This is a genomic window from Kitasatospora sp. NPDC088160, assembly GCF_044741445.1.
Lineage (GTDB): Bacteria > Actinomycetota > Actinomycetes > Streptomycetales > Streptomycetaceae > Kitasatospora.
In genome coordinates, this window is the sequence record NZ_JBIUSS010000008.1 from 265,013 (window position 1) to 319,910 (window position 54,898).

53 protein-coding genes and 1 tRNA gene (1 of these 54 only partly in view) are annotated in these 54,898 nt (G+C 73.2%); 23 read left to right on the top strand and 31 right to left on the bottom strand.

Translation table 11 applies throughout. From position 1 onward, the window contains the following. On the bottom strand, positions 1 to 1,458 hold the 5' portion of the coding sequence (locus ACIOGZ_RS14935; protein WP_363580034.1) for an APC family permease. It extends 375 nt beyond the left edge of the window; 1,458 of the gene's 1,833 nt are visible here — the first part of the coding sequence; its start codon is at positions 1,456 to 1,458; the stop codon falls past the left edge of the window. A 446-nt stretch (positions 1,459 to 1,904) separates the two neighbouring features. Further along, positions 1,905 to 1,985: transfer RNA gene (locus tag ACIOGZ_RS14940), tRNA-Tyr, on the bottom strand. 216 nt (positions 1,986 to 2,201) lie between these two features. Between ACIOGZ_RS14940 and ACIOGZ_RS14945 the strand changes: the two genes are divergently transcribed. After that, entirely contained in the window at positions 2,202 to 2,690 is a 489-nt protein-coding gene (locus ACIOGZ_RS14945; RefSeq protein ID WP_063348915.1) for a YajQ family cyclic di-GMP-binding protein, read from the top strand. 78 nt (positions 2,691 to 2,768) lie between these two features. Here the strand turns inward: ACIOGZ_RS14945 and ACIOGZ_RS14950 are convergent, their stop codons facing one another. The 3 genes from ACIOGZ_RS14950 to ACIOGZ_RS14960 all read right to left on the bottom strand — a co-directional run bounded on the left by ACIOGZ_RS14950 (position 2,769) and on the right by ACIOGZ_RS14960 (position 4,669). After that, complete coding sequence (locus ACIOGZ_RS14950; RefSeq protein WP_400986098.1) at positions 2,769 to 3,284, bottom strand: hypothetical protein; 516 nt, start codon at positions 3,282 to 3,284, stop codon at positions 2,769 to 2,771. 197 nt (positions 3,285 to 3,481) lie between these two features. After that, entirely contained in the window at positions 3,482 to 3,973 is a 492-nt protein-coding gene (locus ACIOGZ_RS14955) for a hypothetical protein (RefSeq protein WP_363579988.1), read from the bottom strand. Positions 3,974 to 4,015: 42 nt separating this feature from the next. Further along, positions 4,016 to 4,669, bottom strand: a complete 654-nt coding sequence (locus tag ACIOGZ_RS14960) for a helix-turn-helix domain-containing protein (protein WP_363579986.1) — start codon at positions 4,667 to 4,669, stop codon at positions 4,016 to 4,018. A gap of 138 nt (positions 4,670 to 4,807) precedes the next feature. Here ACIOGZ_RS14960 and ACIOGZ_RS14965 point away from each other — a divergent pair, with 138 nt between their 5' ends. From ACIOGZ_RS14965 to mug, 6 genes are all read left to right on the top strand, one after another. Continuing rightward, positions 4,808 to 6,244, top strand: a complete 1,437-nt coding sequence (locus ACIOGZ_RS14965) for an MFS transporter (protein WP_400986100.1) — start codon at positions 4,808 to 4,810, stop codon at positions 6,242 to 6,244. 397 nt (positions 6,245 to 6,641) lie between these two features. Further along, a complete protein-coding gene (locus ACIOGZ_RS14970; RefSeq protein ID WP_400986138.1) occupies positions 6,642 to 8,069 on the top strand; it encodes an APC family permease in 1,428 nt (475 codons plus the stop codon). Next, the gene (locus ACIOGZ_RS14975) at positions 8,066 to 8,503 is read left to right on the top strand and encodes a hypothetical protein (protein WP_400986102.1); all 438 of its coding nucleotides are present in this window, start codon (positions 8,066 to 8,068) and stop codon (positions 8,501 to 8,503) included. The genes ACIOGZ_RS14970 and ACIOGZ_RS14975 overlap by 4 nt, the downstream gene beginning before the upstream one ends. Before the next feature lie 29 nt (positions 8,504 to 8,532). Next, positions 8,533 to 9,651 (top strand): aminopeptidase P family protein, encoded by a 1,119-nt coding sequence (locus ACIOGZ_RS14980; protein WP_363579980.1) that lies wholly within the window; start codon positions 8,533 to 8,535, stop codon positions 9,649 to 9,651. A 118-nt stretch (positions 9,652 to 9,769) separates the two neighbouring features. Continuing rightward, on the top strand, positions 9,770 to 10,792 hold the full coding sequence (locus ACIOGZ_RS14985) for a phosphatase PAP2 family protein (RefSeq protein ID WP_363617892.1): 1,023 nt from the start codon (positions 9,770 to 9,772) through the stop codon (positions 10,790 to 10,792). After that, the gene (gene mug, locus ACIOGZ_RS14990) at positions 10,789 to 11,331 is read left to right on the top strand and encodes a G/U mismatch-specific DNA glycosylase (protein WP_400986104.1); all 543 of its coding nucleotides are present in this window, start codon (positions 10,789 to 10,791) and stop codon (positions 11,329 to 11,331) included. Before ACIOGZ_RS14985 ends, mug begins: the two co-directional genes overlap by 4 nt. Positions 11,332 to 11,373: 42 nt before the next feature. On the opposite strand, the gene ACIOGZ_RS14995 is transcribed toward mug, so the two are convergent. Next, positions 11,374 to 12,273: a sigma-70 family RNA polymerase sigma factor gene (locus ACIOGZ_RS14995; protein ID WP_400844399.1), complete on the bottom strand. Its 900-nt coding sequence runs from the start codon at positions 12,271 to 12,273 to the stop codon at positions 11,374 to 11,376. Positions 12,274 to 12,346: 73 nt separating this feature from the next. Between ACIOGZ_RS14995 and ACIOGZ_RS15000 the strand changes: the two genes are divergently transcribed. Next, positions 12,347 to 13,033, top strand: coding sequence for an NAD(P)H-dependent oxidoreductase (locus ACIOGZ_RS15000; RefSeq protein WP_363579974.1), 687 nt, complete (start codon positions 12,347 to 12,349; stop codon positions 13,031 to 13,033). Between the two features lie 19 nt (positions 13,034 to 13,052). Here the strand turns inward: ACIOGZ_RS15000 and ACIOGZ_RS15005 are convergent, their stop codons facing one another. Beyond that, positions 13,053 to 14,009: a M48 family metalloprotease gene (locus ACIOGZ_RS15005; protein ID WP_350876994.1), complete on the bottom strand. Its 957-nt coding sequence runs from the start codon at positions 14,007 to 14,009 to the stop codon at positions 13,053 to 13,055. Between the two features lie 3 nt (positions 14,010 to 14,012). Next, on the bottom strand, positions 14,013 to 14,438 hold the full coding sequence (locus ACIOGZ_RS15010; RefSeq protein ID WP_363579972.1) for a BlaI/MecI/CopY family transcriptional regulator: 426 nt from the start codon (positions 14,436 to 14,438) through the stop codon (positions 14,013 to 14,015). A 306-nt stretch (positions 14,439 to 14,744) separates the two neighbouring features. Between ACIOGZ_RS15010 and ACIOGZ_RS15015 the strand changes: the two genes are divergently transcribed. Then, positions 14,745 to 15,284, top strand: a complete 540-nt coding sequence (locus ACIOGZ_RS15015; protein ID WP_363579971.1) for a hypothetical protein — start codon at positions 14,745 to 14,747, stop codon at positions 15,282 to 15,284. 47 nt (positions 15,285 to 15,331) lie between these two features. Here the strand turns inward: ACIOGZ_RS15015 and ACIOGZ_RS15020 are convergent, their stop codons facing one another. Further along, a complete protein-coding gene (locus tag ACIOGZ_RS15020) occupies positions 15,332 to 16,237 on the bottom strand; it encodes a DMT family transporter (protein WP_400809025.1) in 906 nt (301 codons plus the stop codon). On the opposite strand from ACIOGZ_RS15020, the gene ACIOGZ_RS15025 reads away from it, so the two are divergent. Next, the gene (locus tag ACIOGZ_RS15025) at positions 16,236 to 17,690 is read left to right on the top strand and encodes a PLP-dependent aminotransferase family protein (protein ID WP_363579969.1); all 1,455 of its coding nucleotides are present in this window, start codon (positions 16,236 to 16,238) and stop codon (positions 17,688 to 17,690) included. The two genes, ACIOGZ_RS15020 and ACIOGZ_RS15025, sit on opposite strands and share 2 nt — an antisense overlap. 27 nt (positions 17,691 to 17,717) lie before the next feature. On the opposite strand, the gene htpX is transcribed toward ACIOGZ_RS15025, so the two are convergent. From htpX to ACIOGZ_RS15080, 11 genes are all read right to left on the bottom strand, one after another. Continuing rightward, positions 17,718 to 18,581, bottom strand: a complete 864-nt coding sequence (gene htpX / locus ACIOGZ_RS15030; RefSeq protein ID WP_350876984.1) for a zinc metalloprotease HtpX — start codon at positions 18,579 to 18,581, stop codon at positions 17,718 to 17,720. 160 nt (positions 18,582 to 18,741) lie between these two features. Beyond that, positions 18,742 to 20,313: an NADH-quinone oxidoreductase subunit N gene (locus ACIOGZ_RS15035; RefSeq protein ID WP_363617875.1), complete on the bottom strand. Its 1,572-nt coding sequence runs from the start codon at positions 20,311 to 20,313 to the stop codon at positions 18,742 to 18,744. 56 nt (positions 20,314 to 20,369) lie between these two features. Continuing rightward, on the bottom strand, positions 20,370 to 21,950 hold the full coding sequence (locus ACIOGZ_RS15040) for an NADH-quinone oxidoreductase subunit M (RefSeq protein WP_363579967.1): 1,581 nt from the start codon (positions 21,948 to 21,950) through the stop codon (positions 20,370 to 20,372). Positions 21,951 to 22,012: 62 nt separating this feature from the next. Then, the gene (locus tag ACIOGZ_RS15045; RefSeq protein WP_400986106.1) at positions 22,013 to 24,079 is read right to left on the bottom strand and encodes an NADH-quinone oxidoreductase subunit L; all 2,067 of its coding nucleotides are present in this window, start codon (positions 24,077 to 24,079) and stop codon (positions 22,013 to 22,015) included. Further along, positions 24,076 to 24,447 (bottom strand): NADH-quinone oxidoreductase subunit NuoK, encoded by a 372-nt coding sequence (gene nuoK, locus ACIOGZ_RS15050; RefSeq protein ID WP_400986108.1) that lies wholly within the window; start codon positions 24,445 to 24,447, stop codon positions 24,076 to 24,078. The genes ACIOGZ_RS15045 and nuoK overlap by 4 nt, the downstream gene beginning before the upstream one ends. Continuing rightward, on the bottom strand, positions 24,447 to 25,154 hold the full coding sequence (locus ACIOGZ_RS15055) for an NADH-quinone oxidoreductase subunit J (protein WP_400986110.1): 708 nt from the start codon (positions 25,152 to 25,154) through the stop codon (positions 24,447 to 24,449). The genes nuoK and ACIOGZ_RS15055 overlap by 1 nt, the downstream gene beginning before the upstream one ends. Next, positions 25,151 to 25,717, bottom strand: a complete 567-nt coding sequence (locus ACIOGZ_RS15060) for an NADH-quinone oxidoreductase subunit I (protein ID WP_363579964.1) — start codon at positions 25,715 to 25,717, stop codon at positions 25,151 to 25,153. Before ACIOGZ_RS15060 ends, ACIOGZ_RS15055 begins: the two co-directional genes overlap by 4 nt. Beyond that, positions 25,714 to 26,673, bottom strand: coding sequence for an NADH-quinone oxidoreductase subunit NuoH (nuoH, locus tag ACIOGZ_RS15065; RefSeq protein WP_371518357.1), 960 nt, complete (start codon positions 26,671 to 26,673; stop codon positions 25,714 to 25,716). Before nuoH ends, ACIOGZ_RS15060 begins: the two co-directional genes overlap by 4 nt. Then, positions 26,670 to 27,875, bottom strand: coding sequence for an NADH-quinone oxidoreductase subunit C (locus ACIOGZ_RS15070; RefSeq protein WP_400844386.1), 1,206 nt, complete (start codon positions 27,873 to 27,875; stop codon positions 26,670 to 26,672). The genes nuoH and ACIOGZ_RS15070 overlap by 4 nt, the downstream gene beginning before the upstream one ends. Beyond that, positions 27,872 to 28,507: an NADH-quinone oxidoreductase subunit B family protein gene (locus ACIOGZ_RS15075; RefSeq protein WP_363579962.1), complete on the bottom strand. Its 636-nt coding sequence runs from the start codon at positions 28,505 to 28,507 to the stop codon at positions 27,872 to 27,874. Before ACIOGZ_RS15075 ends, ACIOGZ_RS15070 begins: the two co-directional genes overlap by 4 nt. After that, positions 28,498 to 28,839: an NADH-quinone oxidoreductase subunit A gene (locus ACIOGZ_RS15080; RefSeq protein ID WP_371522778.1), complete on the bottom strand. Its 342-nt coding sequence runs from the start codon at positions 28,837 to 28,839 to the stop codon at positions 28,498 to 28,500. Before ACIOGZ_RS15080 ends, ACIOGZ_RS15075 begins: the two co-directional genes overlap by 10 nt. A gap of 429 nt (positions 28,840 to 29,268) precedes the next feature. Here ACIOGZ_RS15080 and ACIOGZ_RS15085 point away from each other — a divergent pair, with 429 nt between their 5' ends. Beyond that, on the top strand, positions 29,269 to 30,438 hold the full coding sequence (locus ACIOGZ_RS15085; protein ID WP_363580288.1) for a sensor domain-containing protein: 1,170 nt from the start codon (positions 29,269 to 29,271) through the stop codon (positions 30,436 to 30,438). 120 nt (positions 30,439 to 30,558) lie between these two features. On the opposite strand, the gene ACIOGZ_RS15090 is transcribed toward ACIOGZ_RS15085, so the two are convergent. Continuing rightward, positions 30,559 to 31,644, bottom strand: coding sequence for a S1C family serine protease (locus tag ACIOGZ_RS15090; RefSeq protein WP_400809156.1), 1,086 nt, complete (start codon positions 31,642 to 31,644; stop codon positions 30,559 to 30,561). 209 nt (positions 31,645 to 31,853) lie between these two features. Between ACIOGZ_RS15090 and galE the strand changes: the two genes are divergently transcribed. Further along, positions 31,854 to 32,840: a UDP-glucose 4-epimerase GalE gene (gene galE / locus ACIOGZ_RS15095; protein ID WP_350876964.1), complete on the top strand. Its 987-nt coding sequence runs from the start codon at positions 31,854 to 31,856 to the stop codon at positions 32,838 to 32,840. 49 nt (positions 32,841 to 32,889) lie between these two features. On the opposite strand, the gene ACIOGZ_RS15100 is transcribed toward galE, so the two are convergent. Continuing rightward, positions 32,890 to 35,301, bottom strand: a complete 2,412-nt coding sequence (locus ACIOGZ_RS15100; protein WP_400986112.1) for a PQQ-binding-like beta-propeller repeat protein — start codon at positions 35,299 to 35,301, stop codon at positions 32,890 to 32,892. Positions 35,302 to 35,737: 436 nt separating this feature from the next. Here ACIOGZ_RS15100 and ACIOGZ_RS15105 point away from each other — a divergent pair, with 436 nt between their 5' ends. Beyond that, positions 35,738 to 36,385, top strand: a complete 648-nt coding sequence (locus ACIOGZ_RS15105; RefSeq protein ID WP_030055725.1) for a TetR family transcriptional regulator — start codon at positions 35,738 to 35,740, stop codon at positions 36,383 to 36,385. A 215-nt stretch (positions 36,386 to 36,600) separates the two neighbouring features. Here ACIOGZ_RS15105 and ACIOGZ_RS15110 read toward each other — a convergent pair whose 3' ends face one another. The 6 genes from ACIOGZ_RS15110 to ACIOGZ_RS15135 all read right to left on the bottom strand — a co-directional run bounded on the left by ACIOGZ_RS15110 (position 36,601) and on the right by ACIOGZ_RS15135 (position 42,722). Next, complete coding sequence (locus tag ACIOGZ_RS15110; RefSeq protein ID WP_363579960.1) at positions 36,601 to 37,545, bottom strand: beta-ketoacyl-ACP synthase III; 945 nt, start codon at positions 37,543 to 37,545, stop codon at positions 36,601 to 36,603. Positions 37,546 to 37,814: 269 nt separating this feature from the next. Continuing rightward, positions 37,815 to 39,062 (bottom strand): L,D-transpeptidase family protein, encoded by a 1,248-nt coding sequence (locus ACIOGZ_RS15115; RefSeq protein WP_400986113.1) that lies wholly within the window; start codon positions 39,060 to 39,062, stop codon positions 37,815 to 37,817. A gap of 111 nt (positions 39,063 to 39,173) precedes the next feature. Continuing rightward, positions 39,174 to 40,337, bottom strand: coding sequence for an aminofutalosine synthase MqnE (gene mqnE / locus ACIOGZ_RS15120; protein WP_063348893.1), 1,164 nt, complete (start codon positions 40,335 to 40,337; stop codon positions 39,174 to 39,176). A 121-nt stretch (positions 40,338 to 40,458) separates the two neighbouring features. Next, positions 40,459 to 41,466, bottom strand: coding sequence for a threonine/serine dehydratase (locus tag ACIOGZ_RS15125; RefSeq protein WP_363579958.1), 1,008 nt, complete (start codon positions 41,464 to 41,466; stop codon positions 40,459 to 40,461). 3 nt (positions 41,467 to 41,469) lie between these two features. Continuing rightward, positions 41,470 to 41,928, bottom strand: coding sequence for an Lrp/AsnC family transcriptional regulator (locus ACIOGZ_RS15130; RefSeq protein WP_063348891.1), 459 nt, complete (start codon positions 41,926 to 41,928; stop codon positions 41,470 to 41,472). A gap of 119 nt (positions 41,929 to 42,047) precedes the next feature. Beyond that, complete coding sequence (locus ACIOGZ_RS15135; RefSeq protein ID WP_350878478.1) at positions 42,048 to 42,722, bottom strand: UbiX family flavin prenyltransferase; 675 nt, start codon at positions 42,720 to 42,722, stop codon at positions 42,048 to 42,050. A 66-nt stretch (positions 42,723 to 42,788) separates the two neighbouring features. Between ACIOGZ_RS15135 and ACIOGZ_RS15140 the strand changes: the two genes are divergently transcribed. The 3 genes from ACIOGZ_RS15140 to ACIOGZ_RS15150 all read left to right on the top strand — a co-directional run bounded on the left by ACIOGZ_RS15140 (position 42,789) and on the right by ACIOGZ_RS15150 (position 46,647). Next, positions 42,789 to 43,532 (top strand): cyclase family protein, encoded by a 744-nt coding sequence (locus ACIOGZ_RS15140; RefSeq protein WP_063348889.1) that lies wholly within the window; start codon positions 42,789 to 42,791, stop codon positions 43,530 to 43,532. Positions 43,533 to 43,660: 128 nt separating this feature from the next. Further along, positions 43,661 to 44,371, top strand: coding sequence for an MOSC domain-containing protein (locus ACIOGZ_RS15145; RefSeq protein ID WP_363579957.1), 711 nt, complete (start codon positions 43,661 to 43,663; stop codon positions 44,369 to 44,371). A 248-nt stretch (positions 44,372 to 44,619) separates the two neighbouring features. After that, positions 44,620 to 46,647, top strand: a complete 2,028-nt coding sequence (locus ACIOGZ_RS15150; protein WP_400986114.1) for a hypothetical protein — start codon at positions 44,620 to 44,622, stop codon at positions 46,645 to 46,647. Between the two features lie 113 nt (positions 46,648 to 46,760). Here ACIOGZ_RS15150 and ACIOGZ_RS15155 read toward each other — a convergent pair whose 3' ends face one another. Then, positions 46,761 to 47,534 (bottom strand): TetR/AcrR family transcriptional regulator, encoded by a 774-nt coding sequence (locus tag ACIOGZ_RS15155; protein ID WP_363579955.1) that lies wholly within the window; start codon positions 47,532 to 47,534, stop codon positions 46,761 to 46,763. Positions 47,535 to 47,636: 102 nt separating this feature from the next. Between ACIOGZ_RS15155 and ACIOGZ_RS15160 the strand changes: the two genes are divergently transcribed. From ACIOGZ_RS15160 to ACIOGZ_RS15185, 6 genes are all read left to right on the top strand, one after another. Further along, a complete protein-coding gene (locus ACIOGZ_RS15160) occupies positions 47,637 to 48,863 on the top strand; it encodes an FAD-dependent oxidoreductase (RefSeq protein ID WP_400986116.1) in 1,227 nt (408 codons plus the stop codon). 65 nt (positions 48,864 to 48,928) lie between these two features. Continuing rightward, positions 48,929 to 49,684: an alpha/beta hydrolase gene (locus ACIOGZ_RS15165; RefSeq protein WP_363579953.1), complete on the top strand. Its 756-nt coding sequence runs from the start codon at positions 48,929 to 48,931 to the stop codon at positions 49,682 to 49,684. A gap of 116 nt (positions 49,685 to 49,800) precedes the next feature. Next, complete coding sequence (gene gcvH / locus ACIOGZ_RS15170) at positions 49,801 to 50,196, top strand: glycine cleavage system protein GcvH (RefSeq protein ID WP_363629295.1); 396 nt, start codon at positions 49,801 to 49,803, stop codon at positions 50,194 to 50,196. 207 nt (positions 50,197 to 50,403) lie between these two features. Continuing rightward, positions 50,404 to 51,195: a hypothetical protein gene (locus ACIOGZ_RS15175; protein WP_363579951.1), complete on the top strand. Its 792-nt coding sequence runs from the start codon at positions 50,404 to 50,406 to the stop codon at positions 51,193 to 51,195. Positions 51,196 to 51,231: 36 nt separating this feature from the next. Beyond that, positions 51,232 to 51,582 carry a hypothetical protein gene (locus ACIOGZ_RS15180; protein WP_363579950.1) on the top strand — a complete coding sequence of 117 codons (351 nt, stop codon included), beginning with the start codon at positions 51,232 to 51,234 and terminating at the stop codon, positions 51,580 to 51,582. Then, positions 51,579 to 51,836, top strand: a complete 258-nt coding sequence (locus ACIOGZ_RS15185; protein WP_363629291.1) for a hypothetical protein — start codon at positions 51,579 to 51,581, stop codon at positions 51,834 to 51,836. The genes ACIOGZ_RS15180 and ACIOGZ_RS15185 overlap by 4 nt, the downstream gene beginning before the upstream one ends. A 48-nt stretch (positions 51,837 to 51,884) precedes the next feature. Here ACIOGZ_RS15185 and mqnP read toward each other — a convergent pair whose 3' ends face one another. Further along, positions 51,885 to 52,781, bottom strand: a complete 897-nt coding sequence (gene mqnP, locus ACIOGZ_RS15190; RefSeq protein ID WP_363579948.1) for a menaquinone biosynthesis prenyltransferase MqnP — start codon at positions 52,779 to 52,781, stop codon at positions 51,885 to 51,887. Between the two features lie 82 nt (positions 52,782 to 52,863). Then, the gene (locus ACIOGZ_RS15195; protein WP_363579947.1) at positions 52,864 to 54,321 is read right to left on the bottom strand and encodes a menaquinone biosynthesis decarboxylase; all 1,458 of its coding nucleotides are present in this window, start codon (positions 54,319 to 54,321) and stop codon (positions 52,864 to 52,866) included. A gap of 90 nt (positions 54,322 to 54,411) precedes the next feature. Between ACIOGZ_RS15195 and ACIOGZ_RS15200 the strand changes: the two genes are divergently transcribed. After that, entirely contained in the window at positions 54,412 to 54,819 is a 408-nt protein-coding gene (locus ACIOGZ_RS15200; RefSeq protein ID WP_363579946.1) for a PLD nuclease N-terminal domain-containing protein, read from the top strand. Positions 54,820 to 54,898: the final 79 nt, after the last annotated feature.

Below are 54,898 nucleotides of genomic sequence, written 5' to 3' on the forward strand. Positions count from 1 at the left end.
CGGCACGACCACCAGGCTGCGCTGGCGGGTCACCGCGCCCGGCACCCGGCCCAGCTCCAGCCGCTCCCCGATCAGCCCGTAGCTGCGGTGCACCGCCTCGAACAGCACCACCAGCAGCGGCAGCGCCACCACGATGCCCCAGGCGCCCTCGGTGAACTTGGTGCCGGTCACCACCACCGTCGCGACCCCGGTGAGCAGCGCGCCGAACCCGTTCAGCACGGCCTTCCGCACCCAGCCGGCCGGCCGGTGCACGGACCAGTGCCGGACCATGCCGACCTGACAGATCGTGAACCCGACGAACACGCCGATCGAGAACAGCGGCACCAGGCTGTTCACGTCCCCGCCCGAGCCGACCAGCAGCGCCGCCGACACCAGGGCGAGGAACAGCACCCCGTGCCGGTGCACCTGGCGGTCGGCCCGCAGCGCGAACACGTGCGGCAGGTGGTTGTCCCGGGCGAGCAGGTGCAGCAGCACCGGCAGCCCGCCGAAGGAGGTGTTCGCGGCCAGCCCGAGCAGCACCACGGTGGCGAACTGGACGACGTAGAAGGCGGCGCCGTGGCCGAGCGAGGCGTCGGCGAGCTGGGCCAGCACCGTGACGCCCTCCACCGGCTGGAGGTGGAAACGGCCGATCAGCACGGCCAGCCCGATCAGCATCACGCCGAGCAGGGCGCCGAGCACCACCTCGGTGTGCTGCGCCCGCTTCACCCGCGGGGTCCGGAACGACGGGACGGCGTTCGCCACCGCCTCCACCCCGGTCAGCGCCGAGCACCCGGCCGCGAACGCCTTGAGCAGCAGCAGCGCGCCGACGGTCGTGGCGTTCTCGGCCAGCGTCGAGGCGTGGCCCGCGGCGGCCGCGGTGCTCGCCGGGCCGTCCCGGAACAGGCCGACCACGATGATCGCCAGGATCGACACCACGAAGACGGCCGTCGGCGCCATGAACCAGCGCGCCGACTCGGCGATCCCGCGCAGGTTCACCGCCGTCACCAGGGCCAGCACGCCCAGGCACAGCCAGACCCGGTCGTCGTACAGGCTCGGCACCGCCGAGGTCAGCGCCGCCACCCCCGCGGTCACCGAGACCGCCACGTTCAGGATGTAGTCGATCACCAGCGAGGCGGCCGCGGTCAGCGCCGTCCGTCGGCCCAGGTGCTCCTTCGCCACCGCGTACGAGCCGCCGCCGTCCGGGAACGCCGCGATCACCTGCCGGTACGACGCCACCAGCACGCCCAGCAGCACCGCGATCGCCACCGTCACCGGCAGTGTGAAGCCCAGCCCGTACGCCCCGGCCGCGGCCAGCACCAGCACGATCGACTCCGGCCCGTACGCGACCGAGGCCATGGCGTCCAACGACAGCGCCGCCAGACCGCCCAGCGCACTCAGCCGGTGCCGCTCGTCGCCCGCGCCGGTGTCCGGCGGTTCGGGTTCGGCCGTGACGGCCTGGGTGGTGATGGCGCTGGGCATCGGACGGAACCTCCGCGATCGGTTGTTCCTCCGATCCTGCGGGCCGCACCCCCGCCCTCCCCCCGACCCCTACGCGTTCCTGACGCCGTCCCAGGAACCATTGACGGGCCCTTGACGCACCGCGGGAGAGCTCATGGCGGGGGGGGTGGCGGGGATGGGTGGGCCGCTGTCCCGGCGGGCGCCGGTTGGGAAGACGACCAGCTCTTGCGAAGAACCCCCGGCGCGCCCTACGCACACCCGGGACACCACCACAATCACGCTGAACGGCCCCACCCACCCCCGCACCCACTCTGCTGCCTGCTGACCGTAATTGCAAGCAATGCGCAATAAGTGTCCTCGCCGCCGGCACGGCAGCGCCGCGGCGCCCACGCGACGATCACGCGGCGGGAAAACGACAACGGCCCCCGATCCGCGTCTCCGCAGATCGGGGGCCGTTCTCTGTCCTGTGGCTGGTGCAGGGTTCGAACCTGCGTAGCTTACGCGGCAGATTTACAGTCTGCTCCCTTTGGCCGCTCGGGCAACCAGCCAGGATCTTGTCCCCCGGGGCGTCCGCCCCGTTCGACGTCGTAAACAATACCTGATGCCAGGGGGTGCTCCGCCACTCGATAGGTCACGTGATGATCAAGGGCCACGGCGTGGCTGTCGGGGGCGGGGGCGGGGTACCGCTGGATAGGCTGGGGAGGCGGACGCCCGGTGGGGCAGGCCGTGCCAGTGAAGCCAGAACATCAAGGAGACCAACACCCATGGCCGACTCCAGTTTCGACATCGTCTCGAAGGTCGAGTGGCAGGAGGTCGACAACGCGATCAACCAGACCTCCCGTGAGATCGCCACCCGTTTCGACTTCAAGGGCGTCGGCGGCGAGATCAGCCGCTCCGGCGAGAAGATCGAGATGAAGGCCAACGGCGAGGAGCGCGTGAAGGCCATCCTGGACGTCCTACAGGGCAAGTTCATCAAGCGCGGACTGTCGCTCAAGGCCCTGGACGCCGGCGAGCCGCAGCTGTCCGGCAAGGAGTACAAGATCTTCGCGGACATCAAGGAGGGCATCTCCACGGAGGATGCCAAGAAGGTCGCGAAGATCATCCGCGACGAGGGCCCGAAGGGCGTCAAGGCGCAGGTCCAGGGCGACGAGCTGCGGGTCAGCTCGAAGAGCCGCGACGACCTGCAGACCGTACAGGCACTGCTCAAGGGCAAGGACCTGGACTTCGCGATCCAGTACGTGAACTACCGCTGACCCCCGGAGGGTTGTGCGGCAGGGCCCCGCTCCCGGGAGCTTGAGCTCCAGGGGGCGGGGCCTTTCGCGTGGGTGGGGTCAGCCGGCGGCGGGGCGGGGGTGGGTGGCCGTGGCGAGGGCTTGGGCCTGGGCGCGCAGGGTGGCGAGCTGGTCCAGCAGGGTGGCCGGGCCGGAGGTCTTGGACAGGGTCGGGGCGGTCACCGCCGGGGCGGCCGGGAGCTGGGCGATCAGGCTCTGCAGGGTGGCGACGAGCTGTTGGACGGCCGCGGGGTCGGGGGTGGTGGACGTGGCCTCCGAGAGTAGGCCGGCGATCTGGTTGATGACGTCGCCGAGAGCCCCGAGGGCCGCACTCGGGTCCGGGGTCGCGGGCAGGGCCGGGACGACGGGCACCGGAACGGTCGGCAGTGCCAGGTCCGCGGGCAGGAGCGGGGCGGCGGCCACCACGTCGGCGGGCGCCGGGATGGCGGCGGGGTTCGGGACGGAGGCGAGGGTGGTGCGCGGGGCCTCGGCTTCGTGGCCGGCGGCGGACGCCGTGGTGACCACGGTCAGTGCGAGGGCCGCGATCAGCGCGGCGACCATCCGGGTGGCACGCATGGGTACTGCTCCCTCTCAAGTGCGAGTCGGGCGGGATCGCCCGCTTCACACGGTGGGGCAGCATTCCTGACGCAGCCACCGCAGCTACGCCGAACGACGCGCGACGGCCGGCCGACGATGAGCCATCCGGCGATGGGCCGCCCGACGGCGAGTCATCCGACGGCATCTCAGTCGTCGGCACCTCAGTCGTCGACGGGTCAGTCGGCGGCTGCCCAGCCGCTGGTGCCGCGGTGGGCGGACAGGCCGACGGACTCGAACTCGTCCACCCGGCCGGCCTCGGTGCGGGCGCCGATCCGCCGCAGGGCGCGGGAGATCGGGGAGCCCTCGGGCGGGAAGGGTTCGAACTCTCCCTTGGTGAGCGGTCCGAGGACGATCCGGCCGTCCTCCCAGACGGCGGCGCGCTGGGTGCCGCTGCCGCCGAAGTACTCGGCCTCGACGCAGGCGATCGGGCCGGCCTTGGACCAGGCGGCCAGCCGGAGTTCGAAGCCGCCCGGGTGCCAGCCGAAGCCGGCCCCCTCGGCGGGCTTCGTCGAGCCGTCGTCGGTCTGGAGGGCGGAGAGCACCGCGGGGGTGACCGGTATCAGGGCCAGACCCTGCGCCAGTGGCACCACCCGGGCCGTCGAGGTTTCCGCCGCGGCCACCGCCAACAGCTCGAATGTTCCTATCAGGGCCTGGAGTTCATAGGACATGCCGGTCATCGTGTCCCACCGCACCGACAGTCGGCGCGGAGTTTATGATTCCGTGCCCGGCTGGAGTCCGTAGAGCAGGGTGAAGACCGTCACGTCCACCGCGTCCTCGGCCGTGCTGGGCGCTTCCTCGTTCAGCTCGTCGATGACTGCGGCGAGTTGGGTCCGCAGCCGGATCAGCCGGTCCGGGCTGAGCCGCAGCGTCGAGTGCACGAACAGTCCGGGCGGCCCGACCGATCCGTCCCGGGGCGAGCTGAAGTCCAGCCGCCCGCCGAGGACCTGGGCGCGGAAGTCGCCGCGGACCCGGTCCATGGCGGCCAGGATGGCGTCGTACGCCTCGGAGCGGCCCGGGGAGTCCGCGGTGAACATCTCCGGGGCGAGCCGGATCGACTCCTGGGCGGCGGCGTAGCGGCTCTCGACGATCCCGGAGACCAGCCGGGTGCCGGCCACGATGACCAGCCCCGCCTTCTCCAACTGCTTGATGTGGCGGTAGAGCTTGGTCTGCGGTTCGCCGAGCGCGGCGGCGATCTCCTTGGCGGTGAGCGGGCGCTCCTCGCCGGACTTCAGGGCGCCGAGGATGGCCAGCCGCAGCGGGTCGGCCAGCGCCTTGAGCACGGCGACGTCGGCCACCTGGCGTTCCTTGACCCAGGTGGTGGGTTGCTCGCCGCCGTCGGCGGGTTCCAGATCGTGCTCGGCCACGGGCACCACCTTGGCAGATCGGCCGCGCCGCACGCAATCACGCTCTGGTGAGCGCTCACCCTTGCGCAACCAATCATGCTTCCGACATCATTCACGACAACGTGAATGATGTCGGAAGCGCGAACAGCGGGGTGGGCCATGGCGGGGAACAGAACGGCGGCTGACGAGTCGAGGACGGCAGCGGGGGCAGGAGAGACGGCGGCGGGGGCAGGAGAGGCGGCGGGGGCAGGAGAGGCGGCGGGGGTAGGAGAGGCGGCGGGGGCAGGAGAGGCGGCGGCGAAGGCCGCGGCGGCCACGCCGCCCGTCCCGCTGCGACGGAACTTCCGCTTCCAGGCGCTCTGGGCCGGCCAGGCCGCCGCGACGCTCGGCATGCGGGTCGGCGACACCGCCTTCCCGCTGCTGGTCCTCGCGCTCACCGGTTCCTCCACCGCCGCCGGGGCCTTCGGGGCCGTACAGATGATCACGACCCTGCTGCTGGGCGTCCACGGCGGCGTGGTCGCCGACCGCCTCGACCGCCGCCGGGTGCTGATCGCCTCCGACGCCGCCCGGCTGCTCGTCACGGCGACCGTCCCGGTGGCCATGGCCTTCGACCGGCTGACCCTGGCCCACCTGCTGCTCGTCGCCGCCGCCGTAGGGGCGACCATCGCGTACAGCGGCCCGATCCGGCTGCTGGCGCTGCGCTCGGTGGTGGCGCCGGAGCAGCTGCCGCAGGCACTCGCCCAGGACGAGGCCCGGATGACCGGGGCCTCGCTGGCCGGTCCGCCGCTGGCCGGCTTCCTGTACGGGCTCGGCAGCGCGGTGCCGTTCCTCGGCACCGCGCTCGCCTCCCTGCTCGCGCTGGTGGCCGCGCTCGTGGTGCGCTTCCCCGGCCGCCCCGCCGACGCACAGCCGAGCGGCGAAACCGCCACACAGCCGAACCGCGAACCGGGCGGCACGGAACCGGCCCCCGAGTCCGGCGGCGCCCTGGCCGGGTTCCGCCTGCTCGCCGCCGCCCCCCTGCTGCGCTCCGCCCTGGCCGTCCTGCTGGTGGTCAACTTCGCCGGGACGGCCCTGATGCTGCCGGTGATGGTGCTGCTGCGGGACGGGGGCACGAGCAGCGCCGGGATCGGCCTGGCGCTGGCCGGCGAGGCGGTGGGGGCGCTGGCCGGAGCGGTCCTGGTGTCCCGGCTGCACCGGTTGGCCGGGCCGGGCGTCCTGCTGCTGGTGGTGGCCTGGACCGCCGTGCCGGTGACGCTGGCGCCGCTGCTGCCGGGCGGGGTGGCCACCGTGTTCGCCGCGCTGTTCGTGGTGGGGATCGGCGTTCCGGCCCTGCGGGTGATGCTGGACCTGCTGGTGTTCCAGCAGGTGCCGGACGAGCTCCGCGGCCGGGTGATCGCGGCGACCATGACGCTGCTGACCGCGGGCATGCCGGCCGGGACGCTCGGCAGCGGCCTGCTGCTGGACCACCTCTCCCCCGCCGTCGCGCTGGCCGCGATCAGCGTCCTGCTCGCGGCCGCCCTGCTGCCCGCGACCGCGAGCCGTACGCTGCGCCGCGCCGCCTGGCCGGCGCCGCAGGATCCGGCGGCCCGCCCCTGACAGTCGCTCACCCGCGCGGGTGCACGCCGCATGCGGCGGCCTCGGCAACCGGGTGAACTGGCCGGGTACGGCCCGCCCCGGGGCCCCTCCCGGGCGGCGTCCGCGCCCGCGGCGCCGCGCGCCCGGACGTCGCGCAGCCGGCCGGGGCCGTACCGGAGGAGGACAGATGGGTTCCACGGACGCGCCCTCGCCCGGCCGGGGCGGCCCCGGCGAGGCCGCCGCCCCCGACGGTCCCAGCAGGTCCGGTGACCCGAGCAGCCCCGGTGACCAGGGCGACCCCGGCGGCCGGGGAGGCCCCGGTGACCGGAGGAGCCCCGACGGCCCGAGGAGCCCCGACGGCCCGACCACCCGCGAGCGGACCGGCGCGGTGGCCGCCCGGGTGGTCACCGCACCCCGGATGTCCTGGCTGACGCTCGCCCTGATGACCACGAGTTCGGTGGCCAGTCTGCGCTCCGCCCCGACCATGGCCGTCTACGGCCTGGCCTGCGTCTTCCTCTACCTCGTCCCGGCGCTGGTGTTCCTGCTGCCGACCGCGCTGGTCTCCGCCGAGCTGGCGTCCGGCTGGGAGGGCGGCGTCTACCGCTGGGTCTCGGAGGGCCTGTCGAAGCCGCTGGGCTTCCTCGCCGTCTGGTGCCAGTTCGCGATGACGATCTTCTACTACCCGTCACTGCTGGCGTACGTGGCATCGACGATCGCGTACGTGGTGAACCCGAGGCTGGCCAGCAACGGCCCGTACACCGCCGTGGTGATCATGGTGCTGTACTGGACCGGCGTCTGGGTCTCCTCGCGCGGGACGAAGGCCGTGGCCGGCCTGTCCTCGATGGGCCTGGTGATCGGCACGCTGATCCCCGGCACACTGCTGGTGGTGCTCGGCTTCGTCTTCCTCGGCCAGGGCAACGGCTCCGCCGCGCCGATGGACTCCGCGCACCTGCTGCCGCAGTGGGCCGGCCTGGCCAGCCTGGTGCTGATCGTCAACAACTTCCTCAGCTACTCCGGCATGGAGATGAACGCGGTGCACGTCTCCTCGCTGCGCAATCCGGCGCGGGAGTTCCCGCGCTCGATGTTCACCGCGTCGGCGATGGTGCTGCTGATCTTCATCCTGCCGGCGCTGGCGATCAGTTGGGTGGTGCCGTCCAGCGAGCTGAGCCTGACGGCCGGCGTGATGCAGGCCTTCGACGCCTTCTTCCAGTACTTCGACATCGGCTGGCTCACCCCGGTGATCGCGGTGGCGCTGATCGCGGCCTCGCTCGGCGGCATGCTGACCTGGCTGGCCGGGCCGTCCAAGGGCCTGTTGATGATCTCCCGGCAGGAGGGCTACCTGCCGCCGTTCCTGCAGAGGCTGAACCGGGAGGGCGTCCAGCAGAACCTGCTGGTCGCCCAGGGCGTGGTCACCACGGCGATCGCCCTGCTGTACGCGCTGATCCCGAACGTCTCCAGCGCGTACTGGATCTTCTCGGTGATCACCACGCAGGTGTACCTGATCGTCTACCTGCTGATGTTCACCGCCGCGATCCGGCTGCGGCGCACCCGGCCGGACCACCCGCGGGGCTACCGGGCCCCGGCGCTGGTGCCGATCTGCGTGGTCGGGCTGCTCGCCTCGGCGTGCGCGATGGCGATCGGCTTCGTACCGTCGTCCCAGTTCGGCAGCGGCAGCGTCTGGACGTACATCGGGATCGTCGGCGGCGGCCTGTTGGTCCTCGGCCTGCTGGTCCCGTACCTGTTCCTACGGCTGCGCAAGCCCGGCTGGCGCTCCCCGGAGGCGGCGGCGGAGCTGGCCGCGCAGGAGTCGGCCGAGCTGCGCGGCGCCGCGGGCGGTGCGGCATGACCGCCAGCCTGATGGCCTCCCGGCACCGCTGGATCTATCTCGGGGCGATCGGGCTGCTGGTCGCGATGCTGATCACCGGCCTGCTCTCGTTCACCCAACTGCACGCCACCGACCAGGCCGACCGCAAGGCCGGGCAGCTCGCCCGGGCGCTGGGTTCGGCCGGCTATCCGGTGCCCGCGCGGGACCAGATCGTGCACACCCTGGGCGAGGACGGCGGCGCCGTCTGCGCGAACCCGTCGAACGCCCTGACCCAGGCGCAGTGGACGTCCGGCATGTCCAACGGCGCCGACGGGCCGGGCCAACGGCCGGTGCTGTCCGACCGCGACGCGGTGCGGGCCGAGGCGATCGTGCTCTCGGTGTACTGCCCGGGCAGGCTCGCCGAGATCCAGGACAAGATCGACGACCTCAACTTGCAGGACACCGTCCGCAAGTAGCCCGCCCGGCCTTCGAGGAGGACCCGACCGTGCCTCGACCCTTCACCACCGAGGACTACACCGCCCGGACGGCCCGGGCCGCCGCCGAAGCGACCGCCGCCGGACTGTCCGGCCTGGTCGTCGCCCCCGGCCCCGACCTGGTCTACCTGTGCGGCTACCAGCCCACCGCGATCACCGAGCGGCTCACCGCCCTGGTGATCACCGCCGGACGCGCACCCGCGCTGATCGTCCCCAGGTTGGAGCGCCCGGACGCCAAGAGGGCGGCCGGCGCCCCGGCCCTGCGGCTGCTCGACTGGACCGACGGCGAAGACCCGTACGCCACCGTCCGCCCGCTGCTCGACCCGGCCGGGCGGTACGGCATCTCCGACAACGCCTGGGCGATGCACCTGCTCGGCCTCCAGGCCGCGCTGCCCGGCACCGGCTTCACCTCGCTCACCGAGACCCTGCCGATGCTGCGCGCGGTCAAGGGCACCGAGGAGCTGGAGCGGCTGGCCGCGGCCGGCGGCGCCGCGGACGCCGCCTACCGGGGCATCCTGGAGGTCGAGTTCGCCGGCCGCCGGGAGACCGACGTCGCCGCCGACCTCGGCGCACTGCTCATCAAGTACGGGCACAGCCAGGTCGACTTCACCGTGGTCGGCTCCGGCCCGAACGGCGCCGACCCGCACCACGAGGCCGGCGACCGGGTGATCCGGCCCGGCGACACCGTGGTGCTGGACTTCGGCGGGCTCAAGGACGGCTACGGCTCCGACACCACCCGCACCGTGCACGTCGGCACCGAGGTGCCGGCGGAGGTCCAGAAGGTGCACGACGTGGTCCGGCTCGCCCAGCAGACCGCGTTCGAGGCGGTCCGACCCGGGGTCAGCTGCCAGGAGATCGACCGGATCGCCCGCCGGGTGATCACCGAGGCCGGCTTCGGCGAGTACTTCATCCACCGCACCGGGCACGGCATCGGCATCACCACGCACGAACCGCCGTACCTGGTCGAGGGCGAGGAGCGGCCGCTGGTGTCCGGCATGTGCTTCTCCATCGAGCCCGGCGTCTACCTGCCCGGCCGCTTCGGGGTGCGGATCGAGGACATCGTCACCGTCACCCCCACCGGCGGCCGCCGGCTCAACAACACCCCGCACGAGCTGGGCTTCGTCTCATGACGGGGCCGTCACCCCGCTGCTCCGCCGCCAGAACGGCGGTCCGACTGTGCGACTTTCTTACGAGGCGGTCATGGTTCACCCAGAGTCCTCCAAGTTTGCGTTGGTAGTTTCGGTGAGCATGACGAAGCTGCTCAGCCCGGCCCCGCCCACCCCGGCGCGGGCCGGGCGACTGCGACCCGTGACCGCCCGCCCCCGCCGTACCGGTCTGTCGAGACTCCGGCTGCTGGCCTGGCCGGTCTACCTGACCGCGCTCGTCTGGTACCTGCGCACCCAGGGCATGGCCTTCGCCAACGACGTGGTGTTCCTGTGGCTGATCGGCGCCCTGCTGACGGCGGCCGTGCACAGCGGGCACGGCCGACGCGGCTTCCTGCTGGTACTGCGCGACTGGGTGCCGGTGATGGCCGCGGTCTGGACGTACTCGCTGCTGCGCGGCTACGGCGCGCACACCCCGTGGGCCCCGCACTGGCTGCCGCAACTGCGCGCCGACGAGGTGCTCGGCTTCGGCGAGACCTGGACCGTCCGGCTCCAGCACGCGCTGTGGACGCCCGGCTCGCCGCACTGGTACGACTACGCGGCGACCGTCGTCTACCTCTCGCACTTCTTCCTGGTCTTCGTCCTGCTCGCGGTGCTCTGGCGGCGCCGGCACGAGCGGTTCCGGCAACTGCTCGCCTGCTACCTGCTGCTCACCTTCGCCGGCTTCGCCACGTACCTGCTCTACCCGGCCGACCCGCCGTGGCTGGTCGCCCAGGAGGGCCACCTGCCGGGGCTCACCCGGGTCGTATGGGACGTGATCTCCACGAGCGGGCTGCCGCAGGCCAACTCGCTGGTCGAGAACGGCAGCCAGTTCGCCAACGACGTCGCCGCGATGCCCTCGCTGCACTCCGCCTACCCGGCGATGCTGCTGTTCTTCTTCTGGCCGACGGCCCGCCCCTGGCTGCGGGCGCTGCTGGTCGCCTATCCGCTCGCGATGGCGTTCACCCTGGTGTACGGCGCCGAGCACTTCATCGTGGACATCTTCGCGGGCTGGGCGTACGCGGCACTGGTGGTGTTCGGCCTCCGCTGGCTGCGGAACCGGCGTACCCGGCTCATCAGGGAACGGGCAGACTTGGCCGGGTGCCGAACCAGCCCCTCCCTCCCGTGAAGCCCACCGCCGAACAGCTCCAGGCGGCCAAGAACACCACCATCCCGGACGTCACCGGGCCCGGACTGCGGGTGCTGTTCTGCGGCATCAACCCGGGCCTGTGGTCCGGCGCCACCGGGCACCACTTCGCCCGGCCCGGCAACCGCTTCTGGCCCGCCCTGCACCGCTCCGGCTTCACCACGCGCCAGTTCCGCCCGGACGAGCAGGGCGAACTGCCCGCGCTCGGCCTGGGCATCACCAACGTCGCCCCGCGCACCACCGCCAAGGCCGACGAACTGACCGCCGAGGAACTGCGCGAGGGCGGCGCCGCGCTCACCGAACGCGTGCTGCGGCTGCGCCCGCGCGTCCTGGCCGTGCTCGGCATCGGCGCCTACCGGACGGCCTTCGGGCAGCGGCGGGCCGCGATCGGCCGCCAGCCGGAGGGCATCGGCGACACCGAGGTGTGGGTGCTGCCCAACCCGAGCGGGCTCAACGCGCACTACACGCTGGACGGGCTGGCCGCCGAGTTCCGCCGGCTCCGGGACGCGCTGGACGGCTGACGGCTGAGGCTGGGGGCCGCCGGATCCGGTGGCGCGACCCGGTCACTCCGGCAGCACGGCCAGCTCCAGGGCGGCCAGCCGCTCCGGGTCGGCGACCACCTCGTAGCCGGCCACCAGGCCGTCCGCCACCGCCACCCGCAGCACCAGCCGCAACCGCCCGCCCGGGGCGATCACGATCCCCGGCACCCCGTCCACCAGTGCCACCGCGCCGAACCGGGCCCGCCGGCCGAACACCGTCGTCTCCCGGGCCACCGTCTCCGCGCCCCGGGCCACCGGGGAACGCCCGGCCGGCAGCGCGGCCGGATCGGCCCGGCGCACCACGTCCGGCGCCAGCACCGCCAGCAGCGCGGCCAGGTCCCCGCCCCGGGCGGCGGACAGGAACGCCTCCACCACCCGCCGGTGCCCGGCCAGCCGCTCCGGCGGCAGCACGGCCGCCCCGCGCACCCGCTGCCGGGCCCGGCTGGCCAGCTTCTTGGCGGCCACCGGGGTCCGGCCGACGATCGGCGCGATCTGCTCGAACGGCACCGCGAAACCGTCGTGCAGCACGAAGGCGACCCGCTCGGCCGGCCCCAGCCGGTCCAGCACCACCAGCAGCGCCCGGCCCACCGAGTCGACCAGCAGCGCCTCCCGCTCCGGGTCCGCGCCCTCGGCCCCCGCCCCGGCCGCCGGGTCCGGCAGACCGGCCGGCAACGCGTCACCGGTCGGCTCCTCGCGGCGCACCGCGCGGGCCCGCAGCACGTCCAGGCAGATCCGCGACACCACCGTGGTCAGCCAGCCCGGCAGGTTGTCCACCTCGTCCGGGCCGGCCCGGTCCAGCCGCAGCCACGCCTCCTGGACGGCCTCCTCCGCCTCGCCCGTCGACCCGAGCATCCGCTGGGCGACCGCCCGCAGCCTCCCCCGCTCGGCCTCGAACCGCGCCGCCAGCACCTCGTCCCGGTCCATCGGTCACCTTTCCTCGGCCCCGCCCGTCACACCGATGACGATCCACCCACCACCGAAGTGACGGGAGAACGCTGTGACCACCACCACCCTGCTGCACCTGGACTCCAGCATCAGCCTCGGCGACTCGGTCAGCCGCGCGCTGACCGCCCGGTTCGCCGCCGCCTGGCGCGCCCGGCACGGCTCCGCCGGCCGGTACGTCTACCGGGACCTCGCCGCCGAGCCGGTCGCCACGATCGGCGCCGGGTACGCCATGCTCGGCCGCCGCGTCGAACGCAAGGGGACCATCCCGGCCTCCGACATCGCCGCCCTCGCCGAAGGCCCGGACGAGGAACACGAGTGGTCCCTCACCCACCCGCTGGTCGACCGGCTGCTCGCCGCCGACACCGTGCTGCTCGGCGTGCCGATGTACAACCTCACCGTCCCGGCCGTGTTCAAGGCCTGGATCGACCGGATCAGCTTCCCCGGCGTCTACACCGACCCGGCCACCGGCGAGAGCCTGCTGCGCCGCACCCGGGTCGTCGTCGCGGCCGCCCGCGGCGGCGGCTACGGCCCCGGCACCCCGCGTGAGGCCTTCGACTTCCAGACCCCGTACCTGCGGGCCTACTTCGCCAGGCTCGGCGTCCCGGCCGAGCACCTGCACATCGTCCCGGCCGAACTCACCCGCGCCGACGACATCCCCGCCCTGGCCGGGCTGCAGCCGATCGCCGCGAAGTCCCTGGCCGACGCCGAGGCCGCCCTGGACGCGCTCGCCACTGCCTGATCTGCCTGATCCACCCGGTCTACAGCGGGGTGACGGCCTTCAGCACCACCAGCAGGGCCACGGCGGCGTTGAGCGCGCACAGCGCCGACGCCGCCGTACCGGCCGCGGCGACCATCGCGGCCAGGCCCGCCCGGGTCTTCGCCGGGGGCCAGTTGCGGGACGTCGGCACCGGGCCGAGCAGTGCGGCGACCCGGCGCGGCACCGGGCCGGGCGCGGGCGCCGGGGCGGCGAAGGCCGCGAAGCCGGGCGCCGGCGCCGCGTGCGACACCAGGGCCGCCCGGGCCACCGCCCGCGCGGTGATCCGGCGGTCCCCCACCTCCTGCGCCGACTCCTCGTCCGCCCAGCGCTCCGCGCTGAACGCCACCGCGTACTGCAGCGGCCGCAGGAACGGGTTGACGCAGGCGGCCAGTTGGGTGGTCAGCAGGTACCGGTGGTGGCGGTGGCGCAGGTGTGCCCGCTCGTGCGCGAGCAGCGCCTCCCGCTCGTCCTCGGGCAGCCCGGCCAGCATCCCGGTGGAGACCACCACCCGCCCCGGCGAACCGGGCAGCGCGTACGCGTACGGGCTGCGGTCCGGCAGCACCGCGAGGTCGCCGGCCGACTCCGGCCCCGCCGGCAACCCGGTCAGCGCCCGCCGGGCCCGGGAGCGCACCCGCAGATGCCGGCCGACCGTCCGGGCACAGGCCGCGGCCACCAGGACCAGCAGCCACATCGCGGCCGTCCCGAACGTCTCGTGGTACGGCAGCGCGGCCCGCACCTCCGGGTCGGACCAGCTGTCCGGCAGCGGGTTGCCGGGGATCTGCGCGGTGCCCACCACGCCGATCAGGCCGAGGCAGAGCACACTGCACACCGCCATCACCGCGCTGATCACGGTCATCAGCCGGGCCGCACCGCGCGGGTGCAGGTGCTGCTCGGTGAGACGCGCGATCGGCACCGCGGTCAGCGGCAGGATGAGCGGGAGGAAGACGAAGAAGCCCACGGGTCAGCTCTCACGGTCGGCCGCTGCCGGATCGACGGACGCGGCGTCCAGCAGCGCCCGCAGCAGGTCCTCGTCGTGCGGGAGCAGCGCGCTCACGAAGCTGGCCAGGACGGCGTCCCGGTCCGCTTCTCCGTCGAGCATCCGGCGCATCCGCAGGGCCGCCAGCCCGGCCGCGTCGGAGGAGGCCTGCCACAGGTAGGAGCGGCCCGAACGGGACCGCGAGACGGCGCTCTTGGCGTGCAGCCGGGACAGGATGGTCATCACGGTGGTGTACGCCAGGTCGCCCTCCAGGCGTTCCTGGACCCACCCCGCGGTGGCCGGGCCGGGCGCCCGTTGGAGCACCGCGAGTACCTGTGCCTCCAACTCGCCCTGGCCGCGCCTTCGGACGGGCGCTTCCGCGGCCGCCGAGGCGTGCCTCTCGTCTGCCATGACGGCCCACTCCCTCCGGATGCCGCGCCCCGGAGCCGGCGGGGCACCCGCTCATCCTAACGAGCGCGGGCCCGGCGCGAACCGGTTCGCGCCGGGCTTCCCGCCCCCACCGCCCTCGACCCCCGCTCCCGGACCCCGGCCCCGGACCCCCGTCACGCTCGCCGGGCCGGGGCTCCGGGCGTACCGCGGGGCCCGCACGACGCGTCGCCCGAACGGCCCCGGCCCGGTTGCCCGGCGCCCCGGCCCGACGGACGGTCGAAGTCCGTACGGTCCGCCCGTAGGCCTGTTCGGCCCCTGGAGGAGTCCATGAGCAGCCCGTCGCCCGACCCCGAGCAGCCGGAGCAGCCCCCGCGCACCGGCCCCGAGCAGCCCGGGCAGACCCGGCGCACCGACCCTGAGCAGCCCGGGCAGACCTGGCGCACCGGCCCCGGCACGCCGCAGCCGACGCCGGGCAACCAGTTCAGCGACTGGGCGCCCGGCCTGGTGATGTTCGCCGGTGTGCTGATGCTGATCAACGGCATCATGGAGGCCTTCCGGGGCATCATGGCGGTCTCCAACGACGACCTCTTCGTCCACACCCCCCGCTACGTCTTCCGGTTCGACCTCACCGGCTGGGGCTGGGTCCACATCATCGTCGGCGTGCTGGTCGCGGTGACCGGCGCGTTCCTGCTCAAGGGCGCCGCCTGGGCCCGCTACGCCGGTATCCTCCTCACCTCGCTGAGTGCCCTCGACAGCTTCCTGGTCCTGCCGTACTTCCCGCTCTGGTCGCTCGTGGTGATCGCACTGGACGTCTTCATCATCTGCGCGCTCTGCGTCTACCGCCCCCAGGAGGGCACCCCGCTCTGACGACCCGGTGGCCCGCGCGCCCGTACCGTCTCAGCTCCGGGCCCGCCTCAGGTCCGGGCCCGCTGGGTGACCGCGATGCAGACCAGCACCACCACCGCCGTGACCGGTGCGGCCGCGGGCAGGTCCTCGCCCAGCAGCAGCACCGACCAGACCAGGGTCAACAGCGGCTGTGCGAGTTGCAGTTGGCTGGCCCTCGGCACCCCGATCTCCGCCATCCCCCGGTACCAGAGCACGAACCCGCCGAACTGCGACACCGCCGCCGTGTACGCCAGCCCGGTCAGCGCCTTCGCCCCGAGGTGGACCGGCTCGGCGGGCAGCGCGAGGGCGGTGGTCAGCAGCGTCACCGGCAGCGCGGCCACCACCGCCCAGGCGATCACCTGGGCGCCCGGCAGGTCCCGGGAGAGCCGCCCGCCCTCCGCGTACCCGGCCGCGCAGATCGCTACCCCGACGAACAGGAGCAGGTCCGCGACGGTCGGCCGACCGTCGCTCTGCAGCAGGGTGAAGCCGAGGACGGCCGCCGCCCCCGCCACCGCCGCCGCCCAGAACGCCCGGGACGGCCGACGGCCGGTGCGCAGCGCCGCGACCACCGCGGTGGCCAGCGGCAGGACACCGATGACGACAGCCGAGTGGGCGGTCGAGGAGGTCCGCAGGGCGAGCGTGGTCAGCAGCGGGAAGCCCAGCACACAGCCTCCCGACACCACCAGCAGGCCGGGCCAGTGCCGCCGCTTCGGCAGCGGGGCGCCGACGGCCGCCAGGTAGAGCGCGGCCAGCACCCCCGCCAGCGCTCCGCGCAGCCCGGTCGCGGTCCACGGCCCGAAGCCGGTCAGGGCCCACGCGGTGGCGGGGAAGCTGAGGGAGAAGGAGGCCACCCCGAGGGCGGCCAGGGCGGTGCCGGAGGCGGGGCTTCGCGGTGCTACCGCCGACGGGCGGGTAGCGCTATCTTGTGCCGTCATGAACGAGCGTAGCAGTGTGACCGAACTCGCCGACAGGCTGCGACGGGAGGTCGAGCGCTACCCGGAGGGGCGAAAGCTGCCGTCCAGCCGGGTGCTGGTGGAGCGCCACCAGGTCAGCCCGGTGACGGTCTCCCGGGCCATCGCGGTCCTCGCGGCCGAGGGCCTGGTGGTCTCCCGGCCGGGCGCCGGGGTGTTCCGGGCGGCGGCCTTCGCCGGGCGCCCGGCCGGCACCGCCGCGCCCGCCGCCCGTCCCGGCGACCTCTCCTGGCAGGAGGTCGCGCTCAGCGCCGACTCCGACCCCCGTGACCTGCTGGCCGCCCCGGTGTTCGCCACCCTCCGCGTGCCCCCGCCCGACGTCATCGACCTCAACAGCGGCTACCCGCACGCCTCGCTGCTGCCCGAACGCCTGCTGGCCACCGCCCTCGCCCGGGCCGGACGGCGCCCGGGCGCCTGGAACCGGCCGCCCACCGACGGCCTCACCGAGTTGCGCGGCTGGTTCGCCCGCGACATCGGCGGCACCGGCGGGCCGATCGGCGCCGGGGACGTCCTGATCACCTCCGGCGGCCAGGGCGGGCTCACCGTGGCCATGCGCTCGCTCGCCGCGCCCGGCGCGCCCGTCCTGGTGGAGTCGCCGACCTACTCGGGCATCCTGGCGGTCGTCCGCGCGGCCGGGCTGCGGCCCGTCCCCGTCCCGGTCGACGCCGACGGCGTGCGCACCGACCTGCTGGCCGACGCCTTCGAGGCCACCCGGGCGCGGGTCTTCGTCTGCCAGCCGCTGTTCCAGAACCCGACCGGCGCGGTGCTCTCCCCCACCCGGCGCTCCGAGGTGCTGCGGATCGCCCGGGCGGCCGGCGCGTTCGTCGTCGAGGACGACTTCGCCCGCCTGCTCGTCCACGCGGACGCCCCCGCGCTGCCGCGCCCGCTCGCCGCCGACGACCAGGACGGGGTCGTGGTGCACCTGCGGTCGCTGACCAAGGCCGCCTCGCCCAATCTTCGGGTCGGCGCGCTCACCGCGCGCGGCCCGGCCCTGGCCCGGCTGCGGGCCACCCAGGTGGTGGACAGCTTCTTCGTGCCCCGGCCGCTCCAGGAGGCGACGCTGGAACTGGTCGCCGACCCCGGCTGGGCCCGGCACCTGCGCGCCCTCGGGGCGGAACTGCGGACCCGCCGCACCGCCACCGTCGCCGCCCTGCAGCGCGAACTGCCCGGTCTGCTCGGCACCTACCGGCCCGGCGGCTACCACCTGTGGCTGCGGCTCCCGGACGGCGTCGACGACGGCGCCCTCACCGCCGCCGCCCTGCGCGCCGGCGTCCAGGTCACCCCCGGCCGCCCGTACCACGCGGCCGAACCCCCGGCCCCGCACCTGCGCCTCAGCTACGCGGCCGCCGAGAGCTCCGCGCACACCGCCGAGGGGATCCACCGCCTCCGCCGGGCCTACGAGGACCTGCCGGCCTGACCTCCGGCCCCGCGCGGAGCGCGGGCCTCAGCGCCCGTAGCCCGCCATCCGCTCCAACCGGGCGATGCGCTCCGCCATCGGCGGGTGGGTGGAGAAGAGCCGGGCGCCGGCCTCGCCGGGGCGGAAGGGGCTGGCGATCATCATGTGGCTGGCGGTCTGGATCTGCGGCTCCGGCGGGAGGGGCAGCCGGCGGGTGCCGGCGTCGAGCTTGCGCAGGGCGCCGGCCAGGGCGAGCGGGTCGCCGGTGATCCGGGCGCCGTCGGCATCGGCCTGGTACTCGCGGGAGCGGCTGACGGCCAGCTGGATGAGCCCGGCCGCCAGCGGGCCGAGGATCATGATGGCGAGCATGCCGAAGAGGCCGGGCCCGTCGTCGTCGTCGCTGCGACCGAAGGGGATCAGCCAGGCGAAGTTCACCAGGAACATCACCACCGAGGCGAGCGCCCCGGCGACCGAGGAGATCAGGATGTCCCGGTTGTAGACGTGGCTCAGCTCGTGCCCGAGCACACCCCGCAGCTCGCGTTCGTCCAGCAGCTGCAGGATGCCGTCGGTGCAGCAGACGGCCGCGTTGCGCGGGTTGCGGCCGGTGGCGAAGGCGTTCGGCGCGGGGGTCGGGGAGATGTAGAGGCGCGGCATCGGCTGGCGGGCCGCGGTGGAGAGCTCGCGGACGATCCGGTAGAGCCGTGGCGCCTCGATCTCGCTGACCGGCCGGGCCCGCATGGCCCGCAGCGCGAGCTTGTCGCTGTTCCAGTAGGCGTAGGCGTTGGTGCCGAGGGCGACCAGCAGGGCGATCACCAAGCCGGTTCGGCCGAAGAATCCGCCGATCACCAAGATGAGCGCCGAGAGGCCGCCGAGCAGGACGGCGGTCCTCAGTCCGTTGTGCCGGCGGTGCACGTCAGGCCCTCCAATGGTGCGGTGGGGAAGCCCTTTCTGCCTCGTCCCTCTTGCCCGGTCAACGGGTGGGGGCCTGGGCCTTGTTCCCTTGTGACCGGCGTGACACCACCGCGGCACCCCGCCGGGCCGGACCGCGGCGGCCGGCCGGGCGGGCGCGCGCTCAGAACAGGCTTCCGCCGGCGACCTGGAGGACCAGCTGCGGGGCGAAGGAGAGGACCACGGCCACCGAGGCGGTGAGCCCCAGCGTGGCGGTCAGGGTGGCCGGCAGCCGGCCTTCGGCCCCGGCCCCGCCGACCGGAGCGGCGCCCGGTTCGGCACCTTCCTCGGCACCCGGCGCCGGGGCGAACAGCCGGGTCGTCCAGAGCAGGTAGTAGTACAGCGCGACGACCACGTTGACGGCCATCACGACGGCCAGCCAGCCCAGCCCGGCGTCGACGGCCGCGCGGAACACCACGACCTTGCCGAACAGGCCGATCACGCCCGGGGGCAGCCCGGCCAGGCAGAGCAGGAAGAAGGCGAGCGCGAGGGCCGTCCAGCGGCGCCGGGCGAACAGGCCGCGGAAGTCGTCCACGCTGGTCCCGGCCCGGCGGCCGACCGCCGCGACCACGCCGAACGCGCCGAGGTTCACCACGCCGTAGATCAGCGCGTACGCGGCGGTGGCGCCGAGCGGATCGACCCCGGTGGGCGCGTAGCCGGCGGCGGCGAGCGGCACCAGCAGGTAGCCGGCCTGGCCGACGGACGACCAGGCGAGCAGCCGCACCGCGCTGTAGCGGGTGTCGAAGCGCTGGCGCAGCGCGCCGACGTTGCCCACCGTCATGGTGACGGCGGCCAGCACGGCGAGCGCCAGGCCCCAGGTGTGCGCGTACGGGCGGAAGGCGATGGTGGTGGCGAGCGCGAGGCCGGACAGGCCGGCCGCCTTGCCGACCACCGAGAGGTAACCGGCCACCGGCAGCGGGGCGCCGGTGTAGGTGTCGGGCACCCAGAAGTGGAACGGGACGGCGGCGACCTTGAAGGCGAAGCCGACCAGAGTCAGCACGGCGCCCGCCTCGGCCAGCGGCTTGAGCTGCCCGGGGGCGTGTTCCAGGCCCTGGGCGACGGCGCCGAGGTGCAGGCTGCCGCTGGCCGCGTAGACGAAGCCGACGCCGAGCAGCATCACGGCCGTGGCGGTGACGGAGGAGACGAAGAACTTGAGCGCGGCCTCGGCGCCCCGGCCGTCCCGGCGCAGCGCGACCAGGGCGAAGGCGGGCAGCGAGGCGACCTCCAGCGCGATCACCATGGTGGCGAGGTCGCGGGAGGCGGGCAGCAGCGCGGCACCGGTGGCGCTGGAGAGCAGCAGGAACCAGTACTCGCCGCCGGGCAGCTTCTCCTCCTCGACGGTGTGCGCGGAGAGCAGCGCGGCGATCAGCGCACCGCCGAGGGCGAGCAGCTGGAACACCAGGGCGAAGTGGTCGGCGACGTACGAGCAGCCCGCGTTGTCAGACCCCCCTGCTACGTTCTGCACACAGAAGGTCGCCCGGGGTGATCCCCCGGTGAGGGGGAGGAGTGCGATGAGGGCGAGGGCGAGTCCGGCCGCGGCGAGGCGGCCGAGCCACTTCCGGTGCCGCTCGGGCAGGAACAGGTCGGTGAGCAGGACGGCGAGGGCGGCCACCGCGGCGATCAGCGGGGGCGCGATCGCCACCCAGTCCACGGACTGGATCAGGCTGCCCGGGTTGGCTACGGCGAGGGAGGTCACAGTGTGCTGCCCCGTGGAGTGAGGTCCGAGTGCGGCGATCTGGGCTCCGAGCACGGTCAGCCACCCCCGAGGAGGTGCTTGACGGCGGGGTCGGAGAGGCCGAGCAGGAGCGCGGGCCAGAGGCCGGCGAGCAGGGTGAGGGCGGCCAGCGGCGTCCAGCTGACGGCCTCGTACGGGCGCATGTCGGCGACCTGCTCCACCGGGGCGGGCTGCTTGGGGTCGCCCATGCAGACGCGCTTGACCACGATCAGCAGGTAGGCGGCCGTGAGGAGGGTACCGAGACCGGCCAGGACCATGTAGGTGACGAACGCGGGGCGCGACAGGCCGTCGGCCGGGTCGAACGCGCCGAACATGGCGAGCAGCTCGCCCCAGAAGCCGGCCAGGCCTGGCAGGCCGAGGCTGGCGACGGCGGCGAAGGCGAGCAGCGCGCCGATCCGCGGGGCGCGGCCGTACAGGGCGGCGCCGGTGGCGCCGGAGAGGGTGTCGAGGTCCGCCGTGCCGTAGCGGTCCTTGAGGGCGCCGACGAGGAAGAACAGCAGACCGGTGATCAGACCGTGGGCGATGTTGGCGAACAGCGCGCCGTTGACGCCCACCGGAGTGAGGGAGGCGATGCCCAGCAGCACGAAGCCCATGTGGCCGACGGAGGAGTACGCGATCAGGCGCTTGAGGTCGCCCTTGGCGCCGGGGCGGGCCAGCGCCAGACAGGCCAGTGATCCGTAGACGATGCCGACGGCGGCGAACGCGCCCAGGTAGGGGGCGAGCGTCGCGGTGCCGTCGGGCACGACCGGGAGGAGGACGCGGACCAGACCGTACGTGCCCATCTTCAGCAGCACGCCGGCGAGCAGCACCGAGCCGACCGTCGGAGCGGCGGTGTGCGCGTCCGGGAGCCAGCTGTGCAGCGGCCAGGCCGGGGCCTTGACCGCGAGCCCGACCATGATCGCCAGGGCGGCGATCACCTGGGTGGTGTGGCTCAGGCCGTTGCCGTGCGCGGCGGCCAGGGCCTGCATGTCGAAGGTCCCGGCCTTGCTGCCGATCAGCAGGAAGCCGAGCAGCATCACGGCCGAGCCGAGCAGCGTGTACAGGATGAACCGGTTGGCGGCCGGGGCCTTCGCGCCGCTCCCCCAGCGGGCGATCAGGAAGTACATCGGGATCAGCACGATCTCGAAGGCCAGGAAGAAGAGCAGGAGGTCCAGCACCGCGAAGGTGGCGAGCATGCCGACTTCGAGGAGGAGGAACAGCCCGACGAAGGCCTTCGCCGACGGACGGCGCCCATCAGCGGCCTCGCCCCGGGCGTCCCCGCCCGGCAGCCGCTTCTCCGAGTACAGCGCGCAGAGGAAGGTGAGCAGTGCGGTCAGCACGATCAGCGGCAGCGAGACGCCGTCCACGCCGAGGTGGAGGCGCACGTTGAGGGCCGGGATCCAGGACACGTCGGTGGTGGCCTGCATCCGGGCGGGTTCGTCGTGGTCGAATCCGGCCGCCAGGGCGACGGTGAGCAGCAGCACCGCGCCGGTGACGACGGTGTTCAGCCGCAGCGCCCGCCGGTCGGCGGCGGCCGGCTCCCGGCCGAACGCCGGCGCCAGGGTGAGCGCGGCGCCGAGCAGCGGCAGCACCAGGAGGGCGATGAGGACTGCGTTCATCGGGGGCTCCTACGGGCGGCGGTCGGAATCGGGGGAACCGGGGAGAGGGGGTACGGCATCCGCTACACCGCCACCAGGACGGCCAGCAGGACGACGCCGGCGAGCAGCGCGCTGAGGTAGGTCTGCGCGTTGCCGGTCTGCGCGAGCCGGACGGCCCGGCCGAGCAGGTTGGCGCCGACCCCGCTGCCTCGCACGTAGGTCTCGACGACCTCGCGGTCGAGGAAGCGGACCAGCCGGGCGGCGGAGGTCACCGGGCGGACGAACAGCGCGTGGTACAGCCGGTCGACGCCGAAGCCGTGCCGGGCCGGGCCGAACAGCGGGCCAAGCAGGGTGCGCCCGGGGTCGGCGACGATCACCTCGGCGGCCGGGGCTCCGGCCTGCTCGGGCACCCGGCCGGCGTCGGCCGGGGCCGGGCGGCCGGTGGCCAGCCGCGCGGTCGCCGAGCGCCAGGCGCCGTACGCCGCGAGCACGCCGACCACGGCGAGCCCGGTGCCGATGACGGCGGTGACGGCCGAGGGGCGCAGCGAGCCGCCGTCCAGCAGCGCGGGCAGCCAGTCCGAGCGCAGCCCGGCGACGCCGAAGCCCATGGTCGGGATGGCCAGCACCCAGAGCGGCCAGCGCATCGCGGGCGGCTCGGCGGTGGCCGGGTCGGCCTCGTCGAGCTCTGGCGAGTACGGCGCGTCCGCCTCGTGCCCGGCCGCAGGCGCCACGGCCTGCGACGCTGCGGCCTGCGACGCCCCGGCAGCCTGCGCCCCTTCAGCCTGCGGGCTGTGGAAGCTGACCAGGAAGAGCCGGGTCGCGTACGCGGCGGTGAGCAGCGCGGTGAGTCCGGCGGAGATCAGCACGATCCACCCGGCGGCCTCCGGCACGGCCGAGGCCGGGCCGAGCCCGTTGGTGAGCGCCTCGCCGTTGGCGGCGTGCTCGGCGGCGGTCAGCACCGCCTCCTTGCTGAAGAAGCCGGAGAACGGCGGCAGCCCGACCAGGGCGACGAGCGCGATGCCCATCGTCCAGTAGGCGTCCAGGACGCGCTTGCGCAGCCCGGGGATCCGGGACATCGCGGAGATCGAGTTGGTGTGCGCGGCGTGGATCACCACGCCGGCGGCCAGGAACAGCAGCGCCTTGAAGGCGCCGTGGCTGACCAGGTGGAAGACGGAGGCCTCGCGGTCGCCGGCGGCCAGCGCCCCGGCCATGTAGCCGAGCTGGCCGACGGTGGAGTAGGCGAGCACCCGTTTGAGGTCGTCCTGGGCGAGCGCGCAGAGTGCCGAGCCGATCATCGTCACGGCGGCCATCACGGCCAGCACGACCAGCGCCGCACCCGACAGCAGGAACACCGGCAGCAGCCGGGCGACCAGGTAGATGCCGGCCGCGACCATGGTGGCGGCGTGGATCAGCGCGGAGACCGGCGTCGGGCCGGCCATGGCGTCCGGGAGCCAGGTGTGCAGCGGGAACTGCGCGCTCTTGCCGGCCACCCCGGCGAGCAGCAGCAGGGCGATCAGCGTCGGGTGGCCGAGCCGCCCGTCGGTCGCGGCGGCCAGCACGTCGGGGATCCGGAAGCTGCCGGCGTCCGCGCCGAGCAGGAAGATCCCGAACAGGAACGGCACGTCGCCGAGCTTGGTGACCAGGAAGGCCTTGAGCGAGGCCGAGCGGGCGTCCTCGGTCTCCCAGTGGTGGCCGATCAGGAAGTACGAGCAGATGCCCATGACCTCCCAGCCGACCAGCAGCACGATCAGGTCGCCCGAGTAGACCACCAGGAACATCGCCGCGGTGAACAGCGAGACCAGCGCGGCGTACGACGGGTAGCGCGGGTCCTTCCTGAGGTACGCGGTCGAGTAGACCTGCACGCAGGTGGCGACCAGGCCGACCAGCACGGAGATCAGCGAGCTGAAGCCGTCCAGGTGGAGGGCGAGCGCGATGTCCGGGCCGCCGGTCGGGGTGAGCCGGGTGGCGGCGTCCAGCGCTTGGCCGGTGCCGAGCTGGAGGGCGACGACCAGGGCGAGCACGGCCGAGACGGCGACCGGCACGATGGCCAGCGGCCGGGCCAGGCCGGGCGCCTTCTTGCCGACGGCCAGGGTCGCGGCGGCCCCGAGTGCGGGCAGCGCGGGGACGAGGGCGGGCAGGGCGAGGTTCATACGGCGGCCTGGCCCTTCAGCGCCTCGGCTCCGGCCGGCGTCTCCTCGGCGAGCGGCTCCGCCGGATCGCCGAGCGCGGTGGCCCGGTCGATGTCCGCGGTGCCCCGGGCCCGGAACAGCAGCAGGACGATGGCGAGCCCCAGCCCGATCTCGGCGGCGGCGACGGTGATGGTGAACAGGGTGAGCGCCTGGCCGGCGTGCAGCGAGTCGCGCAGCCAGGTGTCGAAGGCGACCAGGTTGAGGTTGACGGCGTTGAGCATCAGCTCGACGGACATCAGGACCAGGACGGCGTTGCGCCGGGCGAGCACGCCGTACACGCCGACGCTGAACAGCAGCGCGGCGAGGACGACGGGGTAGGCGAGGTGCATCAGCTCTCCTCCGACGCGGACGGCGCAGCCTCTGCGGCCGCCGGGCTCTCCGGCGCAGGCCGGGGCACGGTGGCGGCGACGGTCCCGTTCGAGCCCACCGGCCGGCCGGCGCGCAGCCGGCCCGCCCGGGGCGGCGGCACCCGCCGCTTCGACCCGCGCGACAGCACGATCGCGCCGACCAGCGCCGCCAGCAGCAGCACGGAGAGGGCTTCGAAGGGCAGCACCCAGTGGCGGAACAGGCTCGCCCCGGTGACGGCGGCCGAGCCGCCCCCCGCGCCGAGGTCGATCCAGGAGGTCCGGAAGGCGTCGACGACCAGCGTCACCAGTGTCCCGGCCGAGGCGAGCGCCACGGCCAGGGCCACCCAGCGGTTCTTGGAGTCGGCGTCCGGCGAGCGCCCGATCGGTGCCTTGGTGAGCATCAGCCCGAACAGCACCAGGACGATCACCGAGCCGAGGTAGATCAGCACCTGCACCCAGGCGATGAACTCGGCGGTGAGCAGCAGGAACTCCACCGCCAGCCCGCCCAGCGCGACCACCAGCCAGAGCGCGGCGTGCACCAGCTGCTTGGTGCTGACGGCGACCACGGCCGAGCCGAGCACGGCGATGCCGACCAGCAGGAAGACGATCTCCACCCCGGTCGGGGACAGGAACGAACGGGCGGCCGGCTCCAGCGAGCCGGTCGCCGCGAGCAGGGTGGCGGCGTTCACTGGGCCTCCCCCTCATCCGAGGCCGCCGAGGCGGCTGCGGCGGCTGCGGCGGCCAGCTTGTCCGCAGCCTTGCGCGCGGTGGCGATCTCCTTGGGCTCCTCGGCCGCCGGGTCCAGCGCCGGCGGCGCCGGGACGGTCCACATCCACTCGCGGAGCTTGTCCCGCTCGTGGGTCAGCTCCAGGATGTCGGTCTCGGCGTACTCGAACTCGGGCGACCAGAACAGCGCGTCGAAGGGGCACACCTCGATGCAGATCCCGCAGTACATGCAGAGCGAGAAGTCGATGGCGAACCGGTCCAGCACGTTACGGGTGCGGGCCCGCGCGTTCGGCTCGGCGGCCGGCAGCGTCTCCTTGTGGGAGTCGATGTAGATGCACCAGTCCGGGCACTCGCGCGCGCAGAGCATGCACACCGTGCAGTTCTCCTCCAGCAGCGCGATGACGCCGCGCGAACGCGGCGGCAGCACCGGCTGCACATCGGGGTACTGCGCGGTGACGGTCTTCTTCGTCATCGTCCGCAGGGTCACGGCCAGGCCCTTGGCCAGGCCGGCACCGGGAAAACTCATGAGATCGCCACCTTGATGACGCCGGTCAGGGCCAGCTGGACGAGGGCGAGCGGGATCAGCACGGTCCACGCGAAGCGCATCAGCTGGTCCTCGCGCAGACGCGGGTAGGTGACCCGCAGCCAGATGACCACGAAGGCCAGCGCGAAGGTCTTCAGGATCATCCAGAGCCAGCCGAGCTGGTCCGCCAGCGGGCCGTGCCAGCCGCCCAGGAAGAGCACCGCGGTCAGCGCCGACACCACCAGGATGCCCACGTACTCGGACAGCAGGAACAGTGCGAAGCGCAGGCCCGTGTACTCGGTGTACGCGCCGAAGATGATCTCCGAGTCGGCGACCGGCATGTCGAACGGCGGGCGCTGGAGCTCGGCCAGACCGGCCGTGAAGAACACGAACGCGCCGATGAGCTGCCAGGGCAGCCAGTACCACTCCCAGGCGTCCACGATCCCGGGCAGCGAGAGCGTGCCGGCGGCCATCGCCACCGAGGCCGCCGCCAGCACCATCGGCAGCTCGTACGACATCAGCTGCGCGGCCGTGCGCAGGCCGCCGAGCAGCGAGAACTTGTTCGCCGAGGCCCAGCCGGCCATCAGCTTGCCGATCACGCCGACACCCATCACGGCCAGCACGAAGAACAGGCCGGCGTCGATCGCCTGGCCGACGAAGCCGTTCGGGCCGACCGGGATCGCCAGCAGCACGAAGAGGTACGGCAGCAGCGAGACGGCGGGCGCCAGCTGGAAGATCCGGCGATCCGCCCCGGCCGGGACGATGTCCTCCTTCTGCGCGAACTTCACGCCGTCCGCGACGAGCTGCGCCCAGCCGTGGAAGCCGCCCGCGTACATCGGGCCGAGCCGGCCCTGCATGTGCGCCATGACCTTGTGCTCGGTCTGGCCGATGACCAGCGGGAAGGTGAGGAAGACGACCAGGGTGGCGACGCAGCGCAGCACCGTGTCGAGCAGGTTCACGCGCCGTCTCCGTCCTGGCCGGCCGGTCCGGCCGACGTCTCGTCCTGCCCGCCCGCAGGCGCGGCGGGCTTCGTCGGCTCGGCGGGCGACTGCTCCTCGGCAGGCTCCTCCGCAGGCTTCGCGGGCTCGGCCGGGGCCTGCGCCTCGGCGGGCTTCGCGGGCTCGTCGTGCGCGGGCACCGGGTTGTGCCAGGGCGCGTCCGAGGACCGGGTCCGCGGCGACGCCGAGCCCTCGGCCTTCGGCTCGGCAGGCGCAGCGGCCTCGGCAGCCTCGGCGGGCGCCGGCTCCGCAGCCTGGCTGACCGATCCGTCGGACACCGACCTGACCCGGCGCGGCCGGTCCGCCCGCACCACGGGCGCCGCCTCGCCGGCAGCCGGAGCAGCGGCCGAAGCAGCGCTCGGAGCAGCAGCCGGAGCACCGGCACCAGCAGCCTCGGCCCCCGCCTGACTCGCCGACCCCTCCGCCACCGTCCTGGTCCGCCGCGGCCGGTCCGCCCGCACCGCCGCACCCTCGGCACCGGCAGCAGCACCGGCCCCAGCACCAGCAGCACCAGCACCAGCACCCGCAGCCCGGGGCGTCCGCCCGGCCGCGCCCGCCGCCCGCGCACCGCGCGCGGGCCGCTCGGCGACCGGCGGCAGGGTGCCCTTCAGCGGCCCCCACTCGTTCGGGTCCGGCACCCCGGCCGGCTGCATCTTGCGCCGGGCGGGCCCGTCGCCGTGGTCCGACTCGCCCGGCTCCTTGGCGCCCGGCCAGGCCTTGGCGACCCGGGCCGCGAGCACGAACTCCTTGCGCAGCGGGTACCCCTCGAAGCCGTCCGGCAGCAGCAGGGTGGCGAGGTAGGGGTGTCCGGGGAAGTCGATGCCGAACATCTCGTGGGTCTCGCGCTCGTGCCAGGCGGCGCCCGCGTAGACCGGGACGGCGGTGGGCAGCGCGGCCTTGTCCCGCGGCACCCGGGTGCGCAGCGCCAGGTGGCGCACGCCCGGGGCGTCGGCGGAGGCGAGGTGGGCGACCACGGAGAAGCCCTCGGCCAGTTCGTCGACGGCGCTCAGCCAGTCGAAGTAGCCCAGGCCAAGCGTGTCGCGGGCACTGGTGAGCGCCTCGATCCAGTGCTCGGCGGGGACGTCGACGGTGACCAGCCCGTAAGCCTCGGCGCCGGTCGCCCACTCCCCGACCGACGCCGCGTACTGCTCGGCGGAAGTCACGAGACCCCTCCCTCGGTCGAAGGCCCCGTCACCAGCGGGCGGCGCAGCGCCGCCGCGGGCGCGGTGTAGCGGTCGGGCAGCGACTCGGCGGCGATCTTCTCCTGGAGCTTGAGGATGCCCTGGAGCAGCGCCTCGGGCCGGGGCGGGCAGCCGGGCACGTAGACGTCGACCGGGATGATCTGGTCCACGCCCTTGGTCACCGAGTAGGAGTCCCAGTACGGGCCGCCGGAGTTGGAGCAGGCGCCGAAGGAGATGACGTACTTCGGCTCGGGCATCTGCTCGTAGAGGCGCTTGACGGCGGGCGCCATCTTGTCGGTCACCGTCCCCGAGACGATCATCAGGTCGGCCTGACGGGGTCCGGGCGCGAACGGAATGACACCCATCCGGATGAAGTCGTGTTTGGCCATGGACGCGGCGATGAACTCGATCGCGCAACAGGCCAGGCCGAAGTTGAAGCACCAGAGGCTGTAGCGGCGGCCCCAGTTGAGCACGACCTTGACCGGGTCGGGCGCGAGCCGGGCCAGCGGGCCGATGCCACGGCGCTCGACGGCGCCGGGGCGCGACGGGTCCGGGAGGCCGAGCGGGACCGGGCCGCCCTGGGCGCCGTGCGAGTGGGTGTGCGTCACGTCCATTCCAGAACGCCCTTCTTCCAGGCGTAGAGCAGGCCGACCGCGAGGAAGCCGATGAAGAGGAACATCTCGATCAGCGTTCCGGCGCCGTACCCGGCGGTGGCGAAGACCGTCGCCCACGGGAACAGGTAGATCGCGTCGACCGCGAAGATCACGTACAGGAAGGCGTACACGTAGTAGCGGATCTGGGTGTGCGCCCAGTCCTCGCCCACCGGGTCCACCCCGCACTCGTAGGCGAGGAGTTTCTCGGGCGAGTAGACCACCGGCCGCAGCAGTCGGTTGGCCGTGAACGCCACGGCGACGAAGAGCACCCCGACGACGGCCAGCAGGCCCATCGCGGCGTACGCGTCGAAGTAGCCGCCGCCGACCGCCGGGTCGGCCGCGACGGCAGCCGCATGCTGCCCCTCCATGCCTTCGCCCTCCACCTCGGCCGTGAACAGCCCCTCAAGGCAGTTCTACGACGTTTCCTCGCACGGTCATAATCATGGCCAATGCGTGAGTCTAAGGGGACGGCTCCGCTCCGCCCGAACCCTGCCCGCTCCGCAAGACGTCCGGTGGACACTCCCGCGAGCACCGGGCAGTGGCCCGACGACCAGGACGGGGGTAGGGATAACCCCCGTCCCGGAAGATGTATCACCCCCATGGCATCTTCCGCCCCGGGTTCGGGAAGCTTGGTCCACCAGCTCGACCAAGAGGGACGGTAGATCCAGATGAAGCCGCTGCACCGCCGCACCGTGGACGCCATCAAGGAGCAGGACGCTCAGATGGGCCGCTCGCCGCTGTACGGTGCGCGGATGTGGCGGCAGGTCGGCCAGCTGCTGCTCAACCTGCCGCTCGGCGTCGCCGGCTTCGCGCTCACCGCCATCACGCTCACGGCCGGGCTGGGGATGTCGATCACCGTGGTCGGCCTGCCGCTGCTGGCCGGCGGGCTGGCCGTCTCCCGCGCCCTGGGCGGGCTGGGCCGCCGGCGGGCCCGGGCGGCGTACGACTCCGCGATCCACGAGCCGGAGCCGGTGCAGCCGCGCCGGCCGGGGGTGGTGGGCTTCACCATCGCCCACCTGACCGACCTGCTGAACTGGCGCTCGGCGCTCTACAACGTGCTGATGCTGCCCTGGGGCATCCTGAGCTTCACGGTGACCCTGGTCGCGGTCACCGTGATGTGGCCGGTGCTGCCCTGGGTGATCCGGGCGCTGGCGGCGATCGACCGGATCCTGATCGAGTCGCTGCTCTTCCCGGGTGCCCTGGCCGAGCGGGTGCGCGAGCTGGAGGACGACCGAGGCACGGTGGTCGACACCGCCGCCGCCGACCTGCGCCGGATCGAGCGCGACCTGCACGACGGCGCCCAGGCCCGCCTGGTCGCGCTGGCCATGGACCTGGGCATGGCCAAGGAGCGGCTGCGCGAGGTCGAGACCGAGGACGACGTGGCGGCCGCCACGAAGATGGTCGACAACGCGCACGGCGAGGTGAAGCTGGCCCTCCAGGAGCTGCGCGACCTGGCCCGGGGCATCCACCCGGCGGTGCTCACCGACCGCGGCCTGGACGCGGCCCTGTCCGCGGTCGCCGCCCGCTGCACCGTCCCCGGCGGGGTCAAGGTGAACGTCGACCTGAAGGGGCCGGACGGCCAGGCCGAGCGCCCGGACTCGGCGGTCGAGGGCATCGCGTACTTCACCGTCAGCGAGCTGCTGACCAACGTCTCCAAGCACGCCGGGGCCCGCACCGCCTCGGTCGACGTCTGGCGCTCCGACAACCAGCTGATGGTGCTGGTCCAGGACGACGGCAAGGGCGGCGCCGCGCCCTACCCGGGCAGCGGCCTGGCCGGGCTGACCGAGCGGATCCGCGCGGTGGATGGCGTGCTCCTGGTGCAGAGCCCGGAGGGCGGCCCGAGCAGCATCACCGTCGAACTTCCCTGGCGCACCCGCACCGCCCGCCGCTGAACCGGAGCGCGGCACGGCGCCGGGACCTCGTCGAGGCAGTGACGAGGTCCCGGCGCCGGTCCGGTGGGGCGGCCGGTCCGCGGAGCCCTTGCGCGGCGTGCGGCCCGGCCGGACGGGCCCCTAGGGGGTCTCCAGGGTGCCGAGGGTGACGTCGGCGGTCTGGCTGCTGCCGTCCCTGGTGTAGGCGACGGTGGCCTTGTCGCCCGGGGTGAGCGAGGCGAGCGCGGTGGTGAGCGCGTTCAGCGAGTCGACCGCGGCGTCCCCGATCTTGGTGATCACGTCGCCGGCCTGCATCCCCGCCGAGGCGGCCGGGCCGCCCGCGGTGACCGCCACGATGACCGCGCCGGCAGGCTTGAACTGCTGGTTGAAGCTGGTCCGGGCGGTGATGCCGAGCGCGGCCCGGCCGGAGTTGGTGACCTTGCCCTGCTTGATCAGCTGGTCGGTGATGTTGGTGATGGTGGACGCCGGGATGGCGAAGCCGATGCCGGGCGCGGCCGCGCCGTTGGCCTCGGGCTCCGTCGCCGCGAGCGTGTTGATGCCGATCACCTGGCTGTCCAGGTTGACCAGCGCGCCGCCGCTGTTGCCCGGGTTGATCGCGGCCGAGGTCTGCACCATGTTGCCGATGGTGGCGCCGGGCGAGCCGCCGCCCCTAGGCTCGGAGACGGTCCGTCCGGTGGCCGAGACGATGCCCTGGGTGACGCTGCTGGAGAGGCCGAGCGGGCTGCCCATGGCCAGGGTGATCTGGCCGAGCTGGACCTTGCCGGAGTCGCCGAAGGCGGCCGGCTTGAGGCCGCTCGGCGGGCTGCTCAGCTTGATCACCGCGAGGTCGGTGTCGGGGTAGCTGCCGACCAGGGTGGCGTCCAGCGACTTGGTGCTGTTGGCGAGGGTGACGGTGAAGGTGGTCGCGGTGCCCACCACGTGGGCGTTGGTGACGATGTCGCCCTTGTCGTCGTAGACGATCCCGGAGCCGAGGCTGTCGCCGGTGGTGATCTGCACCACCGAGGGCAGCACGTCGGCGATGACCCGCTGGTAGTCGTCCTGCAACTGGTTCCCGTCGGCCGACCGCGCGGGGGCCGACGAGGCCGGCCTGGCCGAGCCGGAGCCCGACGGGGAGCCCGCGGCCGACGAGGCGGACGTGGAGGAGCCGCTGCTGCACCCGGCCAGCGCCAGCGCGGTCAGTACGGCCACCGCGCCGGGTACGAGCAGCCGGCCGTGGACCGTCCTGGGTCCGGTCGGCCGGGGCCCGGCCGGCAGGGGGCGGGCGTGTTCCTTCTTTCGGCTCACCTGGCTGCCTCCGATTCGTCACCACGCTGGGAGCACGGAAATCTTTGTCAGCATTTCACCGATTTGTCCGATTTGACGGCTCGACTCGCCCGGCACTCACCACGGAAACCCGAACACCCTAGAATCGGCCCATGACTTGGTTGATCACCGGCGGTGCCGGATACATCGGCGGGCACGTCGTCCGCCAGCTGCTCGACGCCGGTGAGCGCGTCGCCGTCCTGGACGACCTCAGCACCGGCGACGCCTCCCGCCTGCCGGAGGGCGTCGCCCTGGTCGAGGGCTCCACCCTGGACCGGGCCGTCCTGGACGCCGCCATCCGCGAGCACGCGATCGAGGGCATCCTGCACTTCGCCGCCAAGAAGCAGGTCGGCGAGTCCGTCGAGCAGCCGTTCTTCTACTACCGGGAGAACATGATCGGCCTGCAGACCGTCCTGGAGGCCGCCGCCGAGGGCGGGGTCAAGCGCTTCCTCTTCTCCTCCTCCGCCGCCGTCTACGGCATGCCGGACGTCGACCTGGTCACCGAGTCGACCCCGTGCGCCCCGATGAGCCCGTACGGCGAGACCAAGCTGGCCGGCGAGTGGCTGGTCGCCGCGGCCGGGAAGGCCCACGGCATCTCCACCGTGGCGCTGCGCTACTTCAACGTGGCCGGCGCGGCCTCCCCCGAGCTGTCCGACACCGGGGTCTTCAACCTGATCCCGATGGTCTTCGAGCGGCTCACCGCCGGCGAGGCCCCGCGGGTCTTCGGCGACGACTACCCGACCCAGGACGGCAGCTGCGTCCGCGACTTCATCCACGTCTCCGACATCGCCTCGGCCCACGTCGCCGCCGCCAAGCGGCTGGCCGCCGACCCGGCCGGCGAGACCTCGCTGGTGCTCAACATCGGCCGCGGCGAGGGCGTCAGCGTCAAGGAGATGCTGGAGGTGATCGGCAAGGTCACCGGTTACGACACCACCCCCGAGGTGACCCCGCGCCGCGCCGGCGACCCCGCGCGGGTGGTGGCCTCGGCCGACCTGATCCGCCGCGAGCTGGGCTGGGGCGCCCGCCATGACGTGGCGGAGATGGTGGCCTCCGCGTGGGACGGCTGGTGCAGCCGCCACCCCGGGGCCCGCAAGGCCTGACCGGACGCGTCCGACGGCGGCGGGGCGCCCGCCCCGCCGCCGCGCCGGTTCAGCGTGCCGGGACGGCCGTGCCGTAGAAGGCGTCCAGCGCGTACACGCAGCGGTCCTTGGAGCCGACGAAGACCCGGCCGCCGACCGCGACCGGCGAGCCGGTCAGCTCGCCCTTGGTGCCGAGCTCCCAGCGCAGCTGACCGCTCGCCAGGTCCAGGGTGTGCAGCGAGTGGTCCCGGCTGCCCAGGTGCACCAGGCCGTCGGCCACCGCCGGGGAGCCGACGATCTCGCCGCGCGCCGTGTAGCGCCAGCGCTCCCGGCCGCTCGCCGCCTCGAAGGCGTACAGCACCCCGCCGCTGCCGACCAGCACCATGCCGTCCCCGACCACCACCGGCTCGGCGCCCTGGCGGTTGCCGGTGACCCCGCGCCAGCGGTCCCGGCCGGTGGCCGCGTCCAGCGCGTACACCGTCCCGAGGTAGTCGGCCACGTAGACCGCGTCGGCGTCCAGCGCGGGCGGAGTGAACAGCACCACCGGGGCCTCGAAGCGCCAGCGCTCGGCCCCGCTGGCCGCGTCCAGCGCGTACACCCTGGAGCCGGCCGTCACGTACAGCACGCCGCCGCGCTCGACCGGGTGCGAGGGCACGTCCTCGCCGACCGGGAAGGACCAGCGCAGGCCGGCGCCGTGCGGGTCGATGCAGCGCAGCCGCCCGGCCCCGTAGTAGTAGGCCGCGCCGGCCACCAGGACCGGTCCGGACTGCGGGTTCTCGTAGTCCTGCTGGGCGTCGTCGGCCCGCCACAGCTCGGCGCCGCTGGCGGCCGAGCGCAGCTGGACGCCGCCGCCGCGGACGCCGCAGCACAGCACCCCGTCGGCGGCGGAGAGCGAGTAGACCCAGCCGTCCAGTGAGGTGCGCCAGCGCTCGGTGCCGTCCGCGACGTCCACGGTGTACAGGTGCGGGCCGTCGGCCGCGTGCACCCGGCCGGCGTCCACCGCGAGCGCCCAGGCGACGTCCCGGGTCTTGTAGCGCCGCTCGCCGGAGGCGATGTCCAGCGCGTGCACCTCGAAGCTGGAGACGAAGAGCGTGCCGTCGGCGACCACGGGGGTGCCCCAGACGTCGTTGGACATCCGGAACCGCCAGGGGCGCCAGCGGGCGGCCGGCACCGGCGGCGGGGTGACCCGGCGGACCCAGTCGGTCTCGGCCGGGGCGGTGCCCGGGCCGGTCTGCTCGTGCTCGGCCCGCGGCCCGGGGCCTATCCGCACCGAGGCTCCGGACAGCCGCACCTCGACGGCCCCGCCGCCGCCCGGCGCGCGGTGCTTGTTGGGGGAGGCGATCTTCGCGGTCGGGATCTCGCCGTCGGACACCGGGCCCCGCCGCGGCCCCGTGTGCACCGGCCCGGACGGCGGCGGCGCGTGCCCCCCGCCCGGGCGGGTGCGCGGGTCGTCCAGGCCGGGGCGCTGCACCGGGACCGGCTGGTGCGGCTGCGGCGGCTGGTGGGGCTGGAGCGGGCCGGCCTGCGGCGGCCCGGCCGGGGGCGGCGGCGCGCCGGCCGGCAGCTGGACGGCCCGGGGCGGCACGCTCGGGCGGCGGCCACGCTTGCGCTCGATCAGCTCCAGCGCGTTCACGGGGAGCCAGTCGCCGACCTCGCCGGCGGCGTCGTCCCGGGAGAACAGGTGCGGGGCCAGTTCGGCCTGGATCTGCGCCGGGCTGGGCCGGTGCTCGGGCGAGGGCCGCATGCAGGCGCGGACCAGGTCCATCAGCTCGCGCGGCATCCCGGACAGGTCCGGCTCCTCGCGCAGCAGCTGGAACACCGTCTCGACCGGGTTGGAGCCGCCGAAGGGCGGGTGCCCGGTCGCGCAGAACACCATCAGCGAGCCGAGCGAGAAGACGTCGCTGGCGCCCCGGACGTTACGGCTGTCCTTGGCCTGCTCGGGGGACATGTAGGCGGGGGTGCCGACCGCGACGTTGGTCATGGTGAGCCGGGTGCTGGAGACGCCGGAGGCGATGCCGAAGTCGATCACCTTCGGGCCGTCCTCGACCACCAGCACGTTGGAGGGCTTGAGGTCCCGGTGGATCAGCCCGGCCGCGTGGATGGACTGCAGCGCCTCGGCGATGCCCGCGATCAGCCAGCGGGTGGCGTCCACCGGCAGCGGACCGCACTCCTCGACCAGGTCCTCCAGGGAGGGGGCCGGGATGTACGCGGTGGCCAGCCAGGGCACCCGGGCGTCCGCGTCGGCGTCCACCACGGCCGCGGTGTAGAAACCGCCGACCGTCTTGGCCGCCTCGATCTCGCGGGCGAAGCGGACGCGGAACAGCTCGTCCTCGGCCAGTTCCGCCCGGACGGTCTTGATGGCCACCCGCCGGCCGGAGGCGGAGCGCGCCAGGTAGACCAGCCCCATCCCACCCGCGCCGAGCCGCCCCAGCACCTCGAAGGGCCCGATCCGCCTCGGATCGTGCGCCGTCAGCTGGTCCACTCCGCTGCCACCTCCCCGTTTTCCGCACCCGCCGCGTGGTGCCGGACCCGATTCTCCAATGCCGCCCGGCCCATCTCCAACCTCCCCCGCCCAGAGCCGACGGCGGCCCCGGGAGCGCCGCCGTCCGGCCGGTGATGACGGAACGGCCGGATTCTGACGCCCGTTCCGGCCGCGGTTTGCACCCGGACGCCCGGACCCTCCACTTCGGCGCCGATCTTCCGACGCCGCCGATCGTCACGCTCTGTCACTCGACCACCCCTCAGCGGACTCGCCGTCACGCTGTGGGGTCAAAGGCACACGGGGGGGCTTCAACGACACCTGCGGAGCGCGGTGAATATCCGTCCGAAGTGGTTCATGCCCCTATAGCAACCCCCCGTGCGGAGTAATAGTCGCATCACCGAATCGCGCCAAGATCGTGCCACGGTAAGCTGACGGCATGACAGGACAAGTTCGCACCGTCGACGGTCGCGTCGCCGGGCGACGCGGACAGGAAACGCGGCAGAAGCTGCTCGACTGCCTCCGCGAGATGCTCAGCACGTCGCCGTACCGGGACGTCAAGGTCATCGACGTCGCCCGTATGGCGGGTACCTCCCCCGCGACCTTCTACCAGTACTTCCCGGATGTCGAGGGCGCTGTCCTCGAAATCGCCGAGGAAATGGCCAAGGACGCCGACACCCTCAAAGAGCTGGTGGCCGGAAAGTCCTGGGCAGGGAAGTCCGGTCCGACCACTTCGGAAGAACTGGTCGACGGATTCCTCGCCTTCTGGCGCAAGAACGACGCCATTCTCCGAGTGGTCACGCTCGGTGCCGCCGAAGGGGACAAGCGGTTCTTCAAGATCCGCATGACGGTCCTCAACGCGGTCGCCAAGCCGCTCGCGGAGGCCGTCAAGGAACTCCAGGCGAAGGGCCAGGCCGACAAGTCGCTCGACCCGAACGCCGTCGCCGGGGCCCTGGTCTCGCTGCTCGCCTCGGCGGCCGAGCACCAGAAGGCCTTCACCTCCTGGGGCGTCAAGGTCAAGGACCTCAAGCCCAACCTCGCTCCCCTGGTGTACCTGGGCGTCACCGGCAAGAAGCCGCCCAAGTAGACCATCCGCTCAACCGACCATCCGCTCCGCGCGCAGCCCCGGCCTCCTGTCCGGGGTACGACGGACGGCGGCCGTGTCCTCGGGGGAGGTCCGCCGACGTACCGCACGCGCGCCAGACATGCCGGTGGGCGGGCACCCCTCACACAGGGTGCCCGCCCACCGGCATGTTCGCGTTGCGGCCCCTCAGGGGCCCTCGGACGCCCGGCTCCGCGCCGTCAGGGGCAGCGGACCACCTGGCCGGCGTAGGCGAGCCCGCCGCCGAAGCCGAAGAGCAGGACCGGGTCGCCCGGGGACAGCTCGCCGCGTTCGACCAGCTTGGAGAAGGCCAGCGGGATCGAGGCGGCCGAGGTGTTGCCGGAGTCGACCACGTCCCGGGCCACCACCGCGTCGGTGAGGCCCAGCTTGGCGGCGATCGAGTCGATGATCCGCAGGTTGGCCTGGTGCGGCACGAAGCCCTTCAGCTCCGACGGGTCGATCCCGGCCTGCTCGCAGGCCCGGCGCGCCAGCGGGGCGAGCTGGGTGGTGGCCCAGCGGAACACCGACTGGCCCTGCTGGCTGATCACCGGGTCCCAGCCGGTGATCACCACGGCGTCGCCCTTCTCCGGCTCGGAGCCCCAGACCACCGGGCCGATGCCGGGCTCGGCACCGTCCTCCTGGGCCTCGACCACCGCGGCGCCGGCGCCGTCGCCGAAGATCACGCAGGTGGTGCGGTCGGTCCAGTCCAGCGTGTCGGACATCCGCTCGGCGCCGATCACCAGCGCGCGGCGGGCCGCGCCGGCCCGGATCGCGTGGTCGGCGGTGGCCAGGGCGTACGAGAAGCCGGAGCAGACCGTGTTGATGTCGTACGCGGCGGGCGCCCGGACGCCGAGCCGGGCGGCCACGGCGGCGGCGGTGTTGGGGCTGCGCTCGACCGCGGTGCAGGTGGCGACCACGATCAGGTCGATCTCGTCGGCCGTCCGGCCGCTCTTGGCGAGCGCCTTCTGCGCGGCCTCGGTGGCGAGGTCGACCAGGGTCTCGCCCTCGGCGATGTGCCGGGTTCTGACACCCACCCGGCTACGGATCCACTCGTCGTTGGTGTCGACGAGCGCCTCCAGGTCGTCGTTGGAGAGGACCTTGGGGGGCTGGTAGTGGCCGAGTGCCACAATGCGCGAACCGCTCATAGTGCCATGGAACCGGGTTACCCACTGGTCAGCGGGGCGCGCCCGGCTACAGGATCCGCCCCCGCGATCTGTAGGAGCCCCACAAGGGGCGTTGCGGCGACTGGCCTCCGGACGCGCCGGGGTCGACGCCGAGGCGGACGAGGGGGCGGGCACCGCCGCCGGTGACGGGCCCCGCACCGCCCGGAACGCCGCGCGGACACCGCCGGAACGCCGGTGTCGGGCCGGGGCCGGGGCCGGGGCCGGGCCGGGCCGGGGCCGGAACGCCGGGGTCAGACGGAGAGCGAGGTGGCGTCGCCCATCACGATGACCGGGTGGGCCGCCGGGTCCAGGGTGCGGATCAGCTCGGCCATCTTGTCCTCGGGGATCGAGACGCAGCCGTGGGTGGGGCCGTCGTGGTCGACGTGGATCCAGATCCCGCCGCCCTTCTTCGCCCCCATCGGGCGGCGCGGGTCCAGCGGGGAGTTTCCGGGCACCCGGTTGTAGTTGATCGCGACCACGTAGTCGAAGGAGCCGGCCAGCTGGTCGCCGAAGAAGCCCGTCCCGGAGACCACGAAGCTCGGGTCCTTGTCGTACGGGAGCTTGCTGCCCGGGTCGGCCTTGCGGCCGCCCGCGTCGGTGAGCGCGAAGACGCCGATCGGGCTGCGCAGGTCGCCCTCGTTGTGGTCGGCGGTCCAGCCGTTGTTGCCGTTGTGGCCCTGCCAGGTCTCGCCGGCCAGCCAGCGGCCCTCGGGGGTGCGGGTCCACAGGGTGACGGCGTTCTTGTTGCCGTTCTTGTCCTGGCCGGAGGCGAGCACCACCTGGGTGGTCTCGGCGGGGATCTTCGCGACGAAGTCGGCGCCGAGGCCGGGTATCGCGGCGACCGAGCCGTCCGAACGGACCTGGCTGCGGTCGGCGGCCGGGGGCTGGGTCTGCCGGTCGGCGGCGGCCCGGGCGGCGGGAGCCGGCTGGTCGGGCGTGCTGACGCCCTCCGGGCCGGGGCCGTCGGCGGTCGCGGCGACGGGCTTGGCGTCGTCCTGGCCGACGGTGTACCAGCCGGCGGTGGCCGCGACCAGCAGCGCGGTGCCGGCCATCACCGCCTTGCCGTGGCGCTTCTTCTTCGCCTTCCGGCGGTGACCCCGGGCGGCCGCCCGGGCGCCCACGGGCGCCGCCACGGGCGGGGGCGTGGGCTGCCGGACGGGCTCCGGCTCGAACGCGTACACCGGTTCGGCGTCGTACACCGACTCGGGGGCGTACACCGGTTCGACGTCGTACGCCGGCCCGGGGGCGTACACCGGCTCGGGGGCGACGAGCGGGTCGGGCCCGGAGGCGTACGGCTGGGACGGCTGGAACGGCTGCTCGTACGCCTCGAAGTACCCGTCAGGGGCCTGCGGGAGCTGCCCGTACTCGCCGTAGTGGTCCTGCCGGACGGGCTGCTGGTACGGCTCACCCGCCCCGTACGGCTGCTGCGGCACCCCGTACACCGGCTCTGGTATCGGCTCGTACGACGGGTACGTGGTGGCGCGATGAGAGCCGGACATACCGCCGATCCTGCCAAACGGTGTACCGGTTGGTAAACCCGGGGCAGGTGCGGGGGCGGTGAAGAAACGCCGCCGCCCGGGCCGGGGCCCGGGCGGCGGGGAGGTCGACGGTCAGAGGCGCATCGCCTGCGGGGCCTCACGGCGCCCCAGGTCCGGGCCCTCGTACTCGCGGATGATCTCGTAGCGGGTGTTGCGCTCGACCGGGCGGAAACCGGCGTCGCGGATCAGGTCGAGCAGGTCGTCGCGGCCCAGCTTGTTCGGGGTACCGAAGTTGTCCGCGTCGTGGGTGATCTTGTACTCGACCACCGAGCCGTCCATGTCGTCCGCGCCGTGGCTGAGCGCCAGCTGGGCGGTGGTGACGCCGTGCATCACCCAGAAGACCTTGACGTGCGGGACGTTGTCGAAGAGCAGCCGGGAGACCGCGAAGGTCTTCAGCGCCTCGGCGCCGGTGGCCATCTCGGTGCGGGCCATCAGCTTGTTGCGCACGACGCCGTCCTTGGAGTCGTGGAAGTCGTGCTGGTAGCGCAGCGGGATGAAGACCTGGAAGCCGCCGGTCTCGTCCTGCAGCTCGCGCAGCCGCAGCACGTGGTCCACCCGGTGGCGGGGCTCCTCGATGTGGCCGTACAGCATGGTGGCCGGCGTCTTGAGGCCCTTGCTGTGGGCGAGGCGGTGGATCCGCGACCAGTCCTCCCAGTGGGTGTCGTGGTCGACGATGTGCTGGCGGACCTCCCAGTCGAAGATCTCCGCGCCGCCGCCGGTCAGCGACTCCAGGCCGGCGTCGATCAGCTCGTCCAGGATCTCGTCGGCGGGCAGGCCGCTGATCTTCTCGAACCAGTGGATCTCGGTGGCGGTGAAGGCCTTCAGCGAGACGTTCGGCAGGGCCGCCTTGAGCTCCCGCAGCGAGCGCGGGTAGTAGCGCCAGGGCAGGGTCGGGTGCAGGCCGTTGACGATGTGCAGCTCGGTGAGGGAGTCGACCTCCATCGCCTTGGCGAGCCGGACGGCCTCCTCGATGCGCATCGTGTAGGCGTCCTTCTCGCCCGGCTTGCGCTGGAACGAGCAGTACGCGCAGGACGCGCTGCACACGTTGGTCATGTTGAGGTGGCGGTTGACGTTGAAGTGGACGACGTCGCCGTTCTTCCGCGTCCGCACGTGGTGGGCCAGACCGCCCAGCCAGGCCAGGTCGTCGCTCTCGTAGAGCGCGATCCCGTCCTCGCGGGTCAGCCGCTCACCCGCGTAGACCTTCGCCTCCAGCTCGCGCTTCAGCCCTGCGTCCATGCGGTGCCCCGCCTCCTCCGACTTCGATTCCTTGCCGGACCGAGACTACGTCACTCGTCCGCTCGCCTCCGGGCCGCTCCGACCCGGTGCCGACGCTCCTCGCTCCGGCGCTCCTCCGGCGCTAGTCGCTCGTCGCTTTCGGCACCGGCGCGCCCTTCGGCTCGGGACGGTCCGACAGCAGCTCAGCGAGCAGCGCAGGGTCGATGTTGCCACCACTGACCACGGCCGCGACCGCCCGGCCCCCGGTCTCGGCGGCGCGGTGGAAGTAGGCCGCCGGGGCCACCGCGCCGGAGGGCTCGGCGACCAGCCGGCCGCGACGGGCCAGCAGGGCGACGGTGGCGCGGATCTCGTCCTCGGTGACGGTGACGATGTCGTCCACGTACGCGGTCAGGTGCTCGAAGGGCAGCTCGCCGACCGACGGGGTGCGCAGGCCGTCCGCGATGGTCCGGTAGGTGTCGGCGACCGGCCAGGCCAGCCGGCGGCCGGCCCGGAAGCTGGCCTGGGCGTCGGCGGCCAGCTCCGGTTCCACACCGATCACCCGGATGCCCGGGCGGGTGAGCTTGAGCGCGGCCGCCGTCCCGGAGATCAGGCCGCCGCCGCTGACCGGCACCAGGACGGTGTCCAGCCCGGCCGGGGCGTCCTCGGCGATCTCCAGGCCGACCGTGCCCTGGCCCGCGATGATGAACGGGTCGTCGTACGGCGGCACCCAGACGTAGCCGTGCCGCTCGGCCAGCTCGGCGGGCAGGGTGTCCCGCTCCTCCGGCGACACCAGGACCACCTCGGCGCCGAACCCCCGGGTGGACTCCACCTTCACCGCCGGCGAGGTGTCCGGCATCACGATCACGGCCTTGATGCCGAGCAGCGCCGCCGCGTACGCCACCGCCTGCGCGTGGTTGCCGCTCGACTGGGCGACCACGCCGCGGGCCCGCTCGGCCTCGGTGAGCGCGGCCAGCCGGTTGTAGGCGCCGCGGGTCTTGAAGGCCCCGGTCGGCTGGAGGTTCTCGGGCTTCAGCCAGAGCCGGCGCTCCCCCTCGTCCGCCCACGGGGCGGGAACCAGCGGGGTGCGCACGGCCACCCCCGCGATCCGCTGCCGAGCGGCGCGCAGTTCCTCCAGACCGACCAGTGCCATCCGTCACTCTCCTTCGGGAGGGAGTTCGCTCACCCGGTTCTCCCACTTCGTGGAGAGTACGACGGTGGTGCGGGTGCGGGCCACGCCTTTCGTGCCCGAGATCCGCTTGACCACCGACTCCAGGCCCGCCACGTCGGCCACCCGGACCTTGAGCATGTAGGAGTCGTCACCCGCGATGAACCAGCAGTCCTCGACCTCGTTGAGGTCCTTGAGCCGGTGCGCGACGTCCTCGTGATCGGCGGCGTCGGTCAGCTGAAGGCCGATCAGGGCCGTGACGCCGAAGCCGAGCGAGGCCGGATTGACCGTCGCGCGGTAGCCGGTGATGACGCCGGCCTGCTCCAGTCGGTTGATCCGGTCCGTGACGCTCGGGCCGGAGAGTCCGACCAGTCGGCCCAGCTCGGCGTAGGACGCGCGGCCGTTCTCCCGGAGCGCCTGGATGAGCTGTCTGTCCACCGTGTCCATATACCGTCCGCGTCCTTCCGAACCTCACCAGACCCACAGATCATTATCCGGATTCCAAGGCGCCATGCGCGGAACAACCCGGATATCGCAGAGAAGATACTCTCCCGCCCCCGGCCTCCTCACTCCCCCTCAGTCGACACGCTGCCGTTCTCGTCGGCCCGGCGGGCCGCCGCCCCCAACTCCCCTTCCCAGCGCAGGTACAGGGAATGCGGGACGCCGACCGCGTCCAGCACCCGGCCGGCCACGAAGTCGACGAGTTCCCGCACGGTCGAGCCGCCGGCGTAGAAACCGGGCGAGGCGGGGAGGACGACGGCGCCCTGCGCGTCGAGCTCCACCAGGTGCTTCAACGTCACCCCGTTGAGTGGCGTCTCGCGCACGCACACGACCAGCGGGCGGCGCTCCTTGAGGGTGACGCTGGCCACCCGCTGCAGCAGGTCCTTGCTCAGGCCGAGCGCGATCCCGGCCACCGCGCCGGTGGTCGCGGGCACCACCAGCATGCCCTTGGCCGGGTACGAGCCGCTGGACGGGCCGGCCGCGAAGTCCCCGGCGGGCCAGTAGCGGACGTCGTCCAGGCCCTCGTCGGAGCCCAGCCAGGCGGCCAGGTCGGCGCGCCAGTGGGCGTCCCGGAAGGAGATGCCGGTCTCGTCGAGGATGGTGAGCCGGGCGGCTCGGCTGACGATCAGGTCCACCGGCTCCCCGGCGGCGAGCAGCGCCCGGATCACCGAGGCGGCGTACGGCGTCCCCGACGCACCAGAGACCCCGACCACCCACGGCTGACGCTTGACTGTTCCCATGTCCCATTTCTATCCGGACTCACCCGGTCGGGCCTCATCCGCGGGCTCCCCTGGAAGGATGGGGGCATGGCAGCGACCCTCGTCGACCTCACCCATCAGGTGACCACCGCGATGCCGGTCTACCCCGGCGATCCGGCCGTCCTGTTGGAGCCCGCTCTCACCACCGCCACCGCCGGGGTGAACGTGCTGGCCCTGCACCTCGGCTCGCAGTCCGGGACGCACGTGGACGCGCCGTACCACGTGGACGTCACCTGGCCGACCCTGGACGGGCTGCCGCTGGAGCGGTTCACCGGCCCCGCGGTGCTCGCCGACCTGCGCGGGCTGGAGCCCCGGGCCGCCGTCACCCCCGAGCTGCTCGCGCCCGCCCTGGCGCGCGTCGGCGAGGGGTCCGTCCTGCTGCTCGCCACCGGCTGGGCCCGGCACTGGGGCACCGACGCCTACCTCGCGCACCCCAGCCTGACCGCGGCCGCCGCCGAGGCGATCGTCGCCGCCGGGGTGCGGACCGTCGGGGTGGACGCGCTGAGCGTCGACCCCACCCCCGACCCGGGCCCGGGCGACCCGGCGGTCGCCGCGCTGCTCGCGGACCTCACCGACGAGCACGACCAGCCCGGCGCCGACGAGCCGACCCTCGCCGCGCACCGGGTGCTGCTGGGGGCGCCCGGCGGCGGGGTGATCGCCGAGAACCTGACCGATCTGCGGGCGCTGCTGGACGCCCAGGAGGCCGGGCGGCCGGTCGAGGTGTCACTGTTCCCGCTGCGGCTGGCGGCGGCGGACGGTGCGCCGGTCCGGGCGGTGGCACGGCTGGGCTAGGACCTGTCTTCAAGCCCCCGCCCGCGCGCCGACGGGGGTTTGAAGACACGCCCTGGGCCGTTCCGGCCAGTCGCCGCACGGGACTTGGTCTAGACCATCCCCCGGCGCCGCCGCTACGCTGTCCGCCCATGGCAGAGATCATCGGAGTGATCGAGCGACTCTGGCGCTACCCCGTGAAGTCCACCGGCGGCGAACGACTCGACTTCGTCGAGGTGGACGAGCGCGGCCTGGCCGGCGACCGCCTCTACGCCGTCCGCGACGCGGACGGCAAGCTCGGCTCGGGCAAGAACACCCGCCGCTTCCGCCGGATGGACGGCCTGCTCCGCCTCTCCGCCCGCCTCGGCCACCGGATCGACGGCCCCGAACTGTTCGACCCGCTCGGCCGCCCGGTCGCCGACCCGGCCGCGTTCCTGCGCGCCTACCTCCAGCGCGAGGACGTCGAACTCGCCCGCGAGGACGCCGTCTCCCACTTCGACCAGCTGCCGGTCAGCGTGCTCACCACCGCCACCCTGGACTGGGTCCGCGAGGCCGCACCCTTCACGGTGGTCGACGAGCGCCGGTTCCGCCCCAACATCCTGCTGCGGACGCCCCCGGGCACCCCGCCCTTCGTCGAGGACCGCTGGTTCGGCCGGGAGGGCCACGGCGGCACCGGCGCCCGCCTCGCCTTCGTCCGCTCCAGCGAGCGCTGCGCGATGACCGGCGCCCCGCAGCCGGGGCTGCCGCACGCCCCCGAGATCCTCAAGGCGATCGTGCACGCCCACGACGGCCGGCTCGACGCCCTCGCCGAGGTCGCCGCCCCCGGGCGGCTGAGCGTGGGCGACGAGCTCGCGCTGCACTGAGACCGGCGGGAGCTGGGGAGAAGAACCGCAGGTCAGGACGGTCTCAGAGATTTTCGAAAAAACTTCTGGATCAGCTGCAACCCCAGCGGCCGCCGCACGTCTATGTCAGTGAGAGGCGGGGAAGCCCGCCGAACCCGGACCGCGAGAGGCGCTGGGGGCGACGCCCTCGAACTTCGGGTCCGACTTCCACCACATGTACCGGCCGGCGGCTGAAATACCGACGGCAGAACACCCCGGGGGGTATTTCCTTGCCTGCTGTCCGCGCCCGTCGTTCCCGCTCCACCGTCCTCACCGCCGCCACCCTCGGCGTGCTGCTGGCCACCGGCGCGGTGCTGTCCTCCCCCGCCGCGTACGCCTCCCAGGCACCGGCCGCCGCGACCGCCCCCGCCGCGCCGGCCACGGCCGACAAGCCGTCGTTGAAGGTCAACGCGCCAGCGACGGTCGGCCGCGGCGGACAGCCGGTCGAGTTCACCGAGACCATCACGAACCCCGGCACCACCGAGGCCTCGTTCACCCTGAGGATCGGCACGAGCGGCGCGGGCCCCATCGCGACGCACGCCATCAAGGTCGACTACCGCGACGCGGACGGCACCTGGAAGCCCGTCGCCGACACCGTCCCCGGCCTGACCGTCGCCGCCGGCGCCACCAGGACCGTCCAGCTGCGCCTCACCACCGAGCTCGCCGCCTACTGGTCCAACCAGGACTCGACCGTCACGCTCAGCTCCGCCGTCCTCGATGCGACCGGCACCACCGTCCTCGCCGAGAGCACCGACCAGGTCGCGGCCAAGGCCCTCACCGTGCAGGTCAAGGACGCGCCGACCACCGCCGTCGCCGGCGGCGCCCCGGTCGAGTTCGACGTCACCGTGACCAACCCCAGCGCCTCGCGCTACACCACCGTCGACAAGGTCGTGGAGGCGGACAAGCACAGCACGCTCCAGGTGCGGAAGGCCGACGGCACCTGGGAGAACATCACCGGCACCCCCAGCAGCCAGCCGGGCTCCGACCGGGTCACGTACCACCTCACCGACGACAGGACCATCGCCGCCGGCAGCAGCGACACCCGGCACGTCCGCTTCGCGTTCACCGCCGACGCCCCGCTCGGCACGGTCTACATCCACCCGTGGGCGATGGTCGACCAGGGCAGCGGGGCCATGCAGGCGATCGTCGGCCCCCAGTTCGTCGCGATCGACGTCACCGCCGCTCTGGTCGCCACCAAGCCGGCGCTGACCGTCCAGGAGCCGTCCCCGATCGGGTTCGGCGGCGAGCCCGTCGAGTTCTCCGAGACCGTCACCAACCCGGGCACCGCCGAGGCCCCGTTCACCCTGAAGCTCAACGTGAGCAACGTGCACGCCCGGGTGCACGACGCGTTCGCCATCGAGTACCGCGACGCCGACGGCACCTGGAAGCCGGTCGAGCTGACCTTCAAGCAGAGCGACAAGACCTTCAACTTCAGCGGCAAGGTCACCGGCCTGACCGTCCCCGCCGGCGCCACCAGGACCGTCCAGCTGCGGCTCGCCGCCGTGGGCAACAACGACGCGAGCGGCTACAACCAGCCGACCAAGCTCTACTCCGCCGTCGTCGACCCGGCGGCCGAGGACACCGTGCTCGCCGAGGACACCAAGGACGTCGCGGTGAAGTCGCTGACCGTCCAGCTCAGGAACGCGCCGACCACCGCCGTCGTCGGCGGCGCCCCGGTCGAGTTCGACGTCGCCGTCAACAACCCCAGCGCCTCCCGGTTCGGCAAGCTCGCCACCATCCTGTGGGTCGACCCGCACAGCGTCCTGGAGATGCAGAAGGCCGACGGCGCCTGGGAGACCGTGCCCGGCACCCCGGGCCCCCAGTCCGGCGGCCCCGCCCGCTACCTCATCAGCGACGACGCCCTCGCGGCAGGCGCGACCATCACCAAGCACGTCCGCCTCGCCTACACCGCCGAGGCCCAGGTCGGCCAGACCGCCGTCAACCCGTCCGCCCACATCAACGAGGGCACCGCCCACGCCGCCGACGCGGGCCCGCAGGGCAGCGCGATCCAGCTCACCGCCGCGGCCACCGACACCTCCGGCGTCGACACCGGCCCCGTCATCCGGACCACCTACACCACCGGCACCGCCGACGAGACCGACACCGCCGGCACCACCAGCACCACCACCCAGCTGGCGGGCGGCCAGCTCGCCCACACCGGGTCGGACGGCATCATCAGGACCGCGGCGGGCGCCGCCGCCCTGCTCGTCAGCGGCATCGGCGCGCTCTTCGTCGCGCGCCGCCGCCGCAGCGCCTGACCGCCCCCGTCCGAGCCCCGGCTCCCCGGCTTCGCCCGGCGAGCCGGGGCTCGGCGCTTTCCGGGGGACACGTCCCAGGGCCCAGGAACGGATCAGGCAGTCTCCCGGCGCCGCTACGGCAGGGCGACCGCCCGCAGGTAGGTCTCGGCGAAGAGGTCGATGGACTCCTCCAGCGAGGGCAGTCCGGCGCCGAGGGCCGGTTCGAGGACCGGCCGCAGCAGGATGTGGTTGACCAGCGGGCCGAACAGCAGTTGGACCAGCACCGGGAGCGGCAGCGGACGCAGCCGTCCTGCCTCGATGTACGGCAGCAGCAGCCGGCCGAGGCCGTCGAACAGTCGCGGCAGGTGGGCCGCCATCATCCGGGAGGCGGGGCCGTCCGGTCGGGCGAACAGGTCGGCGAAGACCGCCGGCATGACCCGGGGCCGGCGGTCGAAGGCCGCGGCGAAGGCGCGGTGGAGTGCCCGGACGGTGTCCTCCAGGCACTCCGGCGGGTTCGCGGCAAGCGCTTCCAGGTCCGGCAGCGGGCCGTACTGGAGGAAGACGGCGGTGAGCAGGCCGTCCCGGCCCTCGAAGACGGTGTGCAGGCTGGGCAGCGAGCACTCGGCGCGGTCCGCCACGGCGTCCAGGGTGACCCCGCCCAGGCCGCGTTCGGCCACCAGCCCGGCCGCCGCCGCGATCGCGCGCTCCCGTACCGGCGGCCGTCCGCCCGGGTCGACGCCCGCCTGCCGGACCGCCTCGTCCAGCGGTGCCCGGCAGCCGCCGAGCCTGCGCAGCAGGGTGCTGCGGGAGATTCCGGCCGTCGCGGCGATCGCCGTCAGCGGAACGTCCGCGACGTCCTGGCCCCGGTCCTTCGCCGCCGCGAGGGCGGCCGCCACCAGATCCTTCATGTGAAGCAGCATACTACTTGACACCTGAGACAGTTCCAGAGACTCTGTAAATGCAAGTTCCACACGGAAGGTGATCAACCGAGCACAGCAAGGGAGAGAGCCATGAGCGTCGTGATCTCCGGGGGCGGACCGGCCGGAATGATGTTGGGCCTGCTGCTGGCCCGGGCGGGTGTCGAGGTGACCGTGCTGGAGAAGCACGGGGACTTCCTGCGGGACTTCCGCGGCGACACCGTCCACGCCTCCACCGTGCGACTGATGGACGAACTCGGCCTCGGCCGGAAGTTCGCCGCGCTGCCGCAGAGCCGGCTCGGCAACCTGGTGGTGCCGGTGCCCGGCATCGGCCAAGTCCCGCTGAGCGCCTACGACCGGCTGCCCGCGCCGTACAACTACATCGCGATGATGCCGCAGTGGGACCTGCTCAACTTCCTGGTCGAGGAAGCCCGGCAGGAACCCACCTTCACCCTGCGGATGAACACCGAGGCCACCGGGCTGATCCAGGAGAACGGCCGGGTGGCCGGCGTGCGCTACCGCACCCGGGACGGCGAGCAGGGCGAGCTCCGCGCCGACCTCACCGTCGGCACCGACGGCCGACACTCGACCCTGCGCAAGGCGGCCGGTCTGGTGGCCGAGGAGTACCCGGTGCCCTTCGACGTCTGGTGGTTCCGCCTGCCCCGGCACGCGGAGGAGCAGGCCGCGCCGCCCAGCCTCGTCGCCGGCTTCGGCAACGGCGAACTGGCCCTCAGCATCGCCCGCGACGGCTACTTCCAGATCGCCTACTTCAAGCCCAAGGGCTCCGACCCGCAGCTGCGCGCCGAGGGCGTGGAACGCTTCCGCGAGCGGATCGCCCGGCTGCTGCCCCAGTACGCCGACCGCGTCGACCAGTTGGCGGGCATGGACGACGTCCACATGCTCGACGCCCGGCTCAACCGGCTGGACCGCTGGTACACCGACGGCCTGCTGCTGATCGGCGACGCCGCCCACGCGATGTCCCCGGCCGGCGGGGTGGGCATCAACCTCGCCATCCAGGACGCCGTCGCGGCCGCCACCCTGCTCGCCGAACCGCTGCTGCGCGGCCGCCCGACCACCGCCGCACTCGCCCGGGTGCAACGGCGGCGCCAGATGCCGACCGTGGTCATCCAGCGGCTGCAGCGGATTCTGCACGGCGTGATGTTCGTCCCGGCGCTCACCGGCCGGCGGTCCGGCCCGCCGATGGGATTCGCCGCGCTCGTCCGCCACGTCCCGGCGGTCCGGCTGGGCATCTCCCGCCTGATCGCCTTCGGCCCCCGCCCCGAACACGCCCCGGCCTTCGCCCGACGACCCCCGGCGTAGCCGGCCGCCGTACGGGCCGGAGACCGGCCGTTCGGGCGGGAGGCTTCCGGGGAAGGACCGAGGGCATGACGATCCCTCACCGCTCGACCGGCACCGGCGACCACCACGTCCTGGTCCTGCACGACTGGTTCGGCACCAGCGCGGGCTGGGGGCCCTTCCTCGACTACCTCGACGGCAGGGCCTTCAGCTACGCGTTCCTCGACTACCGGGGCTACGGGGAGCGCAAGGACGTCACCGGCTCCTACACGCTCGCCGAGATCGCCGCCGACACGCTCGCCCTGGCCGACCAACTCGGCTGGGACCGCTTCTCGCTGATCGGCCACTCGATGGGCGGCAAGGCCGCGCAGCAGGTGCTGGCCGAGGCGCCGCTGCGGGTGCGCAAGCTCGTCGGCCTGGCACCCGTCCCCGCCGGGGCCTACCCGCTGGACGCGGACGGCGAGGCGCTGTTCTACGGCGCCGCCGAGGACCGCGAGAAGCGGTACGCGATCCTCGACCTGGTCACCGGGCAGCGGGCGGGCCGGGTCTGGCTGGACCGCATGGTCGACCAGTCGCTCCGACTCTCCACGCCCGAGGCCTTCGGCGGGTACGTGCGGGACTGGGCGACGGCCGACCTGGAACGCCGCATCAGCGGAAACCCCGTCCCCGTCAAGGTGATCGTGGGCGCACACGACCTCGCCCTGACCGCCGACGTGATGCGCGGCACCTGGCTCGCCCACTACCCCAACGCCGAACTGGAGGAGCTCGGCGGCAGCGGCCACTACCCGATGTACGAGACGCCGGTGGCGCTGGCCACCTCACTGGAGTCCTTCCTGCACAACTGACACCCGCCTTCACCCGACCGGGTGCGCTTCGCGGTGAGGGGCGGGGACCTGTAGCAGGCTCCTCCGCATGACTGACGATCCGTCAGCGCAGTCACCTCGACCTCGCGGAGATCTCCATGGCCAACGTCCCGAAAGACCTCAAGTACACCAAGGACCACGAGTGGGTGCGGACCACCGGCAAGGACAAGGCCCAGGTGGGCATCACCGATTTCGCGCAGAAGCAGCTCGGTGACATCGTCTTCGTCGACATCCCCACCGGGGGAAAGCAGCTCGAATCCGACGAAGCGTTCGGCACGGTGGAGTCGGTCAAGTCGGTGAGCGAGCTCTTCATGCCGCTCACCGGAACGGTCACCGCGGTGAACGAGAGCCTGAGCGACGAGCCCGAGCTGATCAACACGGACCCGTACGGCGACGGCTGGATCGTCGAGCTCACCGCCACCAGGCCTGACGAGCTGAAGCAGCTGCTCACGGCCGCCCAGTACGAGGCCTTCATCTCCGACCGTTCGGAGTAGCCGCCCCGGGCCGAGCGCACAGGAAGTCGGACTCGCCGACTTCCTGTGCGCAGCCGGCACCCGGTCAGTCGGCGGAGGCCAGGGCGAGGTCGGTGCGCGAAGCACTCGGGGGCGCATGCGAGTTGGCGCGCGCCTGGTAGACGATGGCGCATGAACCGGAGACCCGCACGCATGGGGCGTCTCATACTTCTCGCCTACGTTCGAGACATGACAGAGAAGCGAGTTGATGGCACGTCGCCTGTGCTGGCGGTCGGCGCCCCCGGAGCGGTCGAGCGACACGTCGGGCTGCAGCTCGCCGCCGCCGGGGTGCGGGTGCGGACGCTGACGCAGCGGGCCCTGCTCGACCCGGCATCGCTGGAGGCGGCGGTCCAGGGGGCGGGAGCGGTGCTGCTGGGGTGGCCGTTCCCCACGGCGGACGAGGCGGCGGACGCGGTGGGGGTGCTGGCCCGGGAGGTCGGGCGGGTCGTGCTCCTCTCCTCGACGGCCGTCCGGGCCGAGGGCGAGGTGGAGGCGCTGCTCGCCGGGAGCGGGGTCCGGCACACGGTGCTGCGGGCGCACGGGTTCACCGCCGCGCTCCAGTGGGCGGAGGAGATCCGCTCCGGGGGCGCCGTGCAGGGCTACGGCGGCGCGGCCGGACTGAACCCGGTGGACGAGCGGGACATCGCGGCGGTCGCCGTCCGCGCCCTCACCGAGGACGGCCACGACGGCGCGCGCTATCTGCTCACCGGCCCGGAGTGCCCCACCCAGGCGGAACAGGTGGACATCATCGGCGAGGCCGCCGGCCGCCCGGTGAAGTGGCAGGAGATCCCCCGCGAGGCGGCCCGCCGCCGCATGTCCGCCACCGGCCGGCCCGGAGCGGTCGTCGACAGCGCACTGGACTTCATCCACGCCCGCATCACCACCCCGAACCCGGCCACCACGACGGTCCAGGACCTCACCGGCCACCCGCCCCGCAACTTCCGCACCTGGGCCACGGATCACGCCGCGCTGTTCCGCTGACCCGGCTAGGCTCGGACGAGACGAGAGGAGCGCCCTGTGAGCCAGCCGGTGTCGAATGGAACCGAACTCATCCCTCGGCCTGAGAAGACCCCCGCGGCGATCAAGGCCGCGCTCGCCGTGGTGGCTGCCGACCGGCTTCCGGAGATGGTGGAGGGGCAGACCAGAGCCATGGCGGCGGCCATCGAGGCAGGCAGCGTCAACCCGATCCGCGCGTTCGTTGCCCACTGGGCCACCGTGGTGGAGATCGAGCGGGTCCCGGCCACGGCGCAGACCTACCACCGGGAGAACTACCTGGCCAACCACGCCGCAACCGTTGAGGAGTGCCGCCGACACGCCACGGAGGTCGCCGTGCTGTACCGGTCCGCCTTCTCGGCGGTGAACGGGTGAGCTGGAGCTGGGAGTACCTGCCCGGCGAGGAGCACGTCACCGGCGGGGCACCGGCCAGTTTCCTCTCGGCAGTCGAGCAGAAGGCCGCCGAACTGGTTCGGGCAGCCGAAGCGCTCTACCTGGATGGCACCACGTACGAGGGCAGTGGCGAGCCCATGCAGTGCCTCGACGTCGCCGGAGGACTGATCACTTACTACATCGTCCCCCGACTCGAACTCGTCGTCGTCTGCCAGTTGACCCCGCCGCTCACCTGATCCAGGTCTCCCAAGGCGACAGGGTCCACGCAAGTGACTCCGCGGGGCTCAGACCCCGAGCCCACGGATGATCAGGTCCAGCAGGGCGAAGGCGAACAGCGAGATGCCCACGAAGCCGTTGGTCTGGAAGAAGGCCCGGTTCAGCTTCGACAGGTCGTTCGGCTTGACGATGGTGTGCTCGTAGACGAACGCCCCCGCGACGACGACCAGGCCGACCCAGAACGCCGCGCCGGCGTGGGTCCGGAGCGCGAACCACCCCAGCAGGAGCGTCGTCACGAGGTGGCACACCCGCGCGCCCCGGATGGCCGCCGGGATGCCGAAGCGGGCCGGTACCGACCGCACCTTGCCGTGCCGGTCGGACTCGACGTCCTGGCAGGCGTAGATGAGGTCGAAGCCGCCGATCCACACGCCGACCGCGACACCCAGTACGAGGGCGTCCCACGACCAGGTGCCGGTCACCGCGAGCCAGGCGCCGACCGGGCCCATGGCCTGGGCGAGGCCCAGGATGGCCTGCGGGAAGTCGGTGAAGCGCTTGCCGTACGGGTAGACCACCATCGGCACGACGGCGACCGGCGCGAGCGCCAGGCAGAGCGGGTTGAGCATCGCCGCCGCGCCGAGGAAGACGATCAGTGCCACGGCCGAGCCGGCGTACGCCGTCTTCAGCGACACCGCACCCGTGACGAGTTCGCGCGAGGCCGTGCGCGGGTTCCGGGCGTCGATCTCGCGGTCGATGATCCGGTTGGCGGCCATGGCGAAGGTGCGCAGGCCGACCATGCAGACGGTGACGATGAACAGCTCGCCCCAGTGCACCCGCTTGTCGGCGAGGAACATGGCCGTCAGTGCGGCGGTGTAGGCGAAGGGCAGGGCGAAGACCGAGTGCTCGATCATCACCAGGCGCAGGAAGGCCTTCGTGCGCCCGGGCGTCTCGACCGCAGCGGTGCTCACAGTCCGTACTCCGGGAGACCCCCGCCGGTGCGGGGAGCGGCAGCCCCCTGCGTCTGGTCCGACCCCATAGTGCCGTATCTCCTCACAGTCCGTATTCCTTCCAGCGACGGGTCACTCGTTCGGCGGTGGCCGGGTCCGAGGAGACCATCTCGGGCCACCCGCCGTCCCGGGTGTACCCCTCCTCGGGGAGCTTGCGGGTCGCGTCGATGCCGGCCTTGCCGCCCCAGAATTGCTGGTAGGAGGCGTGGTCGAGGTGGTCGACCGGGCCCTCGACGACGGTGAGGTCGCGGCTGTAGTCGACGTTGCCGAAGGCCCGCCAGGCGACCTCCTGGTAGTCGTGCACGTCGCAGTCGGAGTCCACCACGATGATCAGCTTGGTCAGCGACATCATGTGGGCGCCCCAGATGGCGTGCATCGTCTTCTGGGCGTGCTTGGGGTACTTCTTGTCGATCGAGACGATCACGCAGTTGTGGAAGCCGCCGGCCTCGGGCAGGTCGTAGTCGACGATGTCCGGGATGATGATCTTCAGCAGCGGCAGGAAGAACCGCTCGGTGAACTTGCCCAACGGGCCGTCCTCGGTCGGCGGGCGGCCGACCACGATGGACTGGAGGATCGGACGGCGGCGCATCGTCACGCAGTCGATCTTCAGCGCCGGGAACGGCTCCTGCGGGGTGTAGAAGCCGGTGTGGTCGCCGAACGGGCCCTCGGGGAGCATCTCGCCGGGCTCCAGCCAGCCCTCCAGCACCACCTCGGCGTCGGCCGGGACCTGGAGCGGGACGGTCTTGCAGTCGACCATCTTCACCCGCTCCCCGGCGACGAAGCCGGCGAACAGGTACTCGTCGATGTCGCCGGGCAGCGGCGCGGTGGCCGCGTAGGTCACGGCGGGCGGGCAGCCGAAGGCGATCGCGACCGGCAGCCGCTCGCCGCGCTTCGCGGCCACCGCGTAGTGGTTGCGGCTGTCCTTGTGGATCTGCCAGTGCATGCCGATGGTGCGGCGGTCGTGCCGCTGGAGCCGGTAGAGCCCGAGGTTGCGGATGCCGCTGTCCGGGTCCTTGGTGTGGGTGAGGCCCAGGTTGAAGAAGGAGCCGCCGTCCATCGGCCAGGTGAACAGGGCGGGCAGCTCGTCCAGGTTGACGTCGTCGCCGGTGAGCACGACCTCCTGGACCGGCGCGTCACCGGACTTCACGTGCCGGGGCGGCACGTGCGCCATCGAGGCGAGCTTGCCGAAGGCGTCCCGGAAGCCGGTGAAGCCCTGCGGCAGCTCGGGCTTGAGCAGGCCGGCGATCTTCTCCGAGATGTCGTCCGGGCCCTTGAGGCCGAGCGCCTTGGCGAGGCGCCGCTCGGTGCCGAAGACGTTCATCGCGAGCGGCATCGACGAGCCCTTGACGTTCTCGAAGAGCAGCGCGGGGCCCTTGGCCTTCTGGACCCGGTCGACGATCTCGCCGATCTCCAGGTGCGGGTCCACCTCTGCCTTGATGCGCTTGAGGTCGCCCTCACGGTCGAGTGCCCGCAGGAACGAGCGGAGATCGTCGTATGCCATGCCTGTCAGTATCCGCCACCGGATAGCCTGGCTCCGTCAAGGGCCCCGGGAAGGCACCCGCCCCGACCGCCCCGCAGGGAGATCGCCGCCGTGCTGAGAATTCTTCTGACCATCATCCTTCCGCTCGCGCTCTGGGTGTGGGCGTTCATCGACTGCCTGACCACCCCCGAGGACCAGGTGAAGCACCTGCCCAAGCCGGTGTGGGTGCTCATCGTGCTGCTGTTCCCGCCGGTGGGCCCGATCGCCTGGCTGGTGGCCGGCAAGCAGCGCGGCCTCCTGCGGACCGGGGCGCCCGACGACGCCGACGGCCGTCCGGGGCAGCCGGTCCGGCGCGACGGCCGCCCGCTCGCACCGGACGACGACCCCGAATTCCTCGCCTCGTTGAAGAAGAGCGACAAGGATCACGAGGACATGCTGAAGCAGTGGGAGGCCGATTTGCGCCGCCGCGAGCAGGAGCTGCGGGGCGAGGACGAGCCCGAGGACGGCCGAAAGAGCTGATCGGAGCCACTGGGGGCATCCCCCGGACAGCCCACCCGGACGGCATCGGGTGGGCTGTGGTGTTTTTGGCGCTTCCCTA

Excerpts from the sequence above, each read along its gene's own strand:
- ACIOGZ_RS15130 (WP_063348891.1), bottom strand. The coding sequence starts at position 41,928 with ATGGACACGGTGGACAGACAGCTCATCCAGGCGCTCCGGGAGAACGGC.
- gcvH (WP_363629295.1), top strand. The coding sequence starts at position 49,801 with ATGGCCAACGTCCCGAAAGACCTCAAGTACACCAAGGACCACGAGTGG.
- ACIOGZ_RS15175 (WP_363579951.1), top strand. The coding sequence starts at position 50,404 with ATGACAGAGAAGCGAGTTGATGGCACGTCGCCTGTGCTGGCGGTCGGC.
- galE (WP_350876964.1), top strand. The coding sequence starts at position 31,854 with ATGACTTGGTTGATCACCGGCGGTGCCGGATACATCGGCGGGCACGTC.
- ACIOGZ_RS15025 (WP_363579969.1), top strand. The coding sequence starts at position 16,236 with ATGAACGAGCGTAGCAGTGTGACCGAACTCGCCGACAGGCTGCGACGG.
- ACIOGZ_RS14970 (WP_400986138.1), top strand. The coding sequence starts at position 6,642 with ATGTCCTGGCTGACGCTCGCCCTGATGACCACGAGTTCGGTGGCCAGT.
- ACIOGZ_RS14965 (WP_400986100.1), top strand. The coding sequence starts at position 4,808 with ATGGCGGGGAACAGAACGGCGGCTGACGAGTCGAGGACGGCAGCGGGG.
- ACIOGZ_RS15015 (WP_363579971.1), top strand. The coding sequence starts at position 14,745 with ATGAGCAGCCCGTCGCCCGACCCCGAGCAGCCGGAGCAGCCCCCGCGC.
- ACIOGZ_RS15160 (WP_400986116.1), top strand. The coding sequence starts at position 47,637 with ATGAGCGTCGTGATCTCCGGGGGCGGACCGGCCGGAATGATGTTGGGC.
- ACIOGZ_RS15115 (WP_400986113.1), bottom strand. The coding sequence starts at position 39,062 with ATGTCCGGCTCTCATCGCGCCACCACGTACCCGTCGTACGAGCCGATA.
- ACIOGZ_RS15085 (WP_363580288.1), top strand. The coding sequence starts at position 29,269 with ATGGGCCGCTCGCCGCTGTACGGTGCGCGGATGTGGCGGCAGGTCGGC.
- ACIOGZ_RS15140 (WP_063348889.1), top strand. The coding sequence starts at position 42,789 with ATGGCAGCGACCCTCGTCGACCTCACCCATCAGGTGACCACCGCGATG.
- ACIOGZ_RS14985 (WP_363617892.1), top strand. The coding sequence starts at position 9,770 with ATGACGAAGCTGCTCAGCCCGGCCCCGCCCACCCCGGCGCGGGCCGGG.
- ACIOGZ_RS15135 (WP_350878478.1), bottom strand. The coding sequence starts at position 42,722 with ATGGGAACAGTCAAGCGTCAGCCGTGGGTGGTCGGGGTCTCTGGTGCG.
- ACIOGZ_RS15155 (WP_363579955.1), bottom strand. The coding sequence starts at position 47,534 with ATGAAGGATCTGGTGGCGGCCGCCCTCGCGGCGGCGAAGGACCGGGGC.
- ACIOGZ_RS15145 (WP_363579957.1), top strand. The coding sequence starts at position 43,661 with ATGGCAGAGATCATCGGAGTGATCGAGCGACTCTGGCGCTACCCCGTG.
- nuoK (WP_400986108.1), bottom strand. The coding sequence starts at position 24,447 with ATGCACCTCGCCTACCCCGTCGTCCTCGCCGCGCTGCTGTTCAGCGTC.
- ACIOGZ_RS15195 (WP_363579947.1), bottom strand. The coding sequence starts at position 54,321 with ATGGCATACGACGATCTCCGCTCGTTCCTGCGGGCACTCGACCGTGAG.
- ACIOGZ_RS15165 (WP_363579953.1), top strand. The coding sequence starts at position 48,929 with ATGACGATCCCTCACCGCTCGACCGGCACCGGCGACCACCACGTCCTG.
- ACIOGZ_RS15045 (WP_400986106.1), bottom strand. The coding sequence starts at position 24,079 with ATGAACCTCGCCCTGCCCGCCCTCGTCCCCGCGCTGCCCGCACTCGGG.
- ACIOGZ_RS15040 (WP_363579967.1), bottom strand. The coding sequence starts at position 21,950 with ATGAACGCAGTCCTCATCGCCCTCCTGGTGCTGCCGCTGCTCGGCGCC.
- ACIOGZ_RS14945 (WP_063348915.1), top strand. The coding sequence starts at position 2,202 with ATGGCCGACTCCAGTTTCGACATCGTCTCGAAGGTCGAGTGGCAGGAG.
- ACIOGZ_RS14955 (WP_363579988.1), bottom strand. The coding sequence starts at position 3,973 with ATGTCCTATGAACTCCAGGCCCTGATAGGAACATTCGAGCTGTTGGCG.
- ACIOGZ_RS14995 (WP_400844399.1), bottom strand. The coding sequence starts at position 12,273 with ATGGACCGGGACGAGGTGCTGGCGGCGCGGTTCGAGGCCGAGCGGGGG.
- ACIOGZ_RS15020 (WP_400809025.1), bottom strand. The coding sequence starts at position 16,237 with ATGACGGCACAAGATAGCGCTACCCGCCCGTCGGCGGTAGCACCGCGA.
- ACIOGZ_RS15060 (WP_363579964.1), bottom strand. The coding sequence starts at position 25,717 with ATGAGTTTTCCCGGTGCCGGCCTGGCCAAGGGCCTGGCCGTGACCCTG.
- ACIOGZ_RS15010 (WP_363579972.1), bottom strand. The coding sequence starts at position 14,438 with ATGGCAGACGAGAGGCACGCCTCGGCGGCCGCGGAAGCGCCCGTCCGA.
- ACIOGZ_RS15080 (WP_371522778.1), bottom strand. The coding sequence starts at position 28,839 with ATGGGCCTGCTGGCCGTCGTCGGGGTGCTCTTCGTCGCCGTGGCGTTC.
- ACIOGZ_RS15075 (WP_363579962.1), bottom strand. The coding sequence starts at position 28,507 with ATGGACGTGACGCACACCCACTCGCACGGCGCCCAGGGCGGCCCGGTC.
- ACIOGZ_RS15105 (WP_030055725.1), top strand. The coding sequence starts at position 35,738 with ATGACAGGACAAGTTCGCACCGTCGACGGTCGCGTCGCCGGGCGACGC.
- ACIOGZ_RS14950 (WP_400986098.1), bottom strand. The coding sequence starts at position 3,284 with ATGCGTGCCACCCGGATGGTCGCCGCGCTGATCGCGGCCCTCGCACTG.
- ACIOGZ_RS14975 (WP_400986102.1), top strand. The coding sequence starts at position 8,066 with ATGACCGCCAGCCTGATGGCCTCCCGGCACCGCTGGATCTATCTCGGG.
- ACIOGZ_RS15110 (WP_363579960.1), bottom strand. The coding sequence starts at position 37,545 with ATGAGCGGTTCGCGCATTGTGGCACTCGGCCACTACCAGCCCCCCAAG.
- mqnE (WP_063348893.1), bottom strand. The coding sequence starts at position 40,337 with ATGGACGCAGGGCTGAAGCGCGAGCTGGAGGCGAAGGTCTACGCGGGT.
- ACIOGZ_RS15125 (WP_363579958.1), bottom strand. The coding sequence starts at position 41,466 with ATGGCACTGGTCGGTCTGGAGGAACTGCGCGCCGCTCGGCAGCGGATC.